Origin of the sequence: Clostridium sartagoforme (assembly GCF_039521405.1) — a bacterium.
GTDB lineage: Bacteria > Bacillota > Clostridia > Clostridiales > Clostridiaceae > Clostridium > Clostridium sartagoforme.
This window is the reverse complement of sequence record NZ_BAAACH010000022.1, coordinates 1-57,671: the sequence shown is the minus strand read 5'-3', so window position 1 is coordinate 57,671 and position 57,671 is coordinate 1. Positions and strand designations below refer to the sequence as shown.

At 28.1% G+C, this 57,671-nt stretch carries 62 protein-coding genes (1 of these 62 running past the window's edge); 54 read left to right on the top strand and 8 right to left on the bottom strand.

The window, feature by feature from the left end:
* Positions 1-242, bottom strand: the 5' end (the start) of a protein-coding gene (locus ABDZ60_RS10440; protein ID WP_343777991.1) for a phosphatase domain-containing putative toxin. 688 nt of this gene lie to the left of the window's left edge; only the first 242 of its 930 coding nucleotides appear in the window; the start codon lies at positions 240-242; the stop codon falls past the left edge of the window.
* A gap of 220 nt (positions 243-462) precedes the next feature.
* Here ABDZ60_RS10440 and ABDZ60_RS10435 point away from each other — a divergent pair, with 220 nt between their 5' ends.
* From ABDZ60_RS10435 to yaaA, 12 genes are all read left to right on the top strand, one after another.
* The gene (locus ABDZ60_RS10435) at positions 463-645 is read left to right on the top strand and encodes an alpha/beta-type small acid-soluble spore protein (protein ID WP_016208012.1); all 183 of its coding nucleotides are present in this window, start codon (positions 463-465) and stop codon (positions 643-645) included.
* A gap of 330 nt (positions 646-975) precedes the next feature.
* Positions 976-1,350: a GntR family transcriptional regulator gene (locus ABDZ60_RS10430; RefSeq protein ID WP_016208011.1), complete on the top strand. Its 375-nt coding sequence runs from the start codon at positions 976-978 to the stop codon at positions 1,348-1,350.
* Complete coding sequence (locus ABDZ60_RS10425; RefSeq protein ID WP_016208010.1) at positions 1,343-2,041, top strand: ABC transporter ATP-binding protein; 699 nt, start codon at positions 1,343-1,345, stop codon at positions 2,039-2,041. Before ABDZ60_RS10430 ends, ABDZ60_RS10425 begins: the two co-directional genes overlap by 8 nt.
* Before the next feature lie 17 nt (positions 2,042-2,058).
* A complete protein-coding gene (locus ABDZ60_RS10420) occupies positions 2,059-2,757 on the top strand; it encodes a hypothetical protein (protein ID WP_343777987.1) in 699 nt (232 codons plus the stop codon).
* Between the two features lie 13 nt (positions 2,758-2,770).
* Positions 2,771-3,577 (top strand): DUF4097 family beta strand repeat-containing protein, encoded by an 807-nt coding sequence (locus ABDZ60_RS10415; protein WP_343777985.1) that lies wholly within the window; start codon positions 2,771-2,773, stop codon positions 3,575-3,577.
* A gap of 277 nt (positions 3,578-3,854) precedes the next feature.
* Positions 3,855-4,976 carry a metallophosphoesterase family protein gene (locus tag ABDZ60_RS10410; protein ID WP_343777983.1) on the top strand — a complete coding sequence of 374 codons (1,122 nt, stop codon included), beginning with the start codon at positions 3,855-3,857 and terminating at the stop codon, positions 4,974-4,976.
* Complete coding sequence (locus ABDZ60_RS10405) at positions 4,963-7,722, top strand: AAA family ATPase (protein WP_343777981.1); 2,760 nt, start codon at positions 4,963-4,965, stop codon at positions 7,720-7,722. The genes ABDZ60_RS10410 and ABDZ60_RS10405 overlap by 14 nt, the downstream gene beginning before the upstream one ends.
* Positions 7,723-7,797: 75 nt before the next feature.
* A complete protein-coding gene (locus tag ABDZ60_RS10400; protein ID WP_016208007.1) occupies positions 7,798-8,727 on the top strand; it encodes a metal ABC transporter solute-binding protein, Zn/Mn family in 930 nt (309 codons plus the stop codon).
* A 159-nt stretch (positions 8,728-8,886) separates the two neighbouring features.
* A complete protein-coding gene (locus tag ABDZ60_RS10395; RefSeq protein WP_343777979.1) occupies positions 8,887-10,686 on the top strand; it encodes a MutS-related protein in 1,800 nt (599 codons plus the stop codon).
* A gap of 142 nt (positions 10,687-10,828) precedes the next feature.
* Positions 10,829-11,746, top strand: coding sequence for a 3'-5' exonuclease (locus ABDZ60_RS10390; RefSeq protein WP_016208005.1), 918 nt, complete (start codon positions 10,829-10,831; stop codon positions 11,744-11,746).
* A gap of 92 nt (positions 11,747-11,838) precedes the next feature.
* Entirely contained in the window at positions 11,839-12,255 is a 417-nt protein-coding gene (locus tag ABDZ60_RS10385) for a CBS domain-containing protein (RefSeq protein WP_016208004.1), read from the top strand.
* Between the two features lie 24 nt (positions 12,256-12,279).
* Positions 12,280-13,044 carry a peroxide stress protein YaaA gene (gene yaaA / locus ABDZ60_RS10380; protein WP_343777976.1) on the top strand — a complete coding sequence of 255 codons (765 nt, stop codon included), beginning with the start codon at positions 12,280-12,282 and terminating at the stop codon, positions 13,042-13,044.
* 233 nt (positions 13,045-13,277) lie between these two features.
* Here yaaA and ABDZ60_RS10375 read toward each other — a convergent pair whose 3' ends face one another.
* From ABDZ60_RS10375 to ABDZ60_RS10365, 3 genes are read right to left on the bottom strand one after another with little or no spacing between them, the layout of a single operon-like run.
* Positions 13,278-13,925, bottom strand: coding sequence for a hypothetical protein (locus tag ABDZ60_RS10375; RefSeq protein ID WP_047000266.1), 648 nt, complete (start codon positions 13,923-13,925; stop codon positions 13,278-13,280).
* Positions 13,926-13,933: 8 nt separating this feature from the next.
* A complete protein-coding gene (locus ABDZ60_RS10370; RefSeq protein ID WP_016208001.1) occupies positions 13,934-14,587 on the bottom strand; it encodes a PspA/IM30 family protein in 654 nt (217 codons plus the stop codon).
* Between the two features lie 19 nt (positions 14,588-14,606).
* The gene (locus ABDZ60_RS10365; RefSeq protein ID WP_052953900.1) at positions 14,607-15,092 is read right to left on the bottom strand and encodes a hypothetical protein; all 486 of its coding nucleotides are present in this window, start codon (positions 15,090-15,092) and stop codon (positions 14,607-14,609) included.
* 1 nt (position 15,093) lies between these two features.
* Here ABDZ60_RS10365 and ABDZ60_RS10360 point away from each other — a divergent pair, with 1 nt between their 5' ends.
* On the top strand, positions 15,094-15,216 hold the full coding sequence (locus tag ABDZ60_RS10360; protein ID WP_278279788.1) for a hypothetical protein: 123 nt from the start codon (positions 15,094-15,096) through the stop codon (positions 15,214-15,216).
* A gap of 473 nt (positions 15,217-15,689) precedes the next feature.
* Positions 15,690-16,832 (top strand): 30S ribosomal protein S1, encoded by a 1,143-nt coding sequence (rpsA, locus tag ABDZ60_RS10355; RefSeq protein WP_343777970.1) that lies wholly within the window; start codon positions 15,690-15,692, stop codon positions 16,830-16,832.
* 113 nt (positions 16,833-16,945) lie between these two features.
* Here rpsA and ABDZ60_RS10350 read toward each other — a convergent pair whose 3' ends face one another.
* Complete coding sequence (locus ABDZ60_RS10350; protein WP_343777968.1) at positions 16,946-17,596, bottom strand: GDSL-type esterase/lipase family protein; 651 nt, start codon at positions 17,594-17,596, stop codon at positions 16,946-16,948.
* A gap of 332 nt (positions 17,597-17,928) precedes the next feature.
* Between ABDZ60_RS10350 and ABDZ60_RS10345 the strand changes: the two genes are divergently transcribed.
* From ABDZ60_RS10345 to ABDZ60_RS10305, 9 genes are all read left to right on the top strand, one after another.
* Positions 17,929-19,233 carry an ABC transporter substrate-binding protein gene (locus ABDZ60_RS10345; protein ID WP_343777966.1) on the top strand — a complete coding sequence of 435 codons (1,305 nt, stop codon included), beginning with the start codon at positions 17,929-17,931 and terminating at the stop codon, positions 19,231-19,233.
* 102 nt (positions 19,234-19,335) lie between these two features.
* Entirely contained in the window at positions 19,336-20,226 is an 891-nt protein-coding gene (locus tag ABDZ60_RS10340; RefSeq protein ID WP_343777964.1) for a carbohydrate ABC transporter permease, read from the top strand.
* 16 nt (positions 20,227-20,242) lie between these two features.
* Positions 20,243-20,620: an ABC transporter permease family protein gene (locus tag ABDZ60_RS10335; protein ID WP_343777962.1), complete on the top strand. Its 378-nt coding sequence runs from the start codon at positions 20,243-20,245 to the stop codon at positions 20,618-20,620.
* Entirely contained in the window at positions 20,584-21,069 is a 486-nt protein-coding gene (locus ABDZ60_RS10330; RefSeq protein ID WP_343777961.1) for a carbohydrate ABC transporter permease, read from the top strand. The genes ABDZ60_RS10335 and ABDZ60_RS10330 overlap by 37 nt, the downstream gene beginning before the upstream one ends.
* 103 nt (positions 21,070-21,172) lie before the next feature.
* A complete protein-coding gene (locus ABDZ60_RS10325; protein WP_343777959.1) occupies positions 21,173-21,625 on the top strand; it encodes a NanQ anomerase/TabA/YiaL family protein in 453 nt (150 codons plus the stop codon).
* 48 nt (positions 21,626-21,673) lie between these two features.
* Positions 21,674-22,378, top strand: a complete 705-nt coding sequence (locus ABDZ60_RS10320; RefSeq protein WP_343777957.1) for a YesL family protein — start codon at positions 21,674-21,676, stop codon at positions 22,376-22,378.
* A complete protein-coding gene (locus tag ABDZ60_RS10315; RefSeq protein WP_343777955.1) occupies positions 22,375-23,061 on the top strand; it encodes an N-acetylmannosamine-6-phosphate 2-epimerase in 687 nt (228 codons plus the stop codon). The genes ABDZ60_RS10320 and ABDZ60_RS10315 overlap by 4 nt, the downstream gene beginning before the upstream one ends.
* 35 nt (positions 23,062-23,096) lie before the next feature.
* Complete coding sequence (locus ABDZ60_RS10310; protein ID WP_343777953.1) at positions 23,097-24,014, top strand: dihydrodipicolinate synthase family protein; 918 nt, start codon at positions 23,097-23,099, stop codon at positions 24,012-24,014.
* 28 nt (positions 24,015-24,042) lie between these two features.
* On the top strand, positions 24,043-24,924 hold the full coding sequence (locus ABDZ60_RS10305) for an ROK family protein (RefSeq protein ID WP_343777951.1): 882 nt from the start codon (positions 24,043-24,045) through the stop codon (positions 24,922-24,924).
* 136 nt (positions 24,925-25,060) lie between these two features.
* Here the strand turns inward: ABDZ60_RS10305 and pyk are convergent, their stop codons facing one another.
* Positions 25,061-26,479, bottom strand: a complete 1,419-nt coding sequence (gene pyk / locus ABDZ60_RS10300; RefSeq protein ID WP_343777948.1) for a pyruvate kinase — start codon at positions 26,477-26,479, stop codon at positions 25,061-25,063.
* A gap of 155 nt (positions 26,480-26,634) precedes the next feature.
* Between pyk and ABDZ60_RS10295 the strand changes: the two genes are divergently transcribed.
* From ABDZ60_RS10295 to ABDZ60_RS10170, 26 genes are all read left to right on the top strand, one after another.
* A complete protein-coding gene (locus tag ABDZ60_RS10295) occupies positions 26,635-28,086 on the top strand; it encodes an aminoacyl-histidine dipeptidase (RefSeq protein WP_343777946.1) in 1,452 nt (483 codons plus the stop codon).
* A gap of 227 nt (positions 28,087-28,313) precedes the next feature.
* Positions 28,314-29,033 (top strand): SPOR domain-containing protein, encoded by a 720-nt coding sequence (locus tag ABDZ60_RS10290; protein ID WP_047000268.1) that lies wholly within the window; start codon positions 28,314-28,316, stop codon positions 29,031-29,033.
* 239 nt (positions 29,034-29,272) lie between these two features.
* Positions 29,273-29,842 (top strand): Maf-like protein, encoded by a 570-nt coding sequence (locus ABDZ60_RS10285; protein ID WP_016207995.1) that lies wholly within the window; start codon positions 29,273-29,275, stop codon positions 29,840-29,842.
* 57 nt (positions 29,843-29,899) lie between these two features.
* The gene (radC, locus tag ABDZ60_RS10280) at positions 29,900-30,589 is read left to right on the top strand and encodes a RadC family protein (RefSeq protein WP_016207994.1); all 690 of its coding nucleotides are present in this window, start codon (positions 29,900-29,902) and stop codon (positions 30,587-30,589) included.
* Positions 30,590-30,606: 17 nt separating this feature from the next.
* Positions 30,607-31,626, top strand: a complete 1,020-nt coding sequence (locus ABDZ60_RS10275; protein WP_016207993.1) for a rod shape-determining protein — start codon at positions 30,607-30,609, stop codon at positions 31,624-31,626.
* Positions 31,626-32,477: a rod shape-determining protein MreC gene (gene mreC / locus ABDZ60_RS10270; protein WP_016207992.1), complete on the top strand. Its 852-nt coding sequence runs from the start codon at positions 31,626-31,628 to the stop codon at positions 32,475-32,477. The genes ABDZ60_RS10275 and mreC overlap by 1 nt, the downstream gene beginning before the upstream one ends.
* Before the next feature lie 10 nt (positions 32,478-32,487).
* Entirely contained in the window at positions 32,488-32,979 is a 492-nt protein-coding gene (gene mreD, locus ABDZ60_RS10265; protein ID WP_047000271.1) for a rod shape-determining protein MreD, read from the top strand.
* On the top strand, positions 32,976-35,966 hold the full coding sequence (locus ABDZ60_RS10260) for a penicillin-binding transpeptidase domain-containing protein (protein ID WP_016207990.1): 2,991 nt from the start codon (positions 32,976-32,978) through the stop codon (positions 35,964-35,966). The genes mreD and ABDZ60_RS10260 overlap by 4 nt, the downstream gene beginning before the upstream one ends.
* Before the next feature lie 147 nt (positions 35,967-36,113).
* The gene (minC, locus tag ABDZ60_RS10255) at positions 36,114-36,755 is read left to right on the top strand and encodes a septum site-determining protein MinC (protein ID WP_016207989.1); all 642 of its coding nucleotides are present in this window, start codon (positions 36,114-36,116) and stop codon (positions 36,753-36,755) included.
* 17 nt (positions 36,756-36,772) lie between these two features.
* Positions 36,773-37,567 carry a septum site-determining protein MinD gene (gene minD / locus ABDZ60_RS10250; RefSeq protein WP_016207988.1) on the top strand — a complete coding sequence of 265 codons (795 nt, stop codon included), beginning with the start codon at positions 36,773-36,775 and terminating at the stop codon, positions 37,565-37,567.
* A 16-nt stretch (positions 37,568-37,583) separates the two neighbouring features.
* On the top strand, positions 37,584-37,844 hold the full coding sequence (gene minE, locus ABDZ60_RS10245) for a cell division topological specificity factor MinE (protein ID WP_016207987.1): 261 nt from the start codon (positions 37,584-37,586) through the stop codon (positions 37,842-37,844).
* 290 nt (positions 37,845-38,134) lie between these two features.
* Positions 38,135-39,262, top strand: a complete 1,128-nt coding sequence (gene rodA / locus ABDZ60_RS10240) for a rod shape-determining protein RodA (protein WP_016207986.1) — start codon at positions 38,135-38,137, stop codon at positions 39,260-39,262.
* A gap of 245 nt (positions 39,263-39,507) precedes the next feature.
* A complete protein-coding gene (locus tag ABDZ60_RS10235; protein WP_016207985.1) occupies positions 39,508-39,951 on the top strand; it encodes a hypothetical protein in 444 nt (147 codons plus the stop codon).
* A 64-nt stretch (positions 39,952-40,015) separates the two neighbouring features.
* Positions 40,016-40,864, top strand: coding sequence for a site-2 protease family protein (locus tag ABDZ60_RS10230; protein ID WP_016207984.1), 849 nt, complete (start codon positions 40,016-40,018; stop codon positions 40,862-40,864).
* 233 nt (positions 40,865-41,097) lie between these two features.
* Entirely contained in the window at positions 41,098-42,951 is a 1,854-nt protein-coding gene (locus ABDZ60_RS10225; protein ID WP_016207983.1) for a TIGR03960 family B12-binding radical SAM protein, read from the top strand.
* Positions 42,935-43,636, top strand: coding sequence for a TIGR03936 family radical SAM-associated protein (locus ABDZ60_RS10220; protein WP_016207982.1), 702 nt, complete (start codon positions 42,935-42,937; stop codon positions 43,634-43,636). The genes ABDZ60_RS10225 and ABDZ60_RS10220 overlap by 17 nt, the downstream gene beginning before the upstream one ends.
* A 13-nt stretch (positions 43,637-43,649) precedes the next feature.
* Positions 43,650-45,098, top strand: a complete 1,449-nt coding sequence (locus ABDZ60_RS10215; RefSeq protein WP_343777936.1) for an Rne/Rng family ribonuclease — start codon at positions 43,650-43,652, stop codon at positions 45,096-45,098.
* Between the two features lie 131 nt (positions 45,099-45,229).
* Positions 45,230-45,541, top strand: a complete 312-nt coding sequence (rplU, locus tag ABDZ60_RS10210; protein ID WP_008676723.1) for a 50S ribosomal protein L21 — start codon at positions 45,230-45,232, stop codon at positions 45,539-45,541.
* 5 nt (positions 45,542-45,546) lie between these two features.
* Complete coding sequence (locus ABDZ60_RS10205) at positions 45,547-45,921, top strand: ribosomal-processing cysteine protease Prp (protein WP_047001656.1); 375 nt, start codon at positions 45,547-45,549, stop codon at positions 45,919-45,921.
* Position 45,922: 1 nt separating this feature from the next.
* The gene (rpmA, locus tag ABDZ60_RS10200; RefSeq protein ID WP_008676729.1) at positions 45,923-46,222 is read left to right on the top strand and encodes a 50S ribosomal protein L27; all 300 of its coding nucleotides are present in this window, start codon (positions 45,923-45,925) and stop codon (positions 46,220-46,222) included.
* Between the two features lie 390 nt (positions 46,223-46,612).
* Positions 46,613-47,902 carry a GTPase ObgE gene (obgE, locus tag ABDZ60_RS10195; protein WP_047001655.1) on the top strand — a complete coding sequence of 430 codons (1,290 nt, stop codon included), beginning with the start codon at positions 46,613-46,615 and terminating at the stop codon, positions 47,900-47,902.
* Between the two features lie 11 nt (positions 47,903-47,913).
* Positions 47,914-48,210: a YhbY family RNA-binding protein gene (locus ABDZ60_RS10190; RefSeq protein WP_016207978.1), complete on the top strand. Its 297-nt coding sequence runs from the start codon at positions 47,914-47,916 to the stop codon at positions 48,208-48,210.
* 9 nt (positions 48,211-48,219) lie between these two features.
* Positions 48,220-48,837, top strand: a complete 618-nt coding sequence (gene nadD / locus ABDZ60_RS10185; protein WP_047001654.1) for a nicotinate-nucleotide adenylyltransferase — start codon at positions 48,220-48,222, stop codon at positions 48,835-48,837.
* A gap of 32 nt (positions 48,838-48,869) precedes the next feature.
* Positions 48,870-49,436 carry a bis(5'-nucleosyl)-tetraphosphatase (symmetrical) YqeK gene (gene yqeK / locus ABDZ60_RS10180; RefSeq protein WP_016207976.1) on the top strand — a complete coding sequence of 189 codons (567 nt, stop codon included), beginning with the start codon at positions 48,870-48,872 and terminating at the stop codon, positions 49,434-49,436.
* Positions 49,437-49,492: 56 nt separating this feature from the next.
* The gene (locus ABDZ60_RS10175; RefSeq protein WP_343777929.1) at positions 49,493-50,845 is read left to right on the top strand and encodes an LCP family protein; all 1,353 of its coding nucleotides are present in this window, start codon (positions 49,493-49,495) and stop codon (positions 50,843-50,845) included.
* Between the two features lie 73 nt (positions 50,846-50,918).
* On the top strand, positions 50,919-51,821 hold the full coding sequence (locus ABDZ60_RS10170; protein WP_343777927.1) for an RluA family pseudouridine synthase: 903 nt from the start codon (positions 50,919-50,921) through the stop codon (positions 51,819-51,821).
* A 50-nt stretch (positions 51,822-51,871) separates the two neighbouring features.
* Here ABDZ60_RS10170 and ABDZ60_RS10165 read toward each other — a convergent pair whose 3' ends face one another.
* On the bottom strand, positions 51,872-53,140 hold the full coding sequence (locus ABDZ60_RS10165; protein WP_343777925.1) for a D-alanyl-D-alanine carboxypeptidase family protein: 1,269 nt from the start codon (positions 53,138-53,140) through the stop codon (positions 51,872-51,874).
* A gap of 158 nt (positions 53,141-53,298) precedes the next feature.
* On the opposite strand from ABDZ60_RS10165, the gene ABDZ60_RS10160 reads away from it, so the two are divergent.
* The 5 genes from ABDZ60_RS10160 to rlmD all read left to right on the top strand — a co-directional run bounded on the left by ABDZ60_RS10160 (position 53,299) and on the right by rlmD (position 57,041).
* Positions 53,299-53,997 (top strand): helix-hairpin-helix domain-containing protein, encoded by a 699-nt coding sequence (locus ABDZ60_RS10160; RefSeq protein ID WP_343777923.1) that lies wholly within the window; start codon positions 53,299-53,301, stop codon positions 53,995-53,997.
* Between the two features lie 91 nt (positions 53,998-54,088).
* Entirely contained in the window at positions 54,089-54,304 is a 216-nt protein-coding gene (locus ABDZ60_RS10155; RefSeq protein ID WP_016207971.1) for a DUF350 domain-containing protein, read from the top strand.
* A gap of 238 nt (positions 54,305-54,542) precedes the next feature.
* Positions 54,543-55,211, top strand: a complete 669-nt coding sequence (locus ABDZ60_RS10150) for a hypothetical protein (protein WP_047001651.1) — start codon at positions 54,543-54,545, stop codon at positions 55,209-55,211.
* Positions 55,212-55,246: 35 nt separating this feature from the next.
* Positions 55,247-55,654 carry a hypothetical protein gene (locus ABDZ60_RS10145; RefSeq protein WP_343777920.1) on the top strand — a complete coding sequence of 136 codons (408 nt, stop codon included), beginning with the start codon at positions 55,247-55,249 and terminating at the stop codon, positions 55,652-55,654.
* 19 nt (positions 55,655-55,673) lie between these two features.
* Positions 55,674-57,041 (top strand): 23S rRNA (uracil(1939)-C(5))-methyltransferase RlmD, encoded by a 1,368-nt coding sequence (rlmD, locus tag ABDZ60_RS10140; RefSeq protein WP_343777918.1) that lies wholly within the window; start codon positions 55,674-55,676, stop codon positions 57,039-57,041.
* A 463-nt stretch (positions 57,042-57,504) separates the two neighbouring features.
* On the opposite strand, the gene ABDZ60_RS10135 is transcribed toward rlmD, so the two are convergent.
* Positions 57,505-57,671: ATP-binding protein (locus ABDZ60_RS10135; protein WP_343778052.1), on the bottom strand; the 167-nt coding region annotated here is incomplete at its 5' end.

Sequence of the window (57,671 nt, the reverse complement as noted above, 5' to 3'; positions counted from 1 at the left end):
AATTGAGCGCAACCAGAAATATTTAATTCTTGAATACTCCTAAATCTAGGAGGCAGTTTATAATTTTTCTTTATATCTAATATCAAGAACTTATCCTGAAGAAATGGAATATTATCGGGAGCGTTAGAAATAGCCATAGTTATAATGGATTTATATAATAAAAAGAATGTTGCTAACAATACAATAAAAATATAAATAGGATTATGATTAATATTTTTATTTTTTAAAATAGAATTCTTCATATAGAACCTCCAAAATATGTATTATATCTAATACATATTTTGTGCATAAAAACTTAAAATATCCTTTTATATAAAATATTCTAAAGTAACTATAAATTACTAAGCATATAAATTTTTATAAGGGTTAATATAATAGTGTAAACAAAAAGCTTTTAAATGAGAGGGAGTTCAAATTTAAAAGAATGTTTACAAAACCAAATAGCCAAAGGAGGAATTACAGATGGCAAAAACATTAGTTCCAGAAGCAAGAAAAGGATTAAGTGCATTCAAGAATGAAGTTGCATCAGAGTTAGGAGTTCCATTTAGCGATTATAATGGTAACCTAACATCAAAACAATGTGGTTCCGTAGGTGGCGAGATGGTAAAAAGAATGGTTGAACAATACGAAAGTTCAATAAAGTAAGCCACAGGAACAAATTTAATTAGGGGTAATATACAATATGGATATACCGCCAAAGAATTAGTATTGTGACCATTCACAAAAAGAGAAGTTTTCTGAAATAAAAATTTAATTTTTATTTCAGAGGCTTCTTTTTTCTTTAGGGAATTATAAAAATTAATTTTATAGTAATAAAAATAAATAAAAAGCTATATATTATGGAGTAATAGCGAGATAATTTAATGTAATAAGATTTAATTAACATATTTGACTATAAAAAGTAGTAGCCAAAACAACAGTATCAGTGTACTATGTAATTAATACAGTAATACTGATAAGAAAGGAGATAAAAAAATGGTACTTGAATTGAGTTCAAAAGAACCTATATATCTTCAGATAATTGCTTATATAAAAAAGAAAATAGTTGCAGGTGAATTAAAGAAAGGGGAAAGGATTTTGTCAGTAAGAGATTATGCAAGCGAGTTAAAGGTTAATCCAAACACAATACAAAAAGTTTATTCAGAATTGGAAAATGAAAACTTAATATATACTCAAAGAGGAATTGGAAAATTTGTTACTGAAGACGAAAAAAAGATTAATGAGTTAAGGCAAGAATTATTTAATGAAACAATAGATAAATTTATTGAAGACTCTAAAGCATTAGGATTTACTAAAGAAACTATATTGGCAATTATATCATCAAGATATAAGGAGGATAAAAATGAATAATTTATTAGAAGTAAAGGATGTATATAAGTCTCTTAAAGGAAAGCATATATTAAATGGAATAAATTTAAGTTTACAAAAAGGAAGAGTACTAGGAATAATGGGACCTAATGCTCAAGGCAAAACAACACTTTTAAATACTATACAAGGATTTTTAAAAGTTGATAAAGGGGATATAAAACTAGATGGAATATCTATAAATTCTGAAACTAAAAATCACATTGCATTTTTACAAGATAGAAATATTTTTAATAAAACCATGAAAATAAAAGATGCAATAAATTTATATGCAGATTTCTTTGATGATTTTGATAAAGAAAAAATGAAATATTATTTAGACTTCATGAATTTAGATGATAAATCAAGAATAAAAGAATTATCTAAAGGTATGAGTGAAAAACTTAGTTTATCTTTAACTTTAAGTAGAAAAGCAAAACTATATATGTTAGATGAACCTATATCAGGTGTTGATCCAGTATCAAGAGAAAAAATTCTAGATGCTATATTAGAAAATTTAAGTGAAGAAAGTTCAATGATAATAACAACTCATTATATTGGTGAACTTGAGAGAATATTTGATGAAGTAGCATTTTTAGGAGAAGGAAAAATAATAGAATATGGAGACGCTGAAGAATTAAGAGAAAGATATAAAGCATCAGTAGATGAAATTTATAGAAAGATATTCACAGAATAATTTATAGGAGGAGAAATATGAAGAATATTTTTAATATTTTAAAATATAATTTTGGTAAATACAATTCAGGAATAAATAAAATATTATATATAATAGCGCTTGTAATATTAATATTTTCAACATGTGGAACATTTATAAGGATACCATTTGTAGCAGAATTTATATCTGTTATTAACATTGCATTTGTTTCTTTATTTTTAGTTGTTAATTTTATAGTTTCATTAATAAAGTTTTCATCACAAATATCAAAGGATAAAGGTAAATTGATATTTACTTTACCAATTAAATCTTGGGAATTTATAATTGCAAAATATATGGAATTCATTATTTTACAAGGAATCATAGCTCTTATTGTGTATGTTATAACAAGCTTTACAGGAAATTCAATGGCTGATGCAGTTAAGGTAACAGCATTAGCAACAGCATATGGAACTACAATAGCTTATATAATAATTACATCTTTTATAGTAATTTTTTCATCATATATCAAAAATCTAGGATTATGTATATTGACAGTTATAATAGGTGGAGGAATTATCCAAGGTTTTGTATCAAAGATTAATTGGCTTATAACTAAACTATTTCCATATGTATATATTGAAATAGGATCTTTTATAGAAATAGATATAATATCATCTTTATTATGGATATTGTGGATGGTAATTTTAGTAATTACATCAATAAATCATCTAGATAAGAAACTAGATATAATTTAAAGGGGGAAATAATATGAGAAAAATCTCTAAGATTATTTTAATAGTGTCTTTAACTGTTACATTATTAACTGGTTGTGGAATAAGATTTGGGATTGAAAGTAGAAGGAATAACAATTCAGATAATTCAGTTAATTATAGCGGGGAAAGTATAAATAAAACAGAATCAATAGAAGGAATAGATAAAATTGATATAGAAATAGAAGTAAGTAATGTAACTATAATAAATTATGAAGGTAATGATATAGAAATATCAGGAACTCTCGGGAATTTATCAAGAGGGGTAACAGTAAGTAAAAATTCTAATAAATTAGTTATTAGTGAAAAGGCTAAAAAGGCTTTTAATATAAATATTAATACTAATAATGCAAGCAATTTAGAAATAAAGATTCCTAATTCTTATAACAAGGATATAGAATTTTCTTTTGGCGTTGGAGAATATAATATTAAAGATTTGAAAGTTAATGATATTGATATTCAAGGTGGAGTTGGAGAATTATTAATAGAAAATATCTCCTTCAACAAGTTAGATTTATCAAGTGGAGTTGGTTCAGTTGACATCTATACAAATGAAAGGACAGGAGAAATAGATATTAAAGGTGGAGTTGGAGATGTTAATATATCATTAGGAGATATTAATGGAAATTTAAAATTTGAAGGTGGAATGGGAAGTGCAAATATAAAAATTCCTTCAGATGCACCGGTAAATATAAAAACAGAATCGGGACTTGGAAACTCTAATATTAGAGCAAAGACATCAGGAGAAAATAAATATATATTTGACATTACAATGGGAATTGGAGAATTAAATATAACAAATTAAGATTAAAATGCTAAAATATAATGAAAATAAGTGTTAATATAAAGTAATAGAATTTTTTCTAAATTACTAAAAATAATTTTATTTAAAAAACTCCTTTGGGAGTTTTTTTCTTGTTTTTGAGTTTATTTTGTTAATTATATAGTATTAATAAAACTATAAATTTAAAGAAATTAATATATTATTGTTGTTCTATAATACTTTAATATTGTATATAAAATAGAAAAATGATAAAATGAGAACAAAAGTTCGTTTACATTTTAAAAATAAAGGTGATAATATGAATAAAGTTAAAATATTACAATCAGGAGATTTACATTTTGATACTCCTTTTAAGGATTTAAATAAAAATATATCATTAATAAGCAAAGAAGAACTCCTAGAAGTATTTAGTAGAATTATTAACATATGCGTACAGAATTCTGTTGATATTTTACTACTAACTGGTGATATATTTGATAATTTAACTGTTGATAAAAAAACTTTAGTTTTTATCAGAAGTGAACTAGAAAGAATATCAAATATAAAAGTATTTATATCTCCAGGAAATCATGATCCATATAATGAAAAATCCTTTTATAAGATGATAGAGTGGCCAAATAATGTTCATATTTTTAAAGGAGCAATGGAAAGTGTAACTCTAGAAGATTTAGGCGTAATTATATGGGGAGCTGCATTTACCTCTCATCATATTAACAAAAGTATCATGAAGAACATTTATATTGATAAGAAATATATAAATATAATGACTATTCATGGAGATATTTCAAACAATGAAGGTGGGAATGCTTATAATCCAATAACACTAAAAGATATAGAGTCTAGCAATATGGATTATATAGCAATAGGTCATAGACATAATTATAGTGGTATATTAAGAGAAAGAAATACTTGTTATGCTTATGCTGGATGCCCACAAGGAAGAGGTTTTGATGAACTTGGAGATAAAGGAGTAATAATTGGGGAAGTTTTCAAGGGTTCAGTAGATTTGAAATTTTTTAAAACTTCCAAAAGAAATTATCATGTAATAGATGTTGATATAAGTGATTTAGTTAGTTATGAAGAAATAAAAGATAAAATAGTTTCTTCAATAGAGGAAACTGAAAGAAAAAATAATTTGTATAAAATTATTTTAAGGGGAGAAATAGATTCATATATAAAACTAAACGAGGAAATAATTTTTGAAAAAATTAAAGAATATTTCTATTTTGTGAAAGTAGTTGATAAAACAGGAGTAAAGCTAGATTTTGATAAAATATCAAAGGATTATTCAATTAAAGGTGTTTTTGCAAGAAAGTTATTAGAAGAAAATGAATTAGAAGATGAGATTATAAAAATGGCTTTAAAAATAGGTATACAATGTCTGTCTAATGAGGAAGTGAATTTAAATGATTATAAGTAAAATACATATAATTTCTTTTGCAGGATTAAAGAATAAAATATTAGAGTTAGAAGATGGAATAAATATAATATATGGTGAAAATGAAAAAGGGAAAAGTACAATTCAGAACTTCATAAGAATTTGGTTATATGGTATGAATTCGAAAAGAAGTAAGGACATAAAGAATAATGATAGGATAAGGTTTATGCCTATTGATGGTGAAAAAATAAGAGGAGAGCTTTATGTATCGAATAATGATAGAAAATATATAATAAGAAGAAGTTTTGGAACAACTAAGAAAGATGATACCTCAGAGATATTAGATGCAGAAACAGGAGAAATTATTACAAATATCCCAAGTGATGAGCCAGGAAAATATTTTTTAAACGTAAACTCCTCAACATTTATAAAAACATTATTTATAAGTCAGCTAGGAGTAGCTTTTTCCAAAGATAGAGAAGAAGAGATAATAGATAAAGCTGCAAATTTATTAGGTGATGAAGAGGAAAATATATCAATCCAAAAAGCTTTAGAAAAATTAGATGATATAAAAAAATCAATAACCACTACAAGAAAAAATGGACAATTAGATTTACTTAGAAATAAATATAACCTGCTAATAGAAGAAAGATATGAAGGGTATAATTTATCTAAGAATAATCTTGAAAATGAACAAAAGTTAATAAATTTAAGAGAGAGCGGAAAATCTTTAAGAAAAGAAATAAAAAACTTGGATATATACAAAAAATACATTAAGAAGGTAAAGCTTCAGAAAGAATATGAAGACATAACTGAATATTTAAAGAAAAAAGAAGAGTTAGAAAAGAAGGAAAGATATATAGAAGAAAGTATAGCTTCAAGAAATGGGATAATAGATGAAGTTTTACTAAATGATATAAAAGATGAAAATTCACTATATTTTAGCTTGTTAGATATGAAGATAGATGAGGAAAAAAAATTAGAAAATAGTAAAGTACTTTATCAAAATAAAAGAAATGAATTTGAAGAAATAATTTTTATAGAAAATTTAACTAATGATGAGAAAAATAAATTTATAAAAGCTGTTATGGAAAAAGAAAATTTAGAAGAAAAAATAAGTAATTATGAAAATTTGATAAATGATATAAATTTAATTAAAAAAGAAATAGAGAAAAAACAATCATTAATAGGAAATGCAATAAATTTTAAAGGAAGAAGAGAAGAAATTTCAAGCCTATTAGAAGAATATGAAGATAAATTAAAAGAAATTAAATTCAAATTAGAACATGTTCCTAATGATATCAATATAAAAAACACAGATAATAAAATAAAAAAGAGCTATAAATTAATAAATATATTTTCTATACTTATTGTGATGCTTTTAATATCAATAATATTATTAAAAGGAAATTCGGCTTTATCATTAATTGTATCAATAATACTAGCATTGATATTAGGTGTATTAATGTATATATCTTTTACTATGAAATCTAAAATAAAAAAAGGTAGTGAAATTAATGATAGTGCAGAAGGTGTAAAAAAGCTAGAAGATGAAATAAAAGTAATAGAAAAGGAAATATTTAAATTTACTAAAATTATAGGCTCAACTTCATATGAAGATTTTATTAGGAAATTAAAGCTTTTTGATGAATTTGTATTATATGAAGAAAAGCAAAATATAAAAATATCAGAAAAAGAAAAGCATGTTAATTTACTTAACATACAAAGTGTAAAAGATAATTATAAAAAGAATAAGGAATATATAAGGGATATATTGAATTTAGCTAAAACAAATGATACAAATGAGGTTATGATAATGTTATCCAAATACGATTTAGTAAGTAATGAAATATTATCAATAAAGATAGACATAGAAAAAGAACAAGAGTCAATTAATAAGTTAGAACAAGAGCTTAATATAAGAGAAAAAAGAATAAGGGAAAAGCTAGAATTCATAGGACTAGAAGATATGAATTTGTATAATTTAGAAGAAAAACTATTAGAAATAAAGCAAAAAATAAAACAAAGAGATGATGTATTAAGAAGTTTAGCTAGTATAGAGGAAACCTATAAAGCATTGACTAAGGATAAAGATATTGATGCTATAAAAGAAGAATTAAAAGATATTATAAATGAAAACATAAATTATAGTTATTCCTCAGAAGATGAGATAGATAATCAAGTTACAATAAAATCAAATGAATTAATTGAGGTCGAGAAAAATATAAAAGATGTAGAAAATGATATTAATAATAGGTTTATAGGTAAAAGAGCTATATCTCAAATTGAAGAGGAGATAGAAGAAGTACAAGAAAATATTAATAAATTGGAATTAAGGCTTAAAGCTACTGAACTAGCTATACAAAAAATGAATGAAGCAATAAGAGAAGTTAGAGGTAACTTTGGTAGTATTTTAAATTCAAGTGTTATAGAATACTTCAATAAATTAACAGAAGACAGATATGATAATGTGATGGTTTCAGATTCCTACGAAATGAAAGTTAGAAATGGGGTAGAGGTATTACCGGGAGCTATGCTGAGCAATGGAGCTAATGATCAGTTATATTTATCCCTAAGACTAGCTTTTATAAATATGATATATAAAGATATATCATTTCCAATGATATTAGATGATGCCTTTGTACAATATGACGATAAGAGAACTGAAAGGGCAATAGATATACTTTTAATGTGCAAATTTAAGCAGTTACTGATATTTACATGTCAATTAAGAGAAAGCAATATAGTTAAAAAGAAAAATATAGAAATTAATTATATTTATCTATAGTCTTGACAATAATAGTATATGGAGATAAAATTATATCAGTAAATAATGCAAATCATTTGCAAAAGAGGTGGATGAATGAAGAAAAATTTATTGATTTTAGCTTTAGTAATGGGAATGATATTTTCCTTTTCAGGCTGTACTAACAAAAATAATGAGGACAACTCGCAAAAACTAAGAGTAGGAGTTACTATTAGTCCTTTAAAAGATTTTGCTGAAGCTATAGGTGGAGACAAAGTAGAAGTGTTTTCAATAATACCAGATGGTAGTGATGCACATAGTTTTGATCCAAAACCAAAAGATTTAAATAATTTAATAAACACAAATATGTTCATATACAATGGACTGGGAATGGAAGAATGGATAGATTCTGTTTTAAATACAATTGAAAATAAAGATGTTAAGGTTGTTGAGGCAAGCCAAGGGATTGAAACTATTGAAATTTTAGAAGATGAACATAATGAAGATGAACATGAAGAAGATGATGACCATGAACATAGTGGAAAGGATCCTCATGTATGGCTAAGTTTAGAAAATGCAATAAAAGAAGCTGAGAATATAAAAAATGCATTATCAGAAATAGATTCTGATAATAAAGATTATTATGAAGAAAACTATGGAACTTTAAAGAAAGAATTTATTAGCTTAAAATCTGAATATGAAACTAAATTTAAGGAAATTGATAATAAAGATTTTATCACTGGACATGCAGCCTTTGCTTACTTATGTAGAGATTTTGGATTAACTCAAAAAAGTATAGCAGATGTTTTTGGAGAAGGTGAATTAACTCCTAAAAACTTAGAAGATTTAATAAATTATTGCAAGGAAAATAATGTTAAAGTTGTATTTAGCGAATCTGCAGCAAGTGCAAAGGAATCAGAGACTTTAGCAAAGGAAGTAGGAGCTAAGGTAGAAAAGATATATAGCTTAGAAACAAAAGAAGATAATAAATCATATTTAGAAGGAATGAAATATAATTTAGAGACTATTTATAATTCACTTAAGTAAAAAAGGCCGTAAGGCCTCTTTTATTATTTACGAGGAAATTACCAAAACATTGCCTTGTGAATAATTTTTTATAATTTTCTTACTTCAGTTCTTTTACTTAAGAATTAATGAGAAAGTTTAAAGTTTTATGATAAAATAATGATGAAGGGTGGTATGAAAGTGAACAAGGCATTAAGTTTTTATGAAGAAAAAATATTAAAATATAAAGCTAACATAGAAAAATTAAATTATATTATATCCAAGTTATCTATATTAAGATTACTTATAGTTGGGGTGGATATAATACTATCGTATTATTTTTACAAAAGAGAAAATATTATATCATTAATTATGTCTTTAATTTTACTTTTCATTATATTTATCATAATAGCCTATTATCACAATATAAAGATAAATGAGAAAAAGGAATATGAAGTTTATATAAATATAAATCGAAAAGGAATATCTAGAATAAAAGGTGAATTTAAGGAAAATGAAGATAAAGGAGAAGAATTTTTAAAAGATGAGCATCCATTTGTTAGCGATTTAGATATATTTGGGAGAAACTCGCTTTTTCAAATGATTAATTCAACTAAAACGAAATTTGGAAGAAGTAAATTGTTTAAAATGTTAACTTTAGAAAGTATTCCAACTAGAGATGAAATATTAAAAAAACAAGATGCAATTAAGGAATTAGGAAGTAAAGTTGAATGGAGACAAAGTCTAGAAGTTAAATCCACACTTAAGAAAAGTGGAACAAAAGATATTGATGAACTTTTAAAATGGGCAAAAAGTAAAAATGAAATAAAACCATTATTTAAAATAATTCCATATTTATTTATAGTAATTACTGTGATGTCAGTAGTATTAGTAATTCTTAATGTATTACCAATAAGTTATTTGATTTTAATGTTTATGATTAATTATTTAGTTGTAAAAATACTTACAAAAGATTTGATACCAATAATAAAATTATTTGATAAGCATAAAAAAGATATAGAAGCATATACAAATTTGTTAATGCTGATAGATAATGAAAACTTTGAGTCTATATTTTTAAAAGATCTAAAGCTTAAGCTAAAAAACAATAGCAAAAGTTGTGTTAAAGAAATGAAGGAACTTAAAAAATTAGTAGATTGGCTAGGGGATAGTTCATCTAATGCATATTATCTGCTATTAAACATAACAATACTTTCAGATATTTTTATCTTAAGAAATTTAGAAGAATGGAGAAAAATAAATGGAGATAAGCTTAAGAAGTGGCTTGACATAATGGGAGAATTTGAGGCACTATCAAGTATAAGTAATCTTTCATTTGATTTTGAAAACTGGAGTTATGCTAAAATAGTCGATGAAGATATAGTAGAAGCAATAGATATAGGCCATCCTATGTTAGGAGAAAGAGCAGTAGTAAATAGTTTTACATTAACATCAAATGAAAAAGTTGCTTTAATTACCGGTTCAAACATGTCTGGGAAAAGTACTTTTTTAAGAACAATAGGATTAAATTTATTACTAAGCTATATAGGAGCTCCAAGTTGCAGTAAAAGTTTTACTTGTGGTATTTTTAGTATATATACTTGCATGAGAACTAAAGATAATTTAGAAGAAAGTATATCATCTTTTTATGCAGAAATATTAAGAATAAAAATATTAATTGAAGCTGCAAAGAAAGGGGAAAAAGTATTTTTCTTATTAGATGAAATATTTAAAGGTACAAATTCAAAAGATAGGCATGAAGGAGCAAAGGTGCTTATAAATCAATTGGTTAATAATAAAGCTTTAGGACTTGTGTCTACACATGATTTAGAATTATGTGATTTAGAAAAAACAAAAATATGGTTAAAAAATTATAATTTTCAAGAATACTACGAAAAAAATAATATAAAATTTGACTATAAACTAAGAATCGGTAAAAGTAAAACCCAAAATGCAGTTCATTTAATGAAGTTAGCTGGGATTGACTTTAGTGATAATTAAATAAGTGGAGCTGTCTTTGCGGCAGCTCTTTATTCTTTTGATTTTCAGGAAATTCTTATATTAAAAATTATAAATTATAGTGAAAATCATTAATAAAAATGGCATAATATACCTATGAATAAAATTTTTGAGAGGTACACTAATGGCATTTATAATAATTGATTTAGAATTTAATAATTTAGAAGGAATACATAAGTATTATTCAAATATATTTGATGAATATCCAAATTTAAAGAATGCAGAATTAGATAACGAAGTAATAGAAATAGGGGCAATAAAGCTAGATAATTATATGAAACCATTAGAAGAGTTTAAGACATATATTAAGCCAGTTGCTATTCCTATATTAAATCCTAAAATATCTGAAATTACTAATATAACAATAGAAGATATAGAAAAAGGAATTTCTTTTAAAGAAGGAATAGAAAGATTAGCTATGATGATAGAAGATGATGATATTATTTGTTCATGGGCAAAAGATGATATTATCGAAATAATAAATAATGCTATGTATCATAATTATGATAATTTAAAGTGGCTTAAAAACTATCTAGATTTACAAGAATACTCAACTAAAATCTTAGCTAAGAAGAAGTCATTAAGTTTAAAAAATGCATTAGAAGAATTGAAGATAAAAATTGACAATAATAAATTACATGATGCTTTAAATGATGCGGTGTACACTTCTTTAGTATTTAAGAGAATATATAATTCAAGAGCAGTTAAGAACTATATTATTAAGGATATTTATAATATGCCAGCAATGGATATAAAAAATTTAGAAGAATATAAATTAGATATAAAAAAGCTTAATGAAAAATGCCCAAAGTGTAATATTAATTTAGATATTGAATATAATTTTACTCCTGTAAAGTGGAGATTTATATCTCTTGGAAAGTGTCCTAAATGCAATAATAAAGTGATGAATGAATTAATAGTTAAAAAGACTTTTAGTGGAGAAGAAGTATACAATGAAATTTCTACCATTATAGATGAAATCGAATATATAAATTATGGATATAAAATTAAAAAAATATATGATAGATTAATAAAGTATTAAATAATTATAAATTTAAAACAATTACATTTCAAATGTGATAAAATATATACGTGATTTAGTTTTAAAATTTAAGTATAGGAGAATGATAAAATATGAATATAGCATTTTTCTTAACACCAAAAAATGAAGTTATATATGAATATTTAGATGCAACAATGAGGCAAGTGATAGAGAGAATGGAACACCATGGATATACGGCTATTCCATTAATAGATAAAGTAGGTAGATATGTAGGAACATTAACAGAAGGAGATTTACTTTGGAAGTTGAAAAGTACTCCAGATTTAAACTTTAGGAATACAGAAAATGTTAAGGTAACTGATATTCCAAGGAAAAGAAAACATAAAAGTGTATCAATAAACTCAAATGTAGAGAGCTTAATTTCTCTTGCAACAAATCAAAATTTTGTACCAGTAGTAGATGATGAAGGCATATTTATTGGTATAATAAAAAGAAGTGATATAATAAATTATTGTTATGGTGAAATGAAAAAGAAAAAGATAGTATAATAGAAAAAGGAAGGGGGATTGGTTATGATAATAGTTATTTCTCCTGCAAAGACTTTAGATTTTGAAAAGAAAGATAATAACTTACCAACGAGTGAACCAAGATTTTTAGCAAAATCAAAGATAATAAATAAGGAACTTAAAAATTATGATAGCTATTCTTTAGAAAAACTTATGAAAATAAGCACAAAATTAGCCACACTAAATAAAGATAGAATTGAAAAATGGACAACTAATTTAGAAACATCAAAACAAGCAATTTTGGCATTTAAGGGTGATGTTTACAGAGGAATGGATGTTGGAAGTCTATCCCATTCAGAACTTTTTTATGCAAATGATCATTTAAGAATTTTATCAGGATTATATGGAATATTAAGACCTTTAGATGGTATTAATGAATATAGATTAGAGATGGGAATAAAATTACCTGTAGATAAATTTAAAAATTTATATGAGTTTTGGGATAATTCTTTGGAAGAAAGTATTCTGGAAGATATAAAAAATCACAAAAATAAGACTATAATAAACTTAGCATCCCAAGAATACTTTAAATCAATTGAAGGATTACTTAAGAGAGAAGATATAACCGTCATAACACCGATTTTTAAAGAGCTTAGAGGAGATAAATATAAAATAATTTCCCTAAATGCTAAAAGAGCAAGAGGAATGATGACTAGATACATTATTCAAAATGAAATAGAAGAAATTAAAGAAATTAAAAATTTTAATTTAGACGGATATGAATTTAATGAAAAAATGTCTAATGAGGAAGAAATAGTATTCACTAGATAAATTGTTTAGATTAAAAAAGAACTTCAAGGAGAAGTTCTTTTTTGCATTTATTTATTAAATATAAACCCTGTAAATGAAAGTAATACCATAATAAATCTTGAAACTAAACTTAGTATGAAAGCCCATCTACTTAAGCCAAGCTGTAGTAGATGGGCTTATCTTTTCAAGAGTCCTAAGGATTTTACCTTAATTATACATTATCCATTCTTAGTTTAAAATTGCGAAGCAATTTATTACGTTTGTTCAAAGGTTTCAACAATTAAATTAAACTCTTCTTCATCTGTTATTTCACCAAAATCATCGTTTGAAATACCAGGATAGTAATAAAGTATAAATTTATCATTAGAATCATAAATGTTTTCTAGTGCTATATATAATCTATTAATATCACAATTTTCTAATGTAGCAAGAACCTTATATTTACTTGCTTTTCCAGTATTGTTATTAGTTAAGTCTAAAATAAAGTTACTGTGAAAACGAACATTTAACTTATTTTTATCGCAACTCTTAATATATGAATTTGATCTACAACCACTACAACTTTCGAAATTACATTCTTTTATACAATTTAAACATGAACATTTAGAACAATTCTGAAATTGATTAAAAGCTTCTAAATTATTTTGCTTATATTTATTTAAATTTGATATCGTATCATCTTTTCTAAAAAAGGAAAACTTCTTATTTTTCGAAGCATATTCTTCATCATTTATCATATCCATATATTCTTTTAATATAGGGAGTTTAGAGTAATACTTTCGCTTCTTTAAAAAACTTTCATCAAGAAAAGGACTTATTTCACTTATTGCATAAGTTATATCAGTATAAACTTTTCCTATATTCTCTTTTTCTTTATTTATAAAATCTATAGTATTTGACATTTATACACCTAATTAATATTCTTATATTTTTCAAGTTCTAAATCAAGATCTACAGCATCCAATGCTTCAAATTCACTATCAAATGTATCAACATCTCTAAGCTCTCCTAATCCTTTAGCTAAAGATTCATGTCTTTGGATTTTTCTTTCTATACTATCAATTTCAATAGAGTTTGATTTAGTTTGAACATTTGCAAGAACTTCATTAACTTTTTGAGATGCTTTAGCATTACTATATCTTGCAGCAGCCTCATCTCTATAATTTCTTGTCTTTTCAATTTCTGCTTCTAGTGCAGCAAGGTTCTTCTTAATAGTGTCAGCTTGTTCTCTTGCAGCTTCATAACTAGATTTTAAGTTAGCAAATTTCTTTTCAGCTTCTATTTTTTTAGCTAAAGCTCTTTTAGCTAAATCCTCATTATTTTTAGATAAAGCTAATTTAACCTTATCTTCGAAATCTTTTATCTCTAATTCAGATGCTTCCATTTTCTTTTTAATTTCATGAGCATTACCTATTATTTGAGCTGAATTTAATTTAGCAGAATTAAGTTGCTTTTCCATATCTCTAACTTTTTGATCTAACAATTCTATTGGATTTTCCATTTCATCTAATGTTGAATTAACTTTCGATTTTAACATATTTGACATTCTTGTGAATATTCCCATAATTGGTATCCTCCTAATATTAATATTTTCTATTTTTTAAATACGATTTTACTACAAAAACTATAACTATGAAGATAATAGCAAGGGTTAGAATAGAGCTTAAAGAGAAAGAAGATCCCCCTCTACTAAAACCTAAATTTCTCATAGCAGATAAGCCATAAGCTATATCTCCAAAAGAAAAACCACCATCATAACTAGTTGTTGTGTCTTTATAATCTTTATCTTGGGTAGTTTTATTTTCATTAGCAGTGTCGGTTGAATTATTTTTATTTTCATCAGTGGTACTAAAGGAACCGGATGAAAAATTCTTTGATGTTCCAGACTTACCTTTATCTACATTGCTAAAGGAACCACTTTTGTAGCCACTAGATGAGCCGGATGTAGATTTCGAATTGGAACTTGAAGTACTTGTCTTACTATTACTACTAGATTTTGAACTATTTGATGAACTACTAGAGCTATTACTAAAAGAGCCGCTTTTAAAAGAATTTGATGATTTAGACACATTGGATTTACCACCACTTGATTTAAAGCTGCTAGAACTAGATTTAGAACTTGACTTAAATCCAGAACTTGATTTAAATCCACCAGAACTTTTAGGTTTAGCAGATACAGTAATTTCACCATGAGTTACATTATCAAATATAGATATTGTATCGATCAGAAAACTAGAAGTTAAAAAAACAAATGTCAAAAATAAGGTTATTATTATTTTTTTGTTATTCTTTTTTATAAGTTTCACCTCCAAGAAAAGATTATGTTTATATATTACAGTAAGAAATATAATTTCTCAAAATGCATTTAAAGTTAAATAATAGGATTTTTGATAGTAAATTAGATAAAAAGTAAAAAATACTCTTTATATCGTAATATTACTGCCATTTTACAATATTAATTAACATTAAAAGAGTTAATAAATATTACTTACCTAATTAAAACTATAATTATATAATATATATAATTATAGCATATTTAATTTATATTATTGCAAAGATATATTTAGGAGTATAAAAATATTTATTGAAGCGTATATACTTGTAATCAATAACATATTATTCTAAAATTAATTTATGATACAAGATTTTTTTAAGGAGTGAAGTACATGACTAACCAAATTTTAGAAGAAACAATGGGGGACTTACTAAAGGACTTTGATGTTAAGAGAATAAGAACTGGAGATATATTAGACGGTGAAGTAATTGATGTAAATGATAAAGAAGTTATGGTAAATATCAATTATGCATTTGATGGAATGATTTTAAAAGAAGATTTAACTAACATGGATAAAGATCCAAGGGAAGTTGTAAGTAAAGGAGATAAAATAAAAGTATATGTTTTATCACCTAATGATGGAGAAGGTTATGTTAAACTTTCAAGAACAAGAGCTTTAGAAATAACAGAAAAGGAAGATATTTTAAACGCATTTAATAATGAAGAAAATATAACTGTATACGTTAAGGAAGAAGTTAAAGGCGGACTAGTTGCTTATTATGGAAACATAAGAATATTTATACCAGCTTCATTGGCATCAAGAGAAAGAATAGAATTAAGTTCATTAGTTGGAAAAGAAATAGAAGTTAGAATTATAGAACTAGATTTTAAAGCTAGAAAGATAGTTGCATCAAAAAGAGTATTAGAAGATGCTGTATATGAAGATAAGAAAAAAGAATTATGGAAATCTGTAAAATCAGGAGAAAAGAGAAGTGGTATAGTTAAGAAAATAATTAAAGCTGGAGCAATAGTAGATATTGGAGGAATAACAGGTTTAATTCATTTAAGTGACTTATCTTGGGGAAGAGTTCATAATGCAGAAGATGTAGTAAGTGTAGGAGATAAAGTAGAAGTATTCATTGGAGAAGTAGATACAAAAAATGAAAGAGTTTCATTAATATTAAAAGATGTAGATAAAGATCCATGGGAAACTAATGCAACAACTTTAAAAGTTGGAGACATTTTAGAAGGAAAAGTAGTTAATTTGCTAAAATTTGGAGCATTTGTAGAACTATTTCCTGGTGTAGAAGGATTAGTTCACATTAATGAAATAACAGAAGAAAACATAGCAAAGCCATCTGATGTACTTAAAGTAGGACAAATAGTTAAAGTCAAAGTTTTAGATGTAGATAAAGTTAACAAGAAGATATCATTAACAATAAAAGATGCAGAAGAAAAATCAAAAGAATATATGAAATACAATGATTCAGATGAAGGAGTTTCATTAGGAGACTTGTTTAAGGGACTATTTTAATGAATACTTAATAAGTAAAGAGTTAACTTATTTTATGAGGTTAACTCTTTATTTATAAACATTTTTCATAAATATATAATAAAGTATATTGACGATTTTATAAAAAATTTATATTAACAAATCTCAGGAATAAGTTTAGAAAGCTTATTTGCGAGCAATTCATGGCTTTTTTTACTTAGATGCATATAATCATACGGAGCCATATGCATACCTTCAATAGAAGCTGCATCAAGAAAGTGGCATCCATTTCGCTCGGCAACTTCTTTATAGAGAGTAGCAAGTGCTTGAGATTTTTCTGCACATCCGATTCCCATATCTCCATAAACATCAGTATTCTCGTATCCCTTTTCTATTGGAGGTGGTGCAATCAAGAGGATATTAGGTTTATTACTCCATGCTTGAGTAGTAAATATTGCCTTTTGAGTTAGACGTTCCAAACCTCTTGCTATATTTCTTGGGGTGGCTGAGAAGCGTTCTTTAGTATCATTTGTTCCAAGCATAATTATTAGCAAATCAATAGGCTCATGTGTCATTAAGCATTGAGAAATATAAGAAAATCCATCTAGACCTTCAAAAAGCGGATCAGGAAAAACAGTTGTCCTACCACTAAGCCCTTCTTCTTTTAGAGAATATTTATCCCCAATATATTTAGATAATAGGCATGTCCAACGTTCATCTTCTGTAAAACGACCATTATTTTCAGAATTATAGCCATGAGTATTAGAATCTCCGAAGCATATAATAGTTTTTTTAATATAATCCATATTTTTATCCTCCTTAAGACTTATTTATATTAATGATAATATGATGATAACATTAGTATATAGAAAAAACAAACAATTAAGAAAAAAATTTTTTTTTAATTAATATATTGAAAAAAATTTTCATATATGATATATTTTATGTAGAAAATGTTTACAAGCAATTGCTATACAAAACAAAAAAGACAAGCATTATATTTTGGTAGAAAGGATTTTTAAATTAATACGACTATTAAAAAATAAATTTTTTATGAGCTTGAAAATGTATTAGAAGCTAGGCGTAATGTTAATTTATGAAAATTAAAATAAAAGTTTATTATGGGAGGTAAAATTAAATGAAAAAGAAAATATTAACTGCTTTACTTGCTGGAGTAATGGCTATTTCATTGGTGGCATGTGGGAAAAAAGGTAGCGAAGAGCCAAAAGTTGACAATAGCGGGAAAACAGAAATTACATGGTGGGCATTCCCAACATTTACTCAAGAGAATCCAAGTGATGGAGTAGGAACGTGGGAAAAGAAAGTAATAGCTGCTTTTGAGGAAAAGAACCCAGAAATAACTGTAAAATTAGAAACAATTGATTTTACATCAGGTGCAGAGAAGATAACTACAGCAATTGAAGCTGGAACTATGGCAGATGTTCTTTTTGATGCTCCTGGACGTATTATTACCTATGGAAAATCAGGAAAATTAGTAGAACTTAACGATATGTTTACTGATGAGTTTGTAAAGGATGTAAATAATGAGGCATTATTACAGGCTTGTAAAGCAGGAGACAAAGCTTATATGTATCCAATAAGTTCTGGTCCATTTTATATGGCATTTAACAAAGAGATGCTTAAAGAGGCAGGCGTTCTTGATCTTGTAAAAGATGGATGGAAAACTGATGATTTTGTAAAAGTTTTAAAAGCATTAAAGGATAAAAATTATAATCCAGGTTCATTATTCTGTAATGGTCAAGGTGGAGATCAAGGTCCACGTGCTTTCTTTGCAAATTTATACAGTAGTAAAATAACAGATGCTTCAGTATCAAAATATACAACAGATGATGAAAAATCTATAAAATCTATGGAATTAATACAATCTTTAATTAAAGATGGTCTATTAATGAATGGTTCTCAATATGATGGCTCCGCTGATATTCAAAACTTTGCAAATGGACAAACATCATTTACAATTCTATGGTCATCAGCTCAACCAGGAACACAAGCAAAATTATTGGAAGCAAGTAAAGTTGAATATCTTGAAGTTCCATTCCCATCCGAAGATGGAGTACCAGAATTAGAGTATTTAGTAAATGGATTCGCTATATTTAACAATGGAGATGATGCTAAGATAGAAGCTTCAAAGAAATTTATACAATTTATTGCTGATGATAAAGAATGGGGTCCAAAGAATGTTGTAAGAACAGGGGCATTCCCAGTACGTACATCATTTGGTGAATTATATAATGATGAAAGAATGAAGGAAATTGGTTCTTGGACAAAATATTATACTACTTACTACAATACAATTGATGGTTTCGCTGAAATGAGAACATTATGGTTCCCAATGTGTCAATCAGTATCTAATGGCGAAGTAGGAGCAAAGGAAGCTTTAGAAGCATTTACACAAAAGGCTAATAGTACAATTAAAAAGTAGTACAAAAAATATATTTAAATCATTTCTTCTTGTACACTTTTTGGTGTACAAGAAGAGTATATTTCATAAAGATATTTGTTTTTGAGTGATTGGAGGGGAAATATGAATAAAATAAATAAATTAAAGATGAGAGAAACAATTGTGTCATACTCTTTTCTTACTCCGGTATTATTATTTTTTATAGTTTTTGTTCTTGCGCCAATGGTAATGGGGTTCGTAACAAGCTTTTTTAATTATACTATGAATGATTTTACATTTATAGGAATAGACAATTATGTACGTATGTTTAAAGATGAGGTTTTTATTAAATCGTTAATTAATACATTAATTATAGTAATAGGTTCCGTACCTATTGTCGTAATATTTTCTCTATTTGTAGCTTCACAAACATATGAAAAAAATGCATTTACACGTTCTTTCTTTAGATGTGTATTTTTTCTACCAGTTGTTACAGGTAGTGTAGCAGTTACAGTTGTATGGAAATGGATTTATGATCCTTTATCAGGTATATTGAACTACATATTAAAAACTGGAAATATTATTGAGCAAAATATTAGTTGGTTAGGGGACAAAAGATATGCATTAGTTGCAATAATAGTTATTTTACTTACAACATCAGTTGGTCAGCCAATTATACTTTATATAGCATCCATGGGTAACATTGACAAATCCCTTCTAGAGGCTGCACGTGTAGATGGAGCTAATGAATCACAGGTGTTTTGGAAAATAAAATGGCCGAGTTTATTGCCGACAACACTTTATATAGTAGTTATTACAACAATCAATTCATTCCAGTGTTTTGCATTGATTCAGTTATTAACATCTGGTGGACCAAACTATTCTACTAGTACAATAATGTATTATTTATATGAAAAAGCATTTAAGCTTTCTGAGTATGGATATGCAAACACAATGGGAGTATTTTTAGCGGTATTAATTGGATTAATAAGTTTTGCACAATTCAAAATTTTAGGTAATGATGTAGAATATTAGGAAGGAGAAAAATATAATGAAGAATAAAGTTACGCCTTTTGGGGTGATTAGTATAATTATTTTAAGTCTTTTAACCATTATCTTTGTATTTCCTTTCTATTGGATTATGACAGGTGCGTTTAAGAGTCAGCCTGATACAATTAAGATTCCGCCACAATGGTGGCCAACATCTCCTACAATGGAGAATTTTCAAAAACTTCTTGTTCAAAATCCCGCAGGAAAATGGTTATTTAATAGTATTTTGATTGCCTTAATTACAATGCTGTTAGTTTGTATAACATCATCACTAGCAGGATATGTTTTAGCAAAAAAAGATTTTATGGACAAAAGCTTCTATTCTCTGTATTTATTGCAGCCATGGCATTACCAAAACAGGTTGTACTTGTTCCGCTAGTGAGAATAGTAAATTTCATGGGAATACATGATACACTAGCAGCAGTAATTCTTCCTTTAGTAGGATGGCCTTTTGGAGTATTTCTAATGAAACAATTTAGTGAAAATATTCCAGGGGAATTATTAGAGTCAGCAAAGATTGATGGTTGTGGAGAAATTAGAACATTTATAAGTATCGCATTTCCAATTGTGAAACCTGGATTTGCAGCATTAGCAATATTTACATTTATAAATACATGGAATGATTATTTCATGCAGTTAGTAATGCTTTCTTCAAGAGATAAACTTACAGTTTCACTTGGAGTTGCAACGATGCAAGCCGAAATGGCAACAAATTATGGATTAATTATGGCTGGAGCTGCACTAGCAGCAATTCCAATCGTAGCAGTGTTCTTGATATTCCAAAAATCATTTACGCAAGGTATTACAATGGGAGCTGTAAAGGGCTAATGTATATAAATGGAACTATTGAAACACAAAGATTTTTGAGCATCAAGAGTGTGGAATATAGTTTCATTTTTGATTTCTGATTAATAAGAAAAGGGAGAGTTAGATGATATACGATAAAATAAAAAATATTGGATGTTATAAAGGACAATCTCAATGGCTTGATAAGGCAATAGATTTTTTGAAAATAACAGATTTGAAGTCACTTCCAATTGGACGTATAGAAATATCAGGAGAAAAAGTATTTGCTAATGTAATGGAAGCAGAAGCAAAGGAAGAAAATAATTTAAAATTTGAATTTCATAAAAGATATATGGATATTCAAATTGATATAGAAGGAACGGAAAATATTCAAATTGGTATCAAAACTACAAGAATAGTTGAAAAATACATTGAAGAAAAGGATATTGGAATTGCAGATTGTACTGAATACATAACGTGTAAATTAGGAGAAGGTAATTTTATTATTTGTATGGCAGAAGAGCCCCACAAACCAGGAATTGTTACTAAAGATAACCGCTACTTAAAAAAATGCGTATTAAAGGTAGCTGTAAATTAGTATTTATACTATAAGTATATTAACTCAAGAAAGGAATAGGAGGTCGCTATGGCAGGAAGCAGAGAGTACTTAAAAAGAACAATATTTAGTACGGAAAGTAGAATTATGCAGGTTTTTTCAAGAATATTTGATATTGCAATATTAAATATTGTATTCATCATATTCTGCATTCCAGTTGTAACAATAGGAGCATCAACCACAGCAATGTATTCAATAACATTAAAAATGATAAGAAATGAAGAATCACATATTATAAGAGGATTTCTGAAAGCTTTCAAGGAGAATTTTAAACAAGGAACTATATTGGGAATGATTGCAACAGCAATTGTAATTTTTCTTGCTATTGACTTGAGAATTATAGGAATGATAGAAGATGAGAAGCTTAAATCAGTTCAGATAATATGTTATATGGTAGCTATTTTGGTATATATAATTTTTTTATATGCATTTCCAATTTTAGCTAGGTTTGTATGTACAACAAAAGAGATATTTAGAAACTCATTCATAATTAGTATTGTGAATTTTAAATGGACATTAATATTAATAGGTATTAATATTCCATTTACATTTATGTTATTTTATTCAGGAGTATCTATGCTTTTACTTTTCACAATACTGATTATATGTGGATTTTCTGGAATAGCATTAATTCAGTCATTTATTTTCCAGAAAATATTTAGAAGATATGAATTAGAAAATATGAATTTAAAAAAAGACTTGGGAGAATATGTTACAGAAAGGACGGTATTATGAATAAGAAAGTTGAGAGCTTAAAAGGAAAATTAATAGTATCATGCCAAGCATTACCAAATGAGCCGCTTCATTCATCCTTTATTATGGGAAGGATGGCACTTGCTGCAAAAGAAGGAGGAGCATTTGGAATTCGTGCAAATACAAAAGAAGATATTTCAGAGATTCAGTCACAAGTAGATCTTCCGATTATTGGAATAGTTAAACGTGATTATGAAAACTGTAAAGTATATATTACACCGACTATGAAAGAAATTGATGAATTAATGGAAGTTAAACCAGAGATTATAGCTATTGATGCAACTTGTGAACTAAGACCAGAAGGTAAAACTTTAGATGAATTCTTCAAAGAAGTAAAAGAAAAATATCCAAATCAGCTTTTTATGGCAGACTGTTCTACGGTGGAAGAGGCTATTCATGCAGATGAAATAGGATTTGATTTTATTGGTACAACTATGGTTGGATATACAGAACAGAGTTCCAATCTTAAAATTGAAAATAATGACTTCGAAATTATTAGGGAAATTCTTTCTAAAGTAAAGCATCCAGTTATTGCAGAAGGTAATATAAATACACCAGAAAAAGTAAAACGTGTAATTGAGTTAGGATGTTATAGTGTTGTAGTAGGTTCTATTATTACAAGACCGCAATTAATCACAAAATTATTCGTTGATGAATTAGAATAAAATAAACTAGCCATTTAGGGCATAAGGAGAATAGTATGAAAGATTTAAATAAGTATAAAGGTGTTATTCCTGCATTTTATGCATGTTATGATGAAAATGGAGAAATAAGTCCAGAGAGAGTTCGTGAACTAACTGAATATCATATTAAAAAGGGAGTTAAAGGTATATATGTAAATGGATCTTCTGGAGAATGTATTTATCAAAGTGTAGAGGATAGAAAAATTGTTCTTGAAAATGTAATGGCAGTTGCAAAGGGAAAACTTACAGTTATTGCTCATATTGCATGCAATAATACAAAAGATAGTGTAGAACTTGCAATACATGCAGAGAATTTAGGAGTAGATGCAATTGCTGCAATTCCTCCAATTTATTTTAGACTTCCAGAGTATGCAATTGCTGCATACTGGAATGCAATGAGCAATGCAGCACCTAATACAGATTTTATAATATATAATATTCCGCAACTTGCAGGAGTGGCCTTAACACAAGGACTTTATGCTGAGATGAGAAAGAATCCTAGAGTAATTGGTGTGAAAAACTCATCTATGCCTGTTCAGGATATTCAGATGTTCTGTGCAGCAGGTGGAAGTGATTATATTGTATTCAATGGTCCAGATGAGCAATTTATGAGTGGACGTGTAATTGGTGCAGAAGGAGGAATAGGAGGTACCTATGGTGCTATGCCTGAATTATTCTTAAAGCTAGATAAACTTATAATAGAAAATAAAATGGAAGAAGCAAGAGAACTTCAATATGATATTAATGAAATTATCTACAAAATGTGTTCATGCTATGGAAATATGTATGGGGTTATCAAAGAAATTCTTAGAATAAATGAAAATCTAGACATTGGAAGTGTAAGAGAACCTTTAGTAGCATTAGTAGAAGATGATATGCCAATAGTGAGAGAAGCAGCCTCTATGATAAAATTAGCTATTAAGAAGTATTGCTAAGAAAGAAGCTATAAAAAGAGGTGTAAATGTGAGAAACTATATAAGTATTGATATTGGTGGAACAGCAATAAAATACGGAATAATTACTGAAAATGCAGAAATCTTATTGAAGGATAAGATGGATACGGAAGCATATAAGGGTGGAACAGAAATTCTAAATAAAGTCATTAGAATTGTAGAAAAATATTTCTTTGAATATGAACCAATAGGAATATGTATTTCAACAGCCGGAATGGTTGATACAGAAAAAGGAGAAATTTTTTATTCAGGTCCTACAATTCCAAGGTATGCGGGAATAAAATTCAAAGAAGAATTGGAGAAAAAATTTTCAATACCTTGTGAAGTTGAAAATGATGTAAATTGCGCAGGATTGGCTGAGAATATTTCAGGTGTAGCAATTGGTAGTAAGATAACATTATGCCTTACTATAGGAACTGGAATTGGAGGATGCATATTAATTGACAAAAAGATATTTCATGGTTTTAGCAACAGCGCATGTGAGATAGGGTATATGCATATGTTTGATAGTGATTTTCAGACACTAGGAGCAAGCAGTATCTTGACTAAAAAAGTTGCAGAAAGAAAACAAGAATCAGAAGAAACATGGAGTGGATATAATATTTTTGAAGAAGCTAAAAAAGGTGATAATATATGTATATCAGCTATTGATGAAATGGTTGAAATCCTAGGAAGAGGAATTGCTAACATATGTTATGTAATAAATCCAGAAGTAGTTGTACTAGGAGGCGGAATTATGGCTCAGGATACATATCTAAGACCAAAGATTGAGAAGGCTATCAAAAAGTATCTTTTACCAATAGTTTTCCAGAAGACAAGATTAGAGTTTGCAAAGCATCAAAATGATGCAGGAATGCTAGGAGCATTTTATAATTTTAGAAGTAAACATTAATATAAAATAACTAATTATAATTTTTAAAACTCCAATCAATAATAAAATATTTGATTGGAGTTTTATTTATTAGTTTATTAATTATAAATTGTTGTGTAACTTAAAGCAAAATACTTTAAAAATGTAGTACTATAAATTATAACTTTTCTATTTTAAGCATATTAGTTCCACCGATTTCAGCACTTGGCATTCCAGCAGCAACTATTATATCATCGCCTTGTTTTGCAAAGGAAAGGTTAGTAGCAACTTTTTTAGCTTCAGATAGTATTTCATCGGTAGTAGTAAATACATCACATTTAGTAGGGAAAATTCCAAAATTAAGATTCAAGCCTCTTCTAACTTCATCATAAGGAGTTATAGCAATAATTGGGCATTTAGGTCTATATTTTGATATAAGCTTAGCTGTTGCACCACTATTAGTAGCAGCAACAACTGCTTTTGCATGTAAGAGGTTTGAACTTCTACAAGCTGAATAACTAATAGCTTCAGAGAAAGAAGTCAATGAAGGTTCTTTTAATCGCTTGTTTAAGTAATTGTAGTCTAAGTTTTCTTCAGTTTCTATTGCTATCTTAGACATGGTTATAGCAGCTTCTATTGGATAATTTCCACTTGCACTTTCTCCACTTAACATAATAGCATCAGTTCCATCAAAGATTGCATTACATATATCGCAAGCCTCAGCTCTTGTAGGAAGAGAATTTCTTATCATAGAGTCAAGCATTTGAGTTGCAGTTATAACTATTTTACCAGCTTCATTACATTTTCTTATTATATTTTTTTGTATGATAGGTACTTTTTCAATAGGAATTTCAACACCCATATCACCTCTAGCAACCATAATTCCATCTGAAGCTTCTATTATAGAATCTATGTTATCTACACCTTCTTGATTTTCTATTTTAGCAATAATTTGGATATATTCACCATTATGTTCCTTTAAAACCTTTCTTACATCATCTATATCAGAAGCTTTTCTTATAAAAGAAGCAGCAACAAAGTCTACTTTATTTTCACATCCAAAAATTAAATCTTCTTTATCCTTTTCGGTTATGGAAGGTAGGTTTATTTTAACATTAGGAACATTAACACCTTTATGGTTTTTAATAGTTCCACCCACTGTAACTATACAATTAATTTCATTTCCTGTTACATTTTCTATTTTGAATCTTAATAAACCATCATCAACTAAAATTTCTCCACCGATTTTGACATCTTTGTATAAGTCAGTATAGGATATAGAACATTTTTCATTATCACCCAGTATTTCATTACCACAAATAAAAGTAAACTTTTGACCTTCAGTTAGAAGAACACCATCATTTACAAAGTTATGTGTTCTAATCTTTGGACCTTTAATATCTAAAATAATAGCAGTAGGAGATTTTAAATCTTCCCTAACCTTTTTTATAAGATCTATTTTTTGTTTATGAGTTTCGTGAGTGCCATGTGAAAAATTTAATCTAGCTGCACTCATCCCTATTTCTATAAATTTTCTTAGAATTTCTTCGTTATCACTAGCAGGTCCAATTGTAAAAATCATTTTTGTTTTTTGCATAAAAATCACCTCACACTTAAATTAAAAATAGTTAAATATAAAGAATATTTAGAATATTTATAATAAAAAAATAGAATTTAAGTATCATATATACTATGATATACTAAAACTATATATTAATTCTAACATAATTTACTAAGAAGGGAGAAAAAAACATGAATATTTTACAAAATTTAGAACCAAAAAATGTTTTTAAATATTTTGAAGAGATATCACAAATACCAAGAGGATCAGGAAATGAAAAGGCTATAAGTGATTATTTGGTAAGTGTAGCTAAAAAGTTAAATTTAGAAGTAATTCAAGACAATGCATTAAATGTTATTATAAAGAAGCCTGGAACAAAGGGGTATGAAAGTTCTGATACTGTAATACTTCAAGGTCATATGGATATGGTTTGTGAAAAAAATAAAGGAACTAATCATGATTTTGAAAAGGACCCTTTAAAATTAAGAGTAATTGATGATATGGTTTATGCAACAGATACTACTTTAGGATCAGATAATGGAATTGCAGTAGCTTATGCTTTAGCTATATTAGAGTCAACAGATATATCACATCCACCTATTGAAGTTTTAATAACTACAGACGAAGAAACTGGTATGTCAGGAGCAATGGCTATCGCTAAAGAACATGTAACTGGAAAGATATTATTAAATCTAGATAATGAAGAAGAAGGACATCTATTAGTAAGTTGTGCAGGTGGGATAAGAAGTAAGCATGTATTAAATGTAAATTTAGAAGAAGCTGGAGATTACAATAATTTCTTACATATAGCAGTAAGAGGACTAAAGGGCGGCCATTCTGGAATGGAGATCAATAAAGAAAGAGGAAACTCTAATAAAATAATGGGTAGAATTTTAAAATCTTTGTTAACTTTAGATTTTAAATTGGTTTCAATAAATGGTGGATCTAAAAATAATGCTATTCCAAGAGAAGCTGATGCAATAATAGCCTTAAAAAGTGATGATTTAGAGAACGCTAAAGGATTAATAAATGAATGGAATCCAATTTTAATAAATGAATTAAAGACACAAGATCCAGGAATAAATGTTAGTATTTTAGAAAACACCGAAAAGATAAAAAAAGTATTCAGTAAGGAATGTACTGAAAAAGCTGTTAATTTATTATATTTAATACCAAATGGAATAAACACAAACAGCGTAGAAATAAAAGACTTAGTAGAAAGTTCAACAAACTTAGGAGTTGTTACTACCAATGGAACTAAGGTTGAATTTGATAGTGCAATAAGAAGTTCAGTTGCATCTTTAAAGGATGAAATAGTTTTAAGAAGCAAGACTATAGCAGAACTTATTGGAGCAGAATTTGAAACTACTGCAGGATATCCAGAATGGCAATATGATAGTGAATCAAAAGTAAGAGGAATTTGCCAAGATGTGTATAAAAGAATGTATGGAAAAGATGCAAAAATAGTAGCAATACACGCAGGGGTTGAATGTGGATTATTTAATGAAAAATTAGGAAAGCTAGATATGATTAGCTTTGGTCCAAATTTATATGATGTTCATACTCCACAAGAACATATGAGTATAACATCAGTAAAAAATGTTTGGGATTATTTATTAGAAGTACTTAAAGAACTAAAATAGAATTTATTAATAATTAAATAAATATGCAAATAAAAATAGTTATACCATTATTTTATGGTGTAACTATTTTTATTTGCAGCGCAAAGTGTGTACTAGAAAATTGCTTCGGAATTTAAAAAATAATTTTACATAATGAATATTATCAAAAATATTAGAATATATATCTAATATACAAAATGTAATTAAACTAACAATTAATTGTTAATTACCGAAGGGGGGATGATAAAGTGAAGTACACAAAATATCATTACAAAAAGAAAAATGATGGAGCTAAGTTTATAACTTCATTAGTTATGACAACTCTTGCTGCTATAGTTATAGGTTTAATTGGGGCATGGGTAGTGCTAAAGGTTATGCCTATTATAAATAGCAATGGATTGCAACCAGTAATAAACACAAATAATAATACTCAGAATAATAATACACAGAATAATGAACAACAAGTTAAAGAACAAAAATTTTCTTTTATACAATGTGGATATTTTTCCAAAGAAGATAATGCTAAGCAGGTATTAGCTAAGATAGGGAATGATTTTAATTCCTTTATTGCAAAGGATGAGACTGGAAAGTTTAGAGTATTAGCAGGTGTAACAAGTGAAGATAAGTTAGCAGAAGTAACAGAGAAACTAAAATCAAAAGGAGTAGAAAATGCCAAAATAAGTATGGTGTTAAATCAGAATGATGAAGTTCAAGGGCAAATTGCAGCAATAACAGAAGGTTATTTGCAAATAATAAACACTGCAAATGATGAAGAAGTTAAAGAAATAAATACAAAAGATTTTAAGATTTGGACAAAAGAACTAAAAGAAGTTAGTGATGGTAAAGGTGTAGATATATTGAAAGAGTATAAAGCTCATATAGAGGCGTTACCAGAATTAATTACTAGAGAAAATACAGTATCAGAAGTAGAGTATATTTATTCAATATTAAGTAAAGTACAGGAATAAAAAGCAATCATGGATAAAAATTACAAAACTATTAAAAATAAATAAAAATTAAACAAAGAAAGACAAAGCCACTTGTTTGAAGTCTTATATAATGATAAACTATATAAGATATAAGATAGGAATAAATGGCTTTGTCTTTATATCTATTCATTGTTAAATTAAGCATTAAATATTTAGAGTTTAAAACATCACCTTTTGTTAATACTATAAAATATGTATAAAAATAGGATGTGATAGGTTTGAAATATGTTTTAGCGTCAGGCTCAGAAAGACGACAAGAATTATTACATAGAATAATAGATGAATTTGACATAATAATAAGTGACTTTGATGAACATAAGGTTTTATTTGAAAACAATGTAGATAAATATGTGATTACATTAGCCAAGGGAAAGGCTCTTGGTGTTAAAGAGAGCCTAAAAGAAGATGCAATAATAATTGCAGGAGATACTATAGTTGTTTTAGATAATAAAATATTAGGAAAGCCTACCAGTGAAGAAGATGCATATAACATGTTAAAATTACTTAGTGGAAAAACTCATAGAGTTTATTCTGGAATAGTAGTTATAAATATGTATAATAATAAAATAGAAGAAAAATCTCTTTACACAGAAGTTAAATTTTCAACTTTAAGTGATGATGAGATAAATGATTACATAAGAACTGGAGAACCTTTTGATAAAGCAGGAGCTTATGGAATCCAGGGGTATGGTGGTGTATTTATAGAAGGTATAAATGGATGTTATTACAATGTAGTAGGACTACCATTAAATCTTTTAAATAAAATGCTTAATAAGGTTAAAGAATAATAATTTAGGGTATATTTAATAATAAGAATAGTATTATTTTGAGGAGTAATTACATAGATGAATAATAGTATAAAAGTTATTGATATACCAAAAGAAGAAAGACCTATAGAAAAGCTATTGCTTAATGGACCAGAAGTGTTAAGTAATGCAGAACTTCTTGCTGTGATCTTAAGAACAGGAACAAGAGGCGAAAATGTTATTTCATTAAGTACAAGAATACTTTCTGAATTTGATGGACTTAGTGGTTTATTAGAAACAGATATTAATGAAATTACTAATATAAAAGGAATTAAAAACATAAAAGCAAGCCAAATACTAGCTATGGGTGAGCTCTTTAAAAGAATTAGTTCATTAAATCTTTTAAAGAAAAATATAAATATATCTTCACCAAGCGACATATCAAAGCTTTTAATGAATGAAATGGTTGGTTTAAAGCAAGAAATATTAAAATTGATAATGTTAGATACAAAGAATAATATTATAGGTATTAAAGACGTGTTTAAGGGGAGCCTAAATACATCTATAGTACATCCAAGGGAGATATTTAAAGAAGCTCTTAAAAAAAGTAGTTCAAGTATAATTATTTGTCATAATCATCCATCAGGAGATCCTACACCTAGTAAAGAAGATATTAATATTACTATAAGATTAAAAGAGTGTAGCAAGATAATGGGAATTGATTTACTAGATCACTTAATAATTGGAAAATATAAATTTGTAAGTTTAAAAGAAAAAGGAATAATATAAGCGAAAGGGGAATTCATATGGGATTTTTCAGTAGTAATAAGGATATGGGAATAGATTTAGGAACAGCAAATACGCTTGTTTTTGTTAAGGGGAAAGGTATAGTTTTAAGTGAACCTTCAGTAGTTGCTATAAATAGTGCTACAAGAAGACCTTTAGCAGTAGGTGCTGAAGCTAAGTTAATGATAGGAAGAACACCAGGAAATATAGTAGCTATTAGACCATTAAAAGATGGGGTTATAGCTGACTTTGACATAGCACAAACAATGTTAAAAAAATTAATAGAAAAGGTAACTAGCAAAAGTGCCTTTACTAGTCCAAGAATTATAGTTTGCTATCCATCAGGAGTAACAGAGGTTGAAAGAAGAGCAATAGAAGAAGCAGCTAAATTTGCAGGAGCAAGAGATGTTGTACTAATGGAAGAACCTATGGCAGCAGCAATAGGAGCAGGGCTTCCAGTTGGAGAACCAACAGGAAGTATGATAGTTGATATTGGTGGAGGAACAACAGAAGTTGCTATAATTTCTTTAGGTGGAATAGTAACTAGTAAGTCATTAAGAGTAGCTGGTGATGAATTAGACCAAGCAATAATAGCTTATATAAAGAAAGAATTTAACCTAATGATAGGTGAAAGAACAGCAGAACAAGTTAAAATGGAACTTGGATCAGCATATAAAACAGATGAAGAAGAAATTAACATGGATATCAAGGGAAGAGATATGATTACAGGATTACCAAAGACAGTGGTAGTTACAGATACTCAAATTAGAGATGCATTAAAGGAACCTGTATATGCAATTATAGAATCAATAAAGACAACTCTAGAAAAGACACCACCTGAACTTGCAGCAGATATAATGGAAAAAGGAATAATGTTAGCTGGTGGAGGCGCTCTATTAAGAGGATTGGATATGTTAATTAACCACGAAACAAATATGCCTGTTCATATAGCAGAATCACCTCTTGATTGTGTTGTTTTAGGAGCGGGTAAGGCATTAGATAACTTTGATGAATTAAGCAAAAGTCAAAGAGGTCAATAATGAAGCTTCTAAAGAATAAACTGGCAGTTACTATAATAGTGCTGTCAGTTGCCTTTTTAGGCATAATTATTTATACAATTAATAGTGAACAAAAAAATATTGTTTCAAGTGGTTTTGGTAGTGCTGTTAACCCTCTGCAAAAAGTGGTATATACTATAAATGATAAAATAAAGGGAACTTTAGATTTCTTTTTAAATTTTTCAAAGGTTAAAGAAGAGAATAATGATTTAACTAAAAAAAATATAGAATTAGAAAATAAGCTATTAGAGTATGATAAATTAAAGGAAGAAAATGATAGGTTAAGGGAAGTTTTAAACTTTAAAGATTCAAAAAATAATTATGATTATTTAGGATGTGAAATAATAGGCTATAGTGGTGAAAGTTTTTCCAATGGATACATTATAGATAAAGGTGAAAATGATGGACTAAAGAAGGGTATGGTTATTATTTCTAACAAAGGGCTTGTTGGACAAATAGCTAGTACAGGCTCCAACTGGGCAATAGTTCAAAGTTTATTAAATGAAAATATAGCAGTTTCTGTAATGATAAATAGTACAAGAGAGACAACTGGAATATTAAAGGGATATATAACTCATAGTAATGATAACTTGACTAAAGTTACTAATTTACCAATAGATTCAGCAATAAAAGAAGGTGATGTAATAGTTACATCAGGACTTGGACAAATTTATCCAAAGGAAGTAAGAGTGGGGGAAGTTATATCTGTTGAAACAGACGAAATTAAGGTAATGAAAACGGCAATAGTTAAACCTTTTGTTGATTTTAATAGGCTAGAAGAGCTTTTTGTAGTTATTCCAAAGGAAACAAGAGAAATAAAATATGATAATTAGAGGGTAGTATATGAAAAAATGGGTTTTAATTTTAATTTCACTAGTGCTTTTAATACTTGATAATTCTCTTATGCCTTTTTTAGCTATAAAAGGATCTTATCCAAGTTTACTTTTCATCTTTATAATAGCATACTCAATAATAAATGGAAAATCAGAAGGAGTATTTATTGGAGTTGTAGCAGGGTTAATGCAAGATGTATTTTTTGACAATAGCTTTGGGATAAATACCTTGATAAATATGCTATTATGTTTACTAGCAGCTATAATAGGAGAAAACATATATAGGGAAAAAAAATTCATACCTGTAATATCAATTATATTTATATCTATATTAAAGGTATTGTCTATATTTACAATATTTAAGCTTGCAGGTAGAACAATAAATATACAAGTGGGGATGTTTACTGCTTTGTATAATGCTGTAATAATGTTTTTAGGGTATAATTTTGTTTTAAAGCTTTATGATATTGAATATAAAAATAGATCATGGAGGTTTAAATGATAGTAAATAAGCCGAAAAAGAAAAAGAAAATTTCAAGGTACACTGTATTAAATGCCATAATGATATTACTCTTTACTACAATAATGTTTAAACTTTTATATATTCAAGTTTATAAGCATGAGGATTATAAGGAAAAAGCTGATATAAGTTCTACAAGATTTATATCTGAGAAGGCACCAAGAGGGAAAATATATGATAGTGAAGGTAATGTTTTAGCAACTAATATTCAGACATATAGATTAACTTATACTAAGCCAAGCGATGAAAAAGAAAACTTTTATGAAACAATGGATAAAGTTTTTAAAATTTTATCTGAGAATGGCGAAAAATTTCAAGATGAATTAATATTAAAAATAGATAGTAACGGAAAGTTTTATTTTGATTTTAAGACAGATGATGCAGATACTAAAAAAATTGTAGAAGTTAGGTTTAAAAGAGATAGAGGATTAAATGAAGAAATAGAGCAAGAACTTTACAAAGATAAACAATCAGACTATACAGATGAAGAAATAGCTAAGGTAGATAGTGAATTATTAAAGATATCTCCAGAAGAAACTTTCTACAAATTAGTTAAAGTATATAGTTTGCAGGAACTTATAAATCCATCTCCAATTCAAGAGGAAGGAGAAAGTGATAAAGAATATGAAGCAAGAGTTGATGCATATGATGATAAGATGGAAGCTTACAAGAAGATGTCTGGAAAAGAAATATTAGATGAGCTTTTAGCTACATATTCTATTAAGGACATAAGAAATTATATAGTTGTAAAAGATGCTGTAAAAATGCAGAGTTTTAAAGGATATAGAGCAGTAACAATTGCTTCAAATATAAAGAATGAAACTGCATCTATAATTTATCAAAAATTAAATGACTTATCAGGTATAGATGTAAGCATAGAACCTATTAGATATTATCCATATAGTACTTTAGCATCAGGAACATTAGGATATTTATCATCAATAGACTCTTCAAAAGAAACAAATTATGAATTAAGGGGATATGATGTATCTTCCGATTTAATTGGTGTAGCTGGAATAGAATCATCTTTTGAAGATCAATTAAAGGGAACAAAGGGAGGTACAACTGTTAAGGTAAACTCTAAAGGAAGAGTAACTGAAGAGTTATTTAAGCTTGATTCATACCCAGGAAATAATGTTCATTTAACAATAAATAAAGATGTTCAGTATGCAGCTGAACAAGCACTTAAAGATACTATGGAACGTATTAAAAGTATTGCACCAAATGCAACTAGAGGAGCAGTTGTAGCAATAGAAGTTAATACAGGCCGAATAATTGCAATGGTTAGTTATCCTGGATATGATCCCAATATATTTTCTATACCAGGAATGTTAACAGAGGATTTATCGAAGCAATATTTTGATCCAGATATAGAGAGTTTTGCTAAGGAATATATGCAAAGAACTGGAGCTAAAGGGAATATAGATGACTTATTTCCAGTAGATGAAACTACAGGGGTAAGGAGAGATGCAATAGATGTGTATCCTAAGAACTTCTTTAATTATGCAACACAAGGATTATTGCCACCAGGTTCCACATTTAAACCACTTACTGCTACAGCAGCATTGATGGAAGGTGTAGTTAATGAATATGAGTCCATGAGTGATACTAGTGGTACTTGGAGTAAAGAAGAATTAGGAGGAATGATATTAAAGAATTTTGAAGGTGTAGCGAATGGAGCAACAGATTTAAGAAAAGCCCTACAAGTATCATCTAACTTTTATTTCTATGAACTTGGATATAGACTATATAAAAATAGTGGTGGAGATGTTAATGGAGGAAATTTAGAAGCATTAGATACACTAGCAAAGTATGCATGGAAATTTGGTTTTGGAGTTGATCCTAAAGAGCAAAATAATAAAAGTTTATCAACGGGAATACAAATTGAAGAAAATTTTGGTCAGGTATATAATTTTAAATCATGGAAAGATAAAATAGTAGAAAGACCAATGTACGAAATAGTAGAAGCTTTAAAAAATGGAAGCTATTATTCGTATTCATTTATTCCATTAAATATAGAAGAAAATGAAAATGATAAAGATGAATTAAAAGAAGCAAAAACAGCTCTTAAGGCTGAAATGAAAGCCGCTTTAGAAAAAGTTGGAACAGATGAAGAAATTTATAATAATTCTATATATTCAGAAAGTCTAGTTCCATATGTAAAAAAAATAATGGATTTATCAGAAGATTATAAAGCTAAGGTTAATGAAACTTCACAAAGAAGAACTGTGGATATTAATGAAGAAGCTGGAGTAATTTGTGATGCTATAGCTTATTATGTTTTAGACAACTTAACATCTGAAATAAAAACACCAGGGCAAATAATATCTAGTGCAATTGGGCAAGGTATGAATTCATTTACGCCAGTACAAATTGCGAATTATGTTGCAACTTTAGCTAGTGGCGGAACAAGATATAAAGTTACTCTTGTAGATAAGATAACATCACCAACAGGAGAAGTTATAAAGGAATATAAACCAGAGGTCGTTGATAAATTGGATATACCAGAAAATTATCTAAATGCTATAAAAGATGGTATGTATAAAGTTAATACTAGTGCAAGTAACGGAACTGCTTATCTAAGTTTTAATAATTTTCCAATTAAGGTTGGAGGAAAAACAGGTACAGCTGACTTTAGTACAGATGAACAATATGCTATCCAAGGTAGATTAGCATATGGTAACTATATAAGTATGGCACCATTAGATAATCCACAAATAGCTATATTTTCTACTATTTATGATGGTAAGAGAGGTAGTGAAGGTGCAACAATTCATAAGGCTATATATGAAGCTTTCTTTAAGGAAGAGTTATTAAAAATTGATCCTTCATATGCTTCTAAATCAGAATCATTTAGAAAATATGTTTTAGAATCACCACTGAAAGATAACAAAGATGATAGTATAAAACTAGAAAATAATGTAACAAATGCAAATAATAACTTAAATACGAATACAAATAACCAATAAAAACCATGTTTTTACATGGTTTTTTTTATTTTACTATAAATTATGTAAATTATTGTTGTTAAATGCTATAATGTAATTGTATAATTATAGAATAGATAAATTAAATTTATAATTATGGAAACCTTAATTATTGGTGGAGGGTGGCCAATGAACGATGATAGAATTCAAATAAAAGGTACAAAGGAAGGTATCAATGCAACAATTGATATAGACAGATTTTTTAATTTTGATGATATGATAGAAGCTTTATTAAAGAAATTAACAATAGGAAAGGGCTTTTATAAAGGTTCGTCTATTAAAATAATAACAAATTTAAAAAGTTTAAATGAAAATGATATCTTGAAATTGAGAGGTATTTTATTTGAAGATATACAAATAAAAGATTGTACCTTTGAAGAAATAAAACAAACAGATCAAAAAGAAAATAAAATTTTTAATGGAGTATATGAAGGAAAAACTAAATTTATAAAGAAAACAATAAGAGGTGGACAATTAGTAAAATACTACGGAAATATTGTTATAATTGGCGATATTAATAATGGAGCTGAAGTTTATGCAGGTGGAAATATAGTTGTATTAGGTACAATTAAAGGTCAAGTACATGCAGGTGTAGGTGGTAATAAAAAAGCCATAATTTCAGCCTTTAATCTTCAACCAGAAATACTTCAAATAGCAGATATAGTTACTATAGCACCAGATGATGGAATAAAACCATCATATCCAGAATTAGCAAAGATTAAAGATAATATTATTGTGGTAGAACCATATTTACCAAAGAAATATATATAGTGTTGGAGGGAGAAAAAATGGGAATTTCTATAGTTATTACATCAGGTAAGGGTGGAGTTGGAAAAACAACAACTACAGCCAATATTGGAACTGCTTTAGCTGCACTAAATAAAAGAGTTGTGGTTGTAGATGGTGATACAGGTCTTAGAAATTTAGATGTTTTAATGGGACTTGAAAATAGAATAGTTTATACAATAACAGATGTTATAGAAAATAGATGTAGACTTAAACAAGCTTTAATAAAAGATAAAAGATATCAAAACTTATTCTTATTACCGACAGCTCAAACTAAGGATAAGGATGATATAAGACCACAAGATATGTTAAAAGTAATTAATGAGTTAAAGGAAGATTTTGATTATGTTTTAATAGATTGTCCAGCTGGAATAGAACAAGGATTTGAAAATTCTGTTGTTGGCGCAGACAGAGCAGTAGTTGTAGTAAATCCTGAGATAACATCTGTAAGAGATGCTGATAGAGTTATTGGAAAATTAGATGCAAAAGGGTTAGATGACCATGCAGTAATAATCAATAGATTAAATTATGAAATGACTCAAAGAGGGGATATGCTAGATGTTCCTGATATAATAGAAACTTTATCAATAGAACTTTTAGGAGTAGTTCCTGATGATAAAAACATAACAGTGTCAACTAATAAAGGTGAGCCGATAGTTCTTGATGAAAAGTCAATGTCAGGACAAGCCTTTAGAAATATAGCAAGAAGAATAAATGGTGAAGAAGTTCCTCTCTTAGATTTAAAAACAGGGGGAGAAGGATTCTTCGCATCATTAAAGAAATTATTTAAACGTTAAAAGGGGGGTATGAGAGGTGGAATTTTTTAAAAAGTTTTCAAATAAACCAACACCTAAAGAAGTAGCAAAAGATAGATTAAAATTAATATTGATACATGATAGAGGTGATTTACCTCACGAAACCCTGGAAAAAATAAGAATAGAGATATTAGAAGTAATATCTAAATATATAGAAATAGATGCTGAAGATGTTGAGATAGCTGTAAGTAAGCCAGAAAACGTTGAAAGAAATAATCCAGCTTTAGTGGCTAATATACCAATAAAAAATATAAAATAGTAATGGATTTGCTTTATAACAAATATTATAAAAATTTGATAATATAAAGTTGTTTATAAGATATATTACTAATTATTAGAAGTATAATAGAAAAAAGACTTTTATACGACATGAGACTTATATTTAATAGGTAGCATGTCGTATTTTATTTTTAATTTTTTTATATATATTAAATATTTAATATATACAATTAATAATTTCTTAAATTTTAATTATTTAATTAAATTATTATAGAGAAAAAAATGTTTTTTAGATATAATAAAACTTAGGTCAATATATGGAGGTGAAATATGTTATCAAAATTTAAAATAGATTTTAAAAAATTAAAGGAAATAGATAAAGTAATTTTATTTTCCATTATAGCCTTAATGATTTTTGGAATAATAAATATTTACTTAGCTAGTGCAGCTGAGTTTGGAAAGTTGTTTTTAATAAGACAATCAATTTGGTTTGTAGTTTGTCTAGTAGCTTTATATTTTGTTGTAGCAATAGATTATACATTATTAAAGTCATATACACCTTTGTTTTATTGGGGATCAATATTTTTACTAATAGTTACAATGTTTATAGGTACTGATATAAATGGAGCAAGAGGATGGATAAGACTTGGACCATTATCTTTTCAACCATCGGAATTAGCAAAGATGGCAACTATAATGATGCTTGGTAAAACACTAGAAGAGATGGATGGAACAATAAATGAGTTGAAAAACTTTTTGAAAATGGCTTTTTACGCTATAGTTCCAGCAGTATTTATAGTAATACAACCAGATATGGGAATGACCATGGTTTTATTTTTTATAGTCGTGGGTATATTTTTCATAGCGGGATTAGATTTAAGAATTATTGGTGGCGGAATTTTATCATTAATATTAGTTGTTGTATTAGCTTGGAATTTAGGGCTAATACAAAGTTATCAAATGAAAAGAGTAACTTCATTTTTAGATCCTGAATCAGATACATCACAATCCGGTTATCAGCTAAGGCAATCTCTTATAAGTATAGGGAATGGTGGAACTTTAGGGTTAAAAGGCTCAGTAACTAAAGAAAATTCAGTAGGTTATGCAGCACAATATGTACCAGAAGTTCAAACTGACTTTATTTTTGCAAGCATAGGAGAACAATGGGGACTAGTAGGAGCAGCATTTTTATTATTGCTTTATGGAATGTTAATTTCGAGAATGATAGCAATAGGAAGAACCGCTAAAGATACTTTTGGTTCAATAATTTGTGTTGGGCTTGTAGCATATTTTCTATTTGCTCTTATGCAAAATATCGGAATGACAATAGGACTTATGCCAATAACAGGTATAACGTTACCTTTACTTAGTTATGGTGGAACATCATTGCTTACTACTGTAATGTCAATAGGTTTGGTTTTAAATGTTGGAATGAGAAGAAAGAAAATATATTTTTAGAAGTGATAGAGTTATAGAAGGAATTAAACCTTTTATAACTCTTTTATTATTTCCTTTCTTAAGTTCTCAAGTGGGGACATATGTTAGGTTTCATTAACTTAGAGTGAAATGAGGTCATAAGTAAATTGGAATATGTTAACTTTTTACTAAATATAACAATTTAATGATTTGAAATTGTATTATAAATAGCATAAATTTTTAGTATTTAAAATATAAATACAATATTAAGAGTTAGGAGTGAGTTAATGGAAAGATATAGAGAGGAGTATAAAGATTATTATGATAAAATAAGAAGAAAAGTAAAAGGAAAAACACCAGTAAATAATAAGATTAACAGCGCAAGAGAAGATATATATCCAAGTGCTAGAAATGTACAGGATTTTACTTATCGAAGAGGAAGTTATGGTATGAATACAGCAAAAAAGAATATGGGATATATAGATAAGTTCATTCTTAGATTAATATGCACTTTTATATTGTTTTTGGCAGTTTTCACATTAAAAACTGTACCGAATACTGAAGCAAATAAGATTTATAAAATATGTAAGGGTGCAGTTACTAGTAATTTCAAATATGATACTTTACTAGTTGGTATGGAAAAGATGGGAATTGATTATAAAAGTGTATTTAATATTATAGAAGAAAAATATACTGATGTAATGGGCGAAATTAAAGAATTGGAATTATAAATTAAAGGATATTAAAAATAGAAGGTGATTTATAGAGAAGGTAGCAATTTTTAGGGAGATATAAATGAAGAGAGAGGCAAAAAAAATACTTGCAGAAATAATATTAATAATATTAGTTTGCAGTTATAATAGCATGTTTATATTTGCTCTTTTATGGGTATTCTTACATGAACTAGTACACATACTAGTGGCATTAAAGTTTGGTTGCAAATTTTATAATATCGAGCTTCATGTATTTGGAATGAGGGCAGATCTTTTAGATATAGATAGTTTAAAGAGTAGTCAAAAGATATTAGTTTATTTATCAGGAGCACTACTAAATATTTTTCTTGCAATTACTTTCTATACTATTAATATTAGATATAATACTAATTTTATAGAAACGAGTATGAATTTAAACATAGGTTTGGCAATATTCAATTTACTACCTGCATACCCATTGGATGGTTCAAGAGTATTTGAAATTCTTCTTTCAAAGAAAATGTTATTTAAAAAGGCTCAAAAAGTAATTAGTATAATTAGCTATTTTATAGCAATCTTATTTATGGTAATAGCAACTCTTATTTATATATTTCTACATAGTCTAAATATCAGTATGATTATAGGTGCGATAATCATAATATATATTACTAGAATAGAAGAGCACACTACAATGTATATAACTATGGGAAACATAGTTAAGAAAAGAAATAATCTTTTAAAGAATAAATATATAGAAAATAAAACTATATCAGTGTATTACAAGCAGGGGCTTGTTAATGTATTAGCTTTAGTTGATAGAAATAAGTTTAATACATTTTATATTTTAGACGATGATATGAAACTTATCTATATATTAAATGAAGATGAATTAATTGATGCATTAAAGGTTTATGGGAATATGACTTTGGAGGAGTATATAAATCGAAAATAAATTATATATTAGGATAGGATTTATTTATTAATTATTATATGATGAGGAATGGATTTACTTTTTAGAGGCATATATGCTAGAATAGAAAAGATACTGGCTATAGAAAATCAAAGAATGAAAGAATGAAAAAATTAAGGAAAAAAACTTATATGAGAGTTTTAAAATAAAATTATTAATTTTTTATGGCTGTCTTACGACAGCCATTTTGAATTCTCACTTTAGGAGGAAATATTATGAGAAAAATTACAGATCATATTTTACATAAGGTTGAAAAACCATCGAGATATGTTGGTGGAGAGTTAAACCAAGTAATTAAGAATCCAGAAGATGTTGACATAAGATTTGCATTTTGTTTTCCAGATGTATATGAGGTAGGAATGTCTCACTTAGGAACAAGAATACTTTATCATACAATAAATGAAAGAAAAGATACATATTGTGAAAGAGTATTTGCACCATGGCCAGATATGGAAGCTGAGCTTAGAAAAAATGAAATTCCCTTAATGACTCTAGAAACTAAAGATCCTATTTCAGAGTTTGATATATTAGGATTTACTCTTCAGTATGAAATGAGTTATACAAACATATTGAATATGTTAGATATGGCTAATATTACAATAAGAGCTTCAAAAAGAGGAGAAGATGAACCAATAGTTATGGCTGGTGGGCCTTGTGCATATAATCCAGAACCATTATATGATATAGTAGATTTCTTTGAGATTGGTGAAGGCGAAGAAATAATGAATGAAGTTCTTGATATTTATAAGAAGTATAAAGGTAAGGGAAAGAAACAGGAATTTTTAAGAGAAATATCAAAGATAGAAGGAGTATATGTTCCTTCTTTATATGAAGTTACATATAAAGACGATAAAACAATAAAAGAATTTAAACCTAAATTTGATGATGTTCCAGCTAAAGTTAAGAAAAGAATAGTTAATAATTTTGATAAGGTAGATTTTCCATTAGACATGATAGTTCCATATTCAGAAATTGTACATGATAGAGTTGTTTTAGAAACTTCAAGAGGATGTACAAATGGATGTAGATTTTGTCAAGCTGGAATGATTTATAGGCCTGTTAGAGAAAAGACTACTAATACATTATTAGATCAAGCAAGAAAAATGATAGATGCAACAGGATATCAAGAAGTATCTTTAGCATCATTAAGTATTTGTGATTATTCAGATATACAAAATCTTGTAAGCAACTTGATTTTAGAACATAGTAATAAAAATGTAGGGGTAGCACTACCATCTATAAGAGTAGATGCTTTTTCAGTTGATTTAATAAAGGAAATACAAAAGGTTAGAAAGACAGGATTAACTTTTGCACCAGAAGCTGGTTCCCAAAGAATGAGAGATATTATAAATAAAGGGCTTACAGAAGAAAGAATATTAGAAGCTACTAAAAATGCTTTCGAATCAGGATGGAGCACTATTAAATTATACTTTATGATAGGTCTTCCTTATGAAGAGATAGAAGATGCTGCTGGTATAGGTGAGCTTGCAGAGAAAATGGCAAATGTTTATTATGGTATTCCTAAAGAAAAGAGAGCAAAAGGATTAAAAATTACAGTAAGTACATCAATACTAGTACCAAAGCCATTTACTCCATTTCAATGGGCTCCAATGGCTAGACCGGACGAAATTTGGAATAAGATTGATGCAGTAAAAGGTGCAATAAAATCAAGAGCGATAAACTATAACTATCATGAGCAAAAAACTTCATTTATGGAAGCTGTTTTTGCAAGAGGTGATAGAAGAACTTGTGAACTTTTAATTAAGGCTTTTGAAAAGGGAGCTAAATTTGATGGATGGTCAGAGTACTTTAACTTTGATGTATGGATGGAAGCAATGAAGGAATGTAATATAGATGAAGATTTCTATGTATATAGAGATAGAAATTATGATGAAATACTTCCATGGGACTTTATAGATATTGGAGTAAATAGAAAATACTTAGAAATTGAAAATGAAAAAGCAAAAAAGGCAGAACTTACTCAAAACTGTAGAAAAGGTTGTACAGGATGTGGAGTAAATGTGAACTTTAAAGAAGGGAAGTGTTTTGAAGGTGCGTTATGTAATTAAATTCACTAAAGAATCTAGTATTAAATTTATATCTCATTTGGATTTAATGAGAACAATTCAAAGAGTTATAAGAAGAGCAAATCTTCCAATGGAATACTCAAAGGGGTTTAATCCACATATGGCATTATCCATAGCACAACCTTTATCGGTTGGAGTTTATTCTGACTCTGAATATATGGATATAGTTTTAGTTGAAGAATTAGAAGAGCAAGAAATAATAGATAAATTAAATTCTAAAACTGCATCTGGAATTAAATTTTTAAATGCAAGAAAAGTTATAACTAAAGAGGGAGAAAAGAAATTACCTCAAACTATGGCTTTAGTAGATGCAGCTAGATTTACTATAAAGATGATTTGTACAGATTCAAAGATAGTAGAAAATAAAATGGAAGAACTTATTAGTAAGACAGAATGGACTACTATAAAGAAAAGTAAAAAAGGTGAAAAAGAAGTAAATTTAAAGACTATGATAAAAGAAATGAAATATTGGATAAATGATGATGAGCTAGTTTTAAACGTACTAATATCATCAGGAAGTAGAGAACATCTATCGCCAGATTTATTAGCAGAGTATATAAAGAGTAATATTTGTGAAATAGTTGAAGATTCATTTATAGATATGAAGAGAGAAGAAATGTATGTATTAAAAGACGATAAATATATACCAATATATAAATGTATTTAGGGAAGTGTATCTTATGAGAGAAATTTTCATTGAAAGAGATGAACCACTTTTAAGAATTGCTATAAAGGATAATAATGTATTAAGTGAGTGCTTTGTAGAACAGCACTCTTCAGGACCTAAAATGGGAGAAATTTATAAAGGAAGAGTAAAAAATATAATTCCTGCAATAAATTCAATTTTTATAGATATAGGACTAGAAAAAGAAGCATACATGTATTTTAGCAATGAAATTAAAAGTGAAGGCATTAAAAAAGGCGATGATATATTAGTTGAAGTAGTTAAAGAACCAGTAAATAATAAAGGTGCTAAAGTAAGCAGAAATATAAGCTTACCAGGAAGATTTATGGTTTTAACCTGCGGTGAAAGGGGAATTAATTTTTCTAAGAGAATTAATAGTACAGAAGAAAAAGAAAGAATATTAAAAATAATTAATGATATAGATGGTTATGGTATAACTATAAGAACAGAAGCAGTTCATGCAAGTAGCGAGGACTTACTAGAGGAAAAGATAAATCTCTTATCTGAATTAGAAACTATTATAAGAAAATTAAGATATAGTTTAAAGTTAGGAAAAGTTTATGGAGAAAATATTATTCTAAATAAAGTTATAAGAGAAAATATAGGGAGCCAATGCAAGATAATCTTAAATCACGAAGAGGACTTAAATGAAGTCAAATCATTAATAGAAAAAAATAGTCAAGTAACTGTAGAAAAATTTGATGGTAGCAGAAGCTTATTTGAGCATTATGGTATAGAAAAGGAAATTTTAAAATTAAGACACAAAAAAGTAGCATTGAATTGTGGGGGAAATATAATAATAGATAAAACAGAAGCTATGTATGTTATAGATGTTAATTCCTCAAAGAACATTAAAGGAAGAAGCTTTAATAAAACAATTTTAGAAACTAACATAGAAGCTGCAAGAGAAATAGGAAGACAAATTAGACTAAGAAATCTTGCAGGTATAATAATTATAGATTTTATTGATATGAGAGACTTTTCACAAAAATCATTAGTTATGGATGCTTTAAAGGATTCTCTAAAACAAGATAAGGGTAATATAAAAATATTTCCATTTACAGAATTAGATCTTGTTCAAATAGCAAGGAAGAGAAGAGGAAAATCAATATATGAATATCTAGAAGAAGAATGTAAAAGATGTAACAATGAGGGTTACGTTCTTAAGTTATCATATATAGAAAAGCTAATAAGAAATGAAATAGTTAAATGCGAAGAAGAAAGTTCAATTAATTCATTTTATATAGAATTAGATAGAAATTATGAGGAAATGGTAAGAGAAGATATTTTCTCATTTTTAACTAATATAAACTCAATAAATAAAGAAATTTACTTGAATTTTATAGATGGAATTGAGGGCTATAAAATAGAACCTTTAATATTTAATAGCCAAAAAGAAAATATAAAAAATTTAAAGGTAAATGCCTATGAAAAATATGAATAAACTTCTTTACAAGCTACATAATAATATGATACAATAGCAAATGTTAAACCGCACATAAGAGGCTTTTATTTAAACAAAGTTAAATCTTTGTACCTCGGTTGGCGAGACCGTAATAAGAGGAGGTGTTTTTAATGTACGCAGTATTATCTACAGGAGGAAAACAATACAGAGTTCAAGAAGGAGACGTAATATTCGTTGAAAAACTTAACGCTGAAGTTGACTCAACAGTTGAATTAACAGAAGTATTAGCAGTTTCAAATGGTGATGCTTTAAAAGTTGGTACACCAGTTGTAGAAGGTGCTAAGGTTGTTGCTAAAGTTGTTGCTCAAGGCAAAGCTAAGAAAGTTACAGTATTCAAGTATAAGCCAAAGAAGGACTACAGAAAGAAAACTGGACACAGACAACCATACACTAAGTTAGTAATCGAAAAAATCGAAGCTTAATTATTATGATTAAAGTAAAGATTTTTAAAAAAGATAATTTATGCCTTGGATTTAAGATAAAAGGTCATGCCTTATCAAGAGCTGAAATAGAGAAAATCGGAGATGCTTATGATATGATTTGCAATTCGGTTTCAGTATTATCTCAAAGTGCTGTAATAGGTATTGAGGAAGTATTAAAGCTAAAAGTTAAGTATGATATAGAAGATGGTTTTTTACATATAAACTTATCTAATCTTAATAAAGAGGATATAGAGAAGTGCCAAGTATTACTTTTAACTTTTGAAAAAAGTATAGAAAGCTTGATACAATCTCTTAAATTAAGTTTTGGAAATGAAAAAGACAGTGAATATATAAGATTGTTGAAAGAGGAGGTGCAATAGTATGTTAATAATGAACCTTCAATTATTTGCCCACAAAAAAGGGGTAGGTAGCTCAAAGAACGGTAGAGATTCTGAATCAAAAAGATTAGGAGTTAAAGCTGCTGACGGGGAGTTCGTTTTAGCTGGTAACATTTTAGTTAGACAAAGAGGAACAAAGATTCATCCTGGAACTAATGTTGGTAAGGGTGGAGATGACACTCTATTTGCTAAAGAAGACGGAATCGTTAGATTTGAAAGAATGGGTAGAGATAAAAAGAAAGTTAGCATTTACCCAGTAAATGTTGAAGAAATAGCAGAATAATATTATTTTTCTAAAAAGCACCCTGTTTTAGGGTGCTTTATTTTGTAAGAATAAGAATGGGCAATTGACAATGAATAATATTTGCCCATTGTACACTGTCAATTGTCCATTAATTAAGGCATCTTCAAAAAATAAATAAGTCAGAATGCTCGTCTATTTTGTGTTATACTGCGTCAACAGAACCCTTAGATAGTGCTACTATCTGCGGATCTGTTTCCTTGTCTAACTCAAAATATACTTCTCATCTTTGACGTATTATTTATTTTCAGATGCCTAATAAGTTAGAAATTTATTTTAGTATGATATAATAAACATTAAGAATAATGAAATAATATAAAGTAAGTACGTGTTTATATTATTAATAATAAATTTAGAAAGATAGGTGATTTTATGTTTATAGATAAGGCCAAAATATTCGTTAAATCTGGAGATGGTGGAAACGGATGTGTCTCATTTAGAAGAGAAAAATATGTTCCGCTTGGAGGTCCAGATGGAGGAGATGGTGGAAAAGGTGGAAGTGTAATATTTGAAGTAGATCCAGGTTTAACTACACTTTTAGACTTCAAATATAAAAAGAAATTTGTAGCTGAAGTTGGTGGTAAAGGTGAAGGCTCAAAATGTTATGGTAAAGATGGAGATGATCTTCATGTTAAAGTACCAATGGGAACAATAATTAGAGACTTTGAAACTAATAAGATTATAGCAGACCTTTCACATAAAGATGATACTTTTGTTATTGCAAGAGGAGGAAAGGGTGGAAAGGGAAATTGTAAATTCTGTACACCAACAAGGCAAGCTCCACACTTTGCAGAGCCGGGTATGCCAGGTGAAGATAGATGGATTACTTTAGAGCTTAAATTACTTGCAGATGTAGGATTAGTAGGATTCCCTAATGTAGGAAAATCAACTTTCCTATCAACAGTAACTGCAGCGAAACCAAAGATAGCGAACTATCATTTTACAACATTAAAACCAAACCTTGGAGTAGTAAAAGCTGAAGGAATGAATGCTTTTGTAATGGCTGATATACCAGGAATAATTGAAGGTGCAGCTGAAGGAGTAGGTTTAGGATTAGATTTCTTAAGACATATTGAAAGAACTAGATTATTAATACATGTAGTAGATATATCTGGAATAGAAGGTAGAGATGCTTTTGAAGATTTTGTTAAGATAAATGAAGAACTTAAGAAATATTCAGTAAAGCTTTGGGATAGACCTCAAATAGTTGTAGCAAACAAAACAGATATGCTTTATGATGAAGAAGTTTTTGAAGACTTTAAGAAAAAAGTAAATGAATTAGGTTTTGATAAAGTATATAAAATGTCAGCAGCAACAAAATCAGGAGTTGAAGAAATAATTAAAGAAGCAGGTAGAATGCTTTCTGAAATTCCGATTAAAGATTTAGAAATAAGTGACGAAGAAAGATTTATACAAGAAGAAAAGAGATTTACATATGATGTATCTATCGAAGATGGAGAAGAAGATAACAAGGTATATGTAGTTTACGGTTCATTTGTAGATAGATTATTAAATTCAGTAAATATCCATGATGCTGATTCATTAAGATATTTCCATAAGGTACTAAGAAACAAAGGTGTTTTTGATAAATTAAGAGAAATGGGAATAGAAGATGGAGATATGGTAAGACTTAACGATTTTGAATTTGAGTATATTTTATAGGAGGATAAATAATGATAACAGGAAAGCAAAGAGCTTATTTAAGAGGGCTTGCAAATAACTTAGATCCAATATTCCAAGTTGGTAAAAATGGAGTAGAGGAAGCTTTTTTAACACAATTAACTGAAGCTTTAGAAGCAAGAGAACTTATTAAAATAAAGGTACTTGAAAATAGTGGTTTAGGAGCTAGAGAAGCATCAAATTACATATGTGAAAAAATTGGATGCGAAGGAATTCAAGCTATAGGAAGTAAAATAGTTTTATATAAAAAATCCTCAAAAAAACCTAAGATAGAAATACCTAATAAATAGAGAAGTTTTATGAAAAAGATTGGCATAATAGGAGGAACTTTTAATCCTATTCATTTAGCACATCTTTATATAGCATATGAAGCTAAATGTCAATTGAATTTAGATAAAGTGATTTTTATGCCAGCAGGAAGCCCGCCTCATAAGAAGAATGAGAGGATTTTAGAGGCTTCCTTAAGGTATAAAATGGTTGAGGAAGCTATAAAAAAATATGAGGATTTTGAAATAAGCAATTATGAAATAGAAAAGAAGGATTTTAGTTATACTTATGAAACCTTAGAATATCTACAAACGAAAGATAATGAATTATATTTCATTACTGGTGCAGATTGTCTTATAAATATAGAAAAATGGAAAAATCCAGATAGAATATTTAAAATTTCTAATTTAGTTGTATTTAACAGACCAGGATATGATAAAGAGCAATTAAAATTACAAAAGAATGAAATTGAGAAAAAATATAACACAAGTATTAACTTTTTAGATATAATGGACTTAGAAATTTCATCATCTATGATAAGAGATAGAATCAAGGAAGGAAAGAGAATTGACTTCTTCATTTCAAAAGAGGTTTTAGATTTTATTAAAAAAAATAATATTTATAACTATTGTGAAAATATTAAAGAGTGATGAAAGTACAATGATATTTAAGGAGAAGATATATGCTTAGTAAAGAAGAAATGAAAAGCTACCTTAAAGAGCATTTAACAGAAAGTAGATATAATCATACTTTAAGTGTGGTTGAAACTGCAATAAGATTAGCGCAGATATATAAGGTAGATAAAAATAAAGCTGAAATAGCAGCATTAGCTCATGATATAGCTAAGAATATGACTATATATGATTTAAAGTCCATTATAGATGAAAATAACATAAAATTATCATATGATGAAGAAAAAACTCCAGAATTATGGCATAGCATTGTTGGCCCTATAGTGGGGAAAAAGATATTTAAAATAGAAGATGAAGAAATATTAAGTGCAATGAGATGGCACACTACAGGAAGAGAAAACATGAGTAAGCTAGAAAAAGTAATTTATATAGCTGACATGATAGAACCAGGTAGAAGTTTTCCAGGGGTAGATTTAATTAGAAAAGAAAGTTTTAATGATTTAGATAAGGGAATTCTTCAAGGATTAACTCATACTATTAAATATTTATTAGATAAGGGTTTTCCTATTGATATAAATAGTATAAAGGCAAGAAATTATTTAGTACTTAACAAATAGTACTAAAATAGATTAAACTATTTAAACTATGAAAAAAATCAGAGAGGAATTAAAGGATGGGTAATAGGAGAGAAGATCTTGAAAGCGTAGAAAGAAAAAGGCCTTCTAGAGAAGAACAGATAAAAAGAAGGAAAATAGAAGCTAGAAAAAGAAAAAAGAAAAGGCAAAGAAGAAGAATTGCTATATCTATATTAACAGTTTTGTTAGTTGTTATACTTGGAACTGCCTTATATATATACAATTTTTTATCAGGGCTGAAAACTAATACATTAGGAACAGGTGTAGCACCAATATCATCACAAGATCCTATAAATATTTTAGTTTTAGGTATGGATATAGGAGATGTAGATAATCAAGGAAATAAATCTGGTAGAAGAAGCGATACTATAATGGTTTTAAATTATAATCCTAATACCAAAAAGGTTCATGTAGTTTCCATACCAAGAGATACTCTTGTAGAAATTGATGCTTATTTAGATAGCGGAGAATATAGAAGGTATTGGAAGATAAATACTGCATATGTTTTAGGCGGAGAAGAAGAAATAAAGACACACGTAGAAGACTTGTTAGGTATAAATTTAAATTATATAGTAGAAGTAGATTATACAGCATTTAGAAGCATAGTAGATGCTTTGGGCGGAATAGAAATGAAAATAGAACAAAATATGTTTTATGATGATGATGGGCAAAACCTTCATATAAACTTTAAAGCTGGCGAAACTGTTTTATTAGATGGAAAAAAAGCAGAAGAGTTCTTTAGATGGAGAAAAAATAATGATGGTAGTGGAGGAGATGAAGGTGATTTAGGTAGAATCAATAACCAACATCAATTCATTAGTAAAGTTATTAATAAAGCTTTAAGTCCAAGTATAGTTTTTAAGGCTCCCAAAATATTAGAAGCCATAAGTCAAAATGTAGATACTAATATCCCAGCTAAGAATTTGATATCTTTAGGTATGAAGATTATGAGATTAAAGCCAGCAGATATTATTATGACAACTCTTCAAGGAGAACCAGAATATATTTATGGAGAATCTTTTTTAATTGCTGATAAAGAAACTAATAGGGAATTAATAAATGCATTAAATGCAGAAAGTACTTCATCAGCCCCAATTATAACATCAGTGAATAGAGAAGAGTTAAAGGTGTTAGTATTAAATGGAACAAAGATAGATGGGTTAGCATCCAGTGCAAGGGATACATTACTTTCACTTGGATATACAAATATAGAAGTTGGAAATACTGACAATATAGAAAAAAGCGTAATAGAAACCGATAATAAGGATTTAAAAGATTTACTAAAAAATGATATTGGCATTGAAAAGTCTGGAAAGATAAGTAAGTCTGAGTATAAAGAATATGATGCTGTAATAGTTTTAGGTAAAGACTATAACTTATTTGGAAACTAAACAGGGCTGTCGCAGAAAGCTATTTATGTAAAAGGTAGAATTGTGCGACAGCTCCTTTTCAATAGGAGGAAAAATGAGTACTATAAAAAAAATTGTTTCAAAAGAATTTGAAGGAAGAAAAATCAGAGAATTTTTAAAAGAGGAACTAGGATTATCTTCTAGGCTAATTAGAAGTGCATCAATAGATAAAAGAATTTTCGTAGATAATAAATCTGTAAAAATGAACTATGTACTAAAAAGTAATGAAAAAGTATTAATTGATTTAGTTAAAGAAGAAACACAAAATATAGACCCTGAAAATATACCAATAGATATTATATATGAAGATGAAGATATAATAGTAGTTAACAAAAGTCCCAATATGGTAGTCCATCCAACTAAAAGATATCAAAGTGGTACTTTAGCTAATGCTTTGATGTACTATTTTAAGGAAAGTAACCAAAAATGTATAGTTAGATTAGTAAGTAGACTAGATATGGATACCTCTGGGCTTATTATAGTAGCTAAAAATCAATATGCACATATGGAGTTATCTAAAGAAATGACTTTAAATAATATTGAAAAAAGATACCTTACAGTAGTTCATGGACATATGGCTAAAGAAGAAGGAACTATAGATTTGCCAATATATAGACCAGAAGAAGAAGGGACTATAAGAAGAGTTATTGATGAAAGAGGGCAAAGAAGTATAACTCATTATAAAGTCATAGAAAGATTTAAGGATTCGGATTTAGTTGAATGTTTATTAGAAACAGGAAGAACTCATCAAATAAGGGTTCATTTAAGTTCATTAGGTCATCCAATTTGGGGAGATACACTATATGGGAATGAAGAAGACGGAGAAATTATAAGTAGGCAAGCACTCCATGCATATGGTTTAGACTTTAAATCTCCAAGAACTAAAAAAGAATTAAAGCTTAGAGCTAATATTCCAGAAGATATAGCGAAATTAATAGAATATCTAAAAGAAAAATAAAAAAAGAGTATGCTAAAAAATTATTTTAGCATACTCTTTTTAAAAAGAATTTATTTAAAACTAGGACGGTTTTTTCTAATATTTTTTCTTCGTATTGATAATATTATGTAGCGAATAAGAATAAACAAAACAATTAATACTGCAACAATAACTACAATGCTACTAGGGGTATTAATAAAAGAAGAAAATTTTTCTTCCATCTTAATTTTAGTATTATATTCTCTATCAGCACCACTAATTAAGTCAACTGAAGAAATTGTTTCGCCATTAACATTTATTTTAGCTTTAAAAAGATTTTCTCCCTTAGAGATACTTTGCTTACTAATGTCCTTTTTCAAATAGTCTATAGTGTATGAAGGAATCTTTTCAGCTTTAGATTTTGTATAATATAAATCATCTTTAGCAAGTAAAGGAATAGAAATCTCATCATTAATTTTATATGTATCAAGTACATCATTTTTATTTATAAGTTTTATAGTTTCAAAATTATCAAAGCCATAATCAAATAATGGCCCTATATTTGTATAAAAATTATCCTTATCAGTAGCATTTAAGAAGGCAGATACTAAGAATTGTCCATCTTTCATTGCTGTAGCTGTATATGTATGATTGGCTTCTGGAGTATATCCATTTTTACCAACATAAGCATATTGATAGTAATAAGGTGTATATTCGTTAAATAACTGATTTCTATTTGTAGCCCATTTTTCACTACCATCAGAAAAGGGATGATTAACATATTTGTGAGATTCGGTTTGTGCAATTCTCACATAATCTTCATTTTGATATGCAGCTTTCATTATTAGGGCTAAATCATAAGCTGTAGTAATATGACCATCCTCATGTAACCCACTAGGATTTTTGAAATTTGTATCTAAAGCGCCTAATTCTTTAGCTTTAGCATTCATAAGTTTTGCAAACTCTTCATTAGACCCAGCGACATGTTCAGCTAATGCTTCAGCACAATCGTTTCCAGATTCTAATAAAAGTCCAAGCATAAGTTCTTCAATGGTATAAACTTCCCCTTTAGCTATACCAATAGCAGATCCATCAACTAAGGTTGGCTTCTCACCAATTGTGACTTTATCTGTTAATTTAGTATTTTCAAGAACTACTAATGCAGTCATAACCTTAGTTGTTGAGGCAGGCTCATATTGAGTATGCTCGTTTTTAGAATAAATAACCTTACCTGTTCTTCCATCCATCAATACTGCACCCTCAGAAAAGACTGGAGGCAATTCAGTAGCTTTTACGGCAACAGTAAAAATACTACTTACTAATACAGTGGATAGGAATAGTCTCTTTATAAAATTTATCATATTAAATCTCCCACAATATATTTATTACAATAGATAAAAATATTTTAACAGAAATAAAGACATCATTCTATAATTTATAAATATTTAGAATAAAAATAGTTAAAATTTTAATAAAAAGTTAATAATTAAAATGAGTATTTATCAATTAGAGGTGTTTTATGGATAAAAGAATAGAAAAAATTGTAACTAAAAGAAATATAATTTTATTATTAATTGTATTTTTATGTATAACTACATCCTTCATTTTATATGGGAAAAATAAATCTAAGGTTTTTAAGGATGAATATATGAAAGATATTTTTTTAGATGAAGAAGATGATGTTTATAAAAATGAAAATAGTATTGAAGTTAATACCAAATCCGAAGTAGCTTCAAATAATGAAGAAAAGTCAGTAGCTAATGCAACTAATAAAAATATATTTGTTGAAATAAAAGGGGAAGTAATAAAACCAGATGTATATGAGATTAGTGAAGGGAGCATTATTAGAGATTTAATAAATAAAGCAGGAGGACTTACTAGCGAAGCTAATATAGATAAAATTAATAGAGCGGATAAGCTAAAAGCAAATCAACTAATAATAATACCCAATAAAAATGATTCTCTAAATGCAGGAAGCAATCTTGGAACTGGAGACATATCTAATTCAGTACAAGCAAATGAAGATGACGTAATAAACATTAATACTGCAACTTTAGAAGAGCTTCAAAAAATAAGTGGAATAGGAGAAGTTAAAGCTAAAGGCATAATTCAATATAGAGAAAAAAATGGAGGATTTAACTCAATAGAAGAAATTAAAAATATAGATGGGATAGGAGAAAAAACCTTTGAAAAGATGAAGGATCAAATTAAAGTATAATATATAAAATTTAGAGGCTACTATATTATAGAAATAATATTTGTGATAAAATTAATTATATAATTATCTATGATAAAGGGGGAAGAAGGGAATGGATATATTTTTAAACACCATTATGAATCTAGGATTAAGTTTGTTATTTGGAGCAGTTGGAATATTAGTTTTAGTAGTTGGATACAAAATATTTGATGCAATTATACCAGCTGATTTTAATAAAGAACTTGAAAAGGGGAATGTTGCAGTAGCAATTTTCTTGGCTGGAGCTTTAATTGGAATAGCAATAATAGTATCACAAGTAGTAAAATAAATATAAAATTTATAAAGTATTCTTAATGATAACTTTAAATATGAGCTGGCTTAAATCAGCTCTATTTTTATGTAAAAGTCTATAATAAATTGTGAATTGTTAATTGTGAATTGTGAATTGTTTAGTATGTGGCAGTTATGTGACAGAGACTTTTAAAATAATTTCTTTAATGTTATAATAAAATGAATTTAGGAAAACATACAAAAGACAATAAAAAAAGATCCTAGGGGGGATTAATATGTTAAAAAAGGTTTTACTAATATTAGTTTCTGGAATAATGGCAGCATCATTAGTTTCTTGTGGTAATTCAAAGAAGCAAGAAGTGAGTGAAACTAAAGAACCAGTAAAAGTTGAAGAAAAGGTATTTATAGGCGAAGGTGAATGGGCAAGTGATTATACAAAGGATCAAGTATCTGTACTAAACAGTGAAATTAGTACAAGAATAGAAGATGTGGCTAGATTTTATGACTTAGAATATTCAAAAGAAGAAAAAGTTAAAGAATCAAATGGAGAAACAATAAATGATAATAACATATATGTAGATAATTTAAATCCAGAACCAAATAGAATGGAAAGTATGTACTATGGATTTAAAATGTATGGAGAAGATATGGCTAGTGGAAGCTTAAATTTAAAAATAGGCTTTAAACTAGATGTGGATCAGATAAAAACAGAAGATAAATTTAACTTTGAAGAAACTTCCATAGCAGAATTTTCAGAGGCTATGACTAACAATCCTGACAGAGATTATTCAGAGTTAGATAGCCAAATAAAAGATATAATTATAAATAAAAATGCAGAAGGGACTATAGAAACAAATTTAAATGGGTTAGTAGAAACTATAACAATAAAAGATGATTTCTTATTGTATAAATTAGACTCTAAGAAATATGATTTTAAGAAGTAGTACATATTTAATTTATAATTTAGGAGGATATAAAATTGGTAGATAAAGAAGAAGTAGAAATGGTTAATAATGAAGTAGAAGTTGGAGAGGCGAATAAAGAAGAAGCAGGCAATTATATTAAAGATAACAAGATAATTGATGCTGTAGATGAAGACACAATTGTAGAAAAGCATGAGGCTGGAATAGTAAAAGATCAAGATGGGAAAGTAGTTAAATTTATAAAAAGAGTTTTAGCTACTACTATGGATCAAATAATATCATTAGCACTTGCACTAGGTTTGCTGCTATTATTTGATGGAATATTAAAATTAACAGGATTTTATATAGCGTCAAGACAACCAATGTTTTTAATAATGTATGTTATAGCAAATATACTTTATACTCCAATTTGTGAATCAACAAAGCTTAAAGGAACTATAGGAAAAAAGACAATATTAAAATAAACTTTAATTAGGAGATAGCATGAGAAAAGGAAGTACAGTACAAGTCAGAATAGATAAAACAGAATTCCCATCTGTTGGAGTAGGGACTCTAGAAGGAAAAACCATATATGTAAAAGGAGCTTTTCCTGGACAATTAGTAAGTGGAAGAGTAAAGAAAAAGAGAGAAAACTTTGCAGAGCTAAAGCTTATGTCAGTAGATGAAAGAGCAGATTATGAGATAGATGCTCCTTGTGAATACTTTGGAGTTTGTGGTGGATGTACATCACAAAACCTAACTTACGATAAACAAATAAACTTATTAAGTGAAGAAGTTAAATCTTTATTTAATGATGCCAATATACCTATGGGGGACTACCTAGGTGTTGTAGGTAGTAAAGAGCAGTGGGAATATAGAAATAAAATGGAATTCACCTTTGGAGACTTTGAAAAGGGTGGAGAATTAACTTTAGGCATGCACATGAAAGGAAAATCCTTTGGGATCATAACTGTTGATAAGTGCTTAATAGTTGATGAAGATTTTAGAACAATAATAAGAGAAACTGTTAATTATTTTAAAGATAAAGAATTGCCTTATTATAGAGTTATGAAAAGAGAAGGTTACTTAAGACACCTAGTTATAAGAAAAGCAATAAACACTGGTGAATTAATGGTTAATATAGTTACAACAACACAAATAGATTTTGACTTAACAGAATATGTAGAAATACTAAAAGTACAAGATTACAAAGGGAAATTAGTATCTATATTACATACTGAAAATAATTCCTTTTCTGATGCTGTAATACCAGAAAAAGTAAATTTGTTATTTGGTAAAGATTATATAACAGAAAACTTATTAGGTTTACAATTTAAAATATCACCATTTTCATTTTTCCAAACTAATACAAAGGGAGCAGAAAGCCTTTATAGTATAGTTAGAGATTTTATGGGGGAATCCAATGATAAGGTAGTATTTGACCTTTACTGTGGTACAGGAACAATAGGGCAAATTGCTGCATCAAATGCCAAAAAAGTAATAGGAATAGAACTTATAGAAGAAGCAGTAGAAGCAGCCAAAGAAAATGCCAAACTAAACAATTTAGACAATTGTGAATTCCTAGCAGGAGATGTTACAGAAATAATAAAAACAGTTAAAGATAAACCAGATATTATAATACTAGATCCACCAAGAAGCGGTGTACATCCAAAAGCATTAGAATACGTAATTAAATTTAATGCCAAGGAAATAATTTATGTATCATGCAATCCAAAAACCTTAGTAGAAAACTTAAAGGATCTAATAGATGCAGGATACAAAGTTATACAAAGCACAGTTAAAGATATGTTCCCTAATACACCACATGCTGAGGTAGTTGTTCGACTTACGAGGACCGAAGAGACGAAGTAAGCCGTTTACAACTACCCATGCAAGGATTGCCAAAGAAAGCGAACGAAGTGAAGATTGATTGGCAGCAATCTACTGCTGAGGTGGTTGTTCGACTTACGAGGACCGAAGAGACGAAGTAAGCCGTTTACAACTACCCATGCAAGGATTGCATAAGAAAGCGAACAAAGTGAAGATTGATTGGTAGCAATCTACTGCTGAGACGGTTGTTAGGATAGAGATAAAATAGGCTGTTATCAAAGGCTTTAAAGGTTTTTAAGTAAATATTGAAGTGTGTTTTATGTTCCCTCAGACTTAGGTTTGGGGGAACTTTTGCGTTAGGGGTCTAACTTTTACGCAGAACTGGGGACATTTGCGTAAAGGTTTGTGTTTTGCATATTTGCTTATGAAGATAGGAAAAAACACCCCCTTCATATAAATGTCAAGCTAGAAATGTAACCTTTTGATCATTTAAGAATGTAGTTTTTTAATCTTCTTCTTGCTTAAAATGATCTTTCAATCTATAAGAGTTACCATTAATTGTAACGACATGAGCGTGATGTAAAACTCTATCTAAAATAGCACTAGCTATAACAGCATCATAAAAAATATCATCCCAAGAATTAAAATTTATGTTGGTAGTTAAGATGGTAC

Excerpts from the sequence above, each read along its gene's own strand:
- ABDZ60_RS10165 (WP_343777925.1), bottom strand. The coding sequence starts at position 53,140 with ATGATAAATTTTATAAAGAGACTATTCCTATCCACTGTATTAGTAAGT.
- yaaA (WP_343777976.1), top strand. The coding sequence starts at position 12,280 with ATGATAATAGTTATTTCTCCTGCAAAGACTTTAGATTTTGAAAAGAAA.
- ABDZ60_RS10275 (WP_016207993.1), top strand. The coding sequence starts at position 30,607 with ATGGGATTTTTCAGTAGTAATAAGGATATGGGAATAGATTTAGGAACA.
- ABDZ60_RS10340 (WP_343777964.1), top strand. The coding sequence starts at position 19,336 with ATGAATAAAATAAATAAATTAAAGATGAGAGAAACAATTGTGTCATAC.
- rplU (WP_008676723.1), top strand. The coding sequence starts at position 45,230 with ATGTACGCAGTATTATCTACAGGAGGAAAACAATACAGAGTTCAAGAA.
- ABDZ60_RS10330 (WP_343777961.1), top strand. The coding sequence starts at position 20,584 with ATGGCATTACCAAAACAGGTTGTACTTGTTCCGCTAGTGAGAATAGTA.
- ABDZ60_RS10235 (WP_016207985.1), top strand. The coding sequence starts at position 39,508 with ATGGAAAGATATAGAGAGGAGTATAAAGATTATTATGATAAAATAAGA.
- obgE (WP_047001655.1), top strand. The coding sequence starts at position 46,613 with ATGTTTATAGATAAGGCCAAAATATTCGTTAAATCTGGAGATGGTGGA.
- minC (WP_016207989.1), top strand. The coding sequence starts at position 36,114 with ATGAACGATGATAGAATTCAAATAAAAGGTACAAAGGAAGGTATCAAT.
- ABDZ60_RS10425 (WP_016208010.1), top strand. The coding sequence starts at position 1,343 with ATGAATAATTTATTAGAAGTAAAGGATGTATATAAGTCTCTTAAAGGA.
- mreC (WP_016207992.1), top strand. The coding sequence starts at position 31,626 with ATGAAGCTTCTAAAGAATAAACTGGCAGTTACTATAATAGTGCTGTCA.
- mreD (WP_047000271.1), top strand. The coding sequence starts at position 32,488 with ATGAAAAAATGGGTTTTAATTTTAATTTCACTAGTGCTTTTAATACTT.
- ABDZ60_RS10420 (WP_343777987.1), top strand. The coding sequence starts at position 2,059 with ATGAAGAATATTTTTAATATTTTAAAATATAATTTTGGTAAATACAAT.
- ABDZ60_RS10230 (WP_016207984.1), top strand. The coding sequence starts at position 40,016 with ATGAAGAGAGAGGCAAAAAAAATACTTGCAGAAATAATATTAATAATA.
- ABDZ60_RS10405 (WP_343777981.1), top strand. The coding sequence starts at position 4,963 with ATGATTATAAGTAAAATACATATAATTTCTTTTGCAGGATTAAAGAAT.
- rlmD (WP_343777918.1), top strand. The coding sequence starts at position 55,674 with ATGAGAAAAGGAAGTACAGTACAAGTCAGAATAGATAAAACAGAATTC.
- nadD (WP_047001654.1), top strand. The coding sequence starts at position 48,220 with ATGAAAAAGATTGGCATAATAGGAGGAACTTTTAATCCTATTCATTTA.
- ABDZ60_RS10400 (WP_016208007.1), top strand. The coding sequence starts at position 7,798 with ATGAAGAAAAATTTATTGATTTTAGCTTTAGTAATGGGAATGATATTT.
- ABDZ60_RS10190 (WP_016207978.1), top strand. The coding sequence starts at position 47,914 with ATGATAACAGGAAAGCAAAGAGCTTATTTAAGAGGGCTTGCAAATAAC.
- pyk (WP_343777948.1), bottom strand. The coding sequence starts at position 26,479 with ATGCAAAAAACAAAAATGATTTTTACAATTGGACCTGCTAGTGATAAC.
- ABDZ60_RS10160 (WP_343777923.1), top strand. The coding sequence starts at position 53,299 with ATGGATAAAAGAATAGAAAAAATTGTAACTAAAAGAAATATAATTTTA.
- ABDZ60_RS10315 (WP_343777955.1), top strand. The coding sequence starts at position 22,375 with ATGAATAAGAAAGTTGAGAGCTTAAAAGGAAAATTAATAGTATCATGC.
- ABDZ60_RS10295 (WP_343777946.1), top strand. The coding sequence starts at position 26,635 with ATGAATATTTTACAAAATTTAGAACCAAAAAATGTTTTTAAATATTTT.
- ABDZ60_RS10385 (WP_016208004.1), top strand. The coding sequence starts at position 11,839 with ATGAATATAGCATTTTTCTTAACACCAAAAAATGAAGTTATATATGAA.
- ABDZ60_RS10325 (WP_343777959.1), top strand. The coding sequence starts at position 21,173 with ATGATATACGATAAAATAAAAAATATTGGATGTTATAAAGGACAATCT.
- rpmA (WP_008676729.1), top strand. The coding sequence starts at position 45,923 with ATGTTAATAATGAACCTTCAATTATTTGCCCACAAAAAAGGGGTAGGT.
- ABDZ60_RS10225 (WP_016207983.1), top strand. The coding sequence starts at position 41,098 with ATGAGAAAAATTACAGATCATATTTTACATAAGGTTGAAAAACCATCG.
- yqeK (WP_016207976.1), top strand. The coding sequence starts at position 48,870 with ATGCTTAGTAAAGAAGAAATGAAAAGCTACCTTAAAGAGCATTTAACA.
- ABDZ60_RS10260 (WP_016207990.1), top strand. The coding sequence starts at position 32,976 with ATGATAGTAAATAAGCCGAAAAAGAAAAAGAAAATTTCAAGGTACACT.
- ABDZ60_RS10390 (WP_016208005.1), top strand. The coding sequence starts at position 10,829 with ATGGCATTTATAATAATTGATTTAGAATTTAATAATTTAGAAGGAATA.
- ABDZ60_RS10430 (WP_016208011.1), top strand. The coding sequence starts at position 976 with ATGGTACTTGAATTGAGTTCAAAAGAACCTATATATCTTCAGATAATT.
- minD (WP_016207988.1), top strand. The coding sequence starts at position 36,773 with ATGGGAATTTCTATAGTTATTACATCAGGTAAGGGTGGAGTTGGAAAA.
- ABDZ60_RS10345 (WP_343777966.1), top strand. The coding sequence starts at position 17,929 with ATGAAAAAGAAAATATTAACTGCTTTACTTGCTGGAGTAATGGCTATT.
- ABDZ60_RS10320 (WP_343777957.1), top strand. The coding sequence starts at position 21,674 with ATGGCAGGAAGCAGAGAGTACTTAAAAAGAACAATATTTAGTACGGAA.
- rodA (WP_016207986.1), top strand. The coding sequence starts at position 38,135 with ATGTTATCAAAATTTAAAATAGATTTTAAAAAATTAAAGGAAATAGAT.
- ABDZ60_RS10415 (WP_343777985.1), top strand. The coding sequence starts at position 2,771 with ATGAGAAAAATCTCTAAGATTATTTTAATAGTGTCTTTAACTGTTACA.
- ABDZ60_RS10375 (WP_047000266.1), bottom strand. The coding sequence starts at position 13,925 with ATGTCAAATACTATAGATTTTATAAATAAAGAAAAAGAGAATATAGGA.
- ABDZ60_RS10435 (WP_016208012.1), top strand. The coding sequence starts at position 463 with ATGGCAAAAACATTAGTTCCAGAAGCAAGAAAAGGATTAAGTGCATTC.
- ABDZ60_RS10350 (WP_343777968.1), bottom strand. The coding sequence starts at position 17,596 with ATGGATTATATTAAAAAAACTATTATATGCTTCGGAGATTCTAATACT.
- ABDZ60_RS10170 (WP_343777927.1), top strand. The coding sequence starts at position 50,919 with ATGAGTACTATAAAAAAAATTGTTTCAAAAGAATTTGAAGGAAGAAAA.
- ABDZ60_RS10150 (WP_047001651.1), top strand. The coding sequence starts at position 54,543 with ATGTTAAAAAAGGTTTTACTAATATTAGTTTCTGGAATAATGGCAGCA.
- ABDZ60_RS10205 (WP_047001656.1), top strand. The coding sequence starts at position 45,547 with ATGATTAAAGTAAAGATTTTTAAAAAAGATAATTTATGCCTTGGATTT.
- radC (WP_016207994.1), top strand. The coding sequence starts at position 29,900 with ATGAATAATAGTATAAAAGTTATTGATATACCAAAAGAAGAAAGACCT.
- ABDZ60_RS10335 (WP_343777962.1), top strand. The coding sequence starts at position 20,243 with ATGAAGAATAAAGTTACGCCTTTTGGGGTGATTAGTATAATTATTTTA.
- ABDZ60_RS10310 (WP_343777953.1), top strand. The coding sequence starts at position 23,097 with ATGAAAGATTTAAATAAGTATAAAGGTGTTATTCCTGCATTTTATGCA.
- ABDZ60_RS10410 (WP_343777983.1), top strand. The coding sequence starts at position 3,855 with ATGAATAAAGTTAAAATATTACAATCAGGAGATTTACATTTTGATACT.
- rpsA (WP_343777970.1), top strand. The coding sequence starts at position 15,690 with ATGACTAACCAAATTTTAGAAGAAACAATGGGGGACTTACTAAAGGAC.
- ABDZ60_RS10215 (WP_343777936.1), top strand. The coding sequence starts at position 43,650 with ATGAGAGAAATTTTCATTGAAAGAGATGAACCACTTTTAAGAATTGCT.
- ABDZ60_RS10370 (WP_016208001.1), bottom strand. The coding sequence starts at position 14,587 with ATGGGAATATTCACAAGAATGTCAAATATGTTAAAATCGAAAGTTAAT.
- ABDZ60_RS10155 (WP_016207971.1), top strand. The coding sequence starts at position 54,089 with ATGGATATATTTTTAAACACCATTATGAATCTAGGATTAAGTTTGTTA.
- ABDZ60_RS10175 (WP_343777929.1), top strand. The coding sequence starts at position 49,493 with ATGGGTAATAGGAGAGAAGATCTTGAAAGCGTAGAAAGAAAAAGGCCT.